The organism is Halomonas garicola (genome assembly GCF_055382465.1).
This window is the reverse complement of record NZ_AP043931.1, coordinates 2,706,016-2,763,686: the sequence shown is the minus strand read 5'-3', so window position 1 is coordinate 2,763,686 and position 57,671 is coordinate 2,706,016. Positions and strand designations below refer to the sequence as shown.

Below are 57,671 nucleotides of genomic sequence, written 5' to 3'. Positions count from 1 at the left end.
AACAGCTGGCCGAAGTTGGTGGGTCGCACCGGGCCGATACGCCGGGCCAGCGACTCGATGGAGTCGGGTTCGGTGGGCAGGTTGCGCAGCCGCACCAGGCCCTTGCCGAGCACGCTTTCCAGCGCCGGGGCGAGAACGGCCTCTTCGGCTTCGCTTTCCGGCGTGGTATCCAGCAGCCCGCTGGCGTCCAGGGTGTCGGGGCTGGCATCGGCGCCGCCAAGCCAGGTGGTGACCGGCACCAGCGGCGCTTCGGGGTCGGTGGCGTTGTCGTAGTCGTTGGCCCGCAGCCAGCCGGGGTGGAAGCGCAGGCGGCGATCCTCGGGGCCGAAGGTGACGCAGAGGGCGCCGGCGTCGTCGATCTCGGCGACGGAGACTTCCGGCCAGGCCGACAGGGTGGAGAGATCCAGGATGCGCTCGCGGGTCGCCGGATTGACGGTGCTTTCGTCGGCGGCGTTTTCGCGCAGCCAGACGCTGTGATAGCGGCTGACGCGGCCGTCGCTCCAGTTCACCGTGACCAGGCGCGGGGTAAAGGCAACGTCGACCAGGTCGGCGTCCACCGGCCAGGCATCGTAATCGGGCGTTAGCGGTAGTTCGCTGTGTGTCATGAAAAACTCCTGAGCGTCGTCATGGGAACGGCCACAGGATGGCAGCGCCGCGGCGGTGATTCACCACAGAATTCGACGGCGGCTATGCACAATTCGACAGGTGCGGCTCAGGGCAGCCGCCGCCAGGCGCTGGGGGTCAGCCCGTGGCGCCGGCGGAAGGCGCGGGTAAAGCTCGACGCCGAGGCAAAGCCGCAGGCAAGGGCGATATCCATGACGCTGTGGCGGGTGTCGCGCAGCAGCCGCTGGGCGTGGCCGAGGCGCCTGTCGAGATAGACGCGCTGGGGGGAGCTTTCCAGATGGCGGGCGAACAGCCGCTCCAGGCTGCGCCAGGAGAGGTTGAGCCTGGCGGCCAGCTCGCCGATGGCCAGCGGCGTTTCCAGGTTGGCTTCCATCAGGTCGATGGCTTTTTGCAGGTTGGGATCGTCGGGCCGGCCGCGGTCGCGCTGGCGGCTGGCCGGCCGCCGCCCGGGGTCGTGGATCAGCTGCTCGCGAACGCGCTTGACCAGCCGGTCGCCGTGGCGGCGGCGGATCAGGTCAAGGCTCATGTCGATGGCGGCGCTGCCCCCGGCGCAGGAGAAGCTTTCGGGGGTGACTTCAAAGATCGACTCGACGGCGTCGACCCGCGGGAAGCGGGCGCGAAACTCGGGCAGTGACTCCCAGTGCAGCGTCACCGTCTGGTCGTCGAGCAGGCCGGCCGCGGCCAGGGCAAAGCAGCCGGTGTCCACGCCGCCGAGAACGCAACCCGCGGCGGCGCGCGCGCGCAGCCAGTCGAGCAGGGCCGCATCGATGCCGGCCTCCGGGGCAAAGCTTGCGCACACCGCCAGGCTTGGCACGGCAGGTGCCGCGGCCATGGCGTGGCCGGCGTCCAGGGTCATGCCGTTGGAGGCGGCCACCGGGCCGCCGTCCTGGCTGATGATGTCCCAGTCGAACAGGGTCTGTCCGCTGATGCGGTTGGCGATACGCAAGGGTTCCACGGCCGAGAAGAAGGCGACCATGGCAAAGCGCGGCAGCAGCAAAAAACCGATTCGCTCCGGGGCGGTATCGGGGGCGTGGAGTCTCATGGGCGTGGGGTCGGCGTCGTGGCGTAGTCGTGCCGATTGTAGAGACTGCGCGGGCGGTTGCAACGATGCCCTTGTTCGACCGGCGCCGGGCGGCCACTATAAACGGCCTCCCTTGCTGTTGCGGTTTGTGCCATGCGCCTTGACTACTTCGGCCCCACCCCCGAGCCGGTGGGGTTTCTGCTACTGCCGCGTTTCTCGATGATGGCGTTTTTTTCGGCGGTGGAGCCGCTACGCATCGCCAACCGTATCAGCGGGCGTCCGCTGTTTGACTGGACGCTGGTCAGCGAAGACGGAAGTCCGGTGACCGCCTCCAACGGCATGACGCTGCTCGCCGATCAGTCCATTAGCCAGGCGCATTCATTGTCGTCGCTTGCGGTATGCAGCGGCTTTGACCCCGAACGCTACCTGAGCCGGGCGCTGGTGCGCTGGCTTCACCGTATCGAGGCCGCCGGCGGCGCGCTGGGCGGGCTGGATACCGGGTGTTTTCTGCTGGCGGCGGCGGGGCTGCTGGAAGGCGAGCGGGTGACGCTGCACTGGGAAAGCCTGCCGGCCTTTCACGAACGCTTTCCGGCCATTGCCACCTCTGACGAGCTTTTTGAGCTTGGCGAGCGACGCTTTTCCTGCGCCGGCGGTACCGCGGCCATGGACATGGCGCTGCACGCCATCGCTCGCCGCCACGGCCAGCGGCTGGCGGTGGACGTCTCCGAACAGCTGGTCCACGCGCGCATTCGCACCCGCCACGATCAGCAGCGCATGACCCTGGCGCGCCGCCTGGGGACTCACAATCGGCGGCTGATCGACGCCGTTAATCTGATGGAAAATCACCTGGAAACGCCGCTGGCGCTCACCGAGGTCGCCCGTCGCAGCGGCGTTTCGCTGCGCCAGCTGCAGCGGCTCTTCAGAGACACCCTGGGGGTTTCTCCGCAGCGCCGGTATCTGGCGCTGCGCCTGGAGCGGGCGCGCTACCTGCTGGAGGAAACCGACCTGGATATCCTCGCGGTGGGGCTGGCCTGCGGCTTTGGCTCGAGCTCGAGCCTGTCCCGGGCCTTCCGCGACCGCTACGGGATATCGCCGCGCCAGGCGAGGCAGTGAGCGCCGGGTAGCGCCCGGCGCTCGAGGGGCTCAGGATTTCGCCGGCTGCGCCCGGTGGGATTCCTGGAACAGCGACACCAGCACGCCGAGGGTCATGACCAGGATGACCACGCTCAGCGGCAGGGCGGCGGCGAGCAGCGCGGTCTGCAGCGCCTTGAGTCCGCCGGCCAGCAGCAGTACGGCGGCCACCAGGCCGATGACCAGGCCCCAGAAGACGCGAAAGCGCTGGGGCGGCTCGCTGTTACCCAGCGAGAGGATAGTCGTAAGTACCAGGGTGCCGGAGTCCGAGGAAGTGACGAACCAGCTCATGAGCAGAAAGACCATCAGCGCAGAGAGGGTCCAGCCGACGGCGCCGGTACCGGCTACGCCGTCGGCGCTGGCGAACAGCGCGGCGGGCAGGTTCCAGTTGTTGACCAGATCAATGATCCCCGCCGTGCCGGGCCCGCCGGCGGCGTTCAGCTCCTGATGGAGCGCGGTGCCGCCGAAGGTGATCAGCCACACAAAGATGATCATCGTGGGAACCAGCAGCACGCCGAGCACAAATTCCCGCAGGGTGCGGCCCTTGGAGATGCGCGCGATGAACAGGCCGACGAAAGGCGCCCAGGCAAGCCACCAGCCCCAGTAGAAGATGGTCCAGGCCTGCTGCCACTGCGAGGGCCCCGGCTCATCGGCAAACCACAGGCCCATGGGCACGAAGTTGACGGCGTAGTCGGCCATGGTCTCGCCAAAGACGGCGATCAGCCACAGGGTCGGCCCGCCGATCAAAAAGGCGCCCACGACCAGCACCGACACCCAGATGTTGAGCTCGGAGATGACCTTGATGCCGCGGCGCACCCCGGAAACGGCGGAGAGGATGGACACCGTCGAGATCAGAGCGATGAGCGTAAGCTGGGTATCGAGGCCGGCGCTGACGCCGATCAGGCGTTCGAGCCCCACGGCCATCTGGCTGACGCCGAGGCCCAGCGAGGTAGCGACGCCGAACACGCAGCCCAGCACGCCGAGGATGTCGACGACGTGACCAATGGGGCCGTAGATGCGATCGCCGATGAAGGGGTAGAGCGAGGATCTGAGCGCCAGCGGCAGGCCGCGCCGATAGGCAAAGTAGGCTAGCGCCATGCCGACGATGACGTAAACCGCCCAGCCGTGCAGACCCCAGTGGAAGACCGCCACGCGCAGGGCATCCACGGCGCGCGCGTGGCCGATGGCCGCGGCGCCGGCCATGTCGGCGTGAGGGTTGTTGGGGTAGCCGAGGGCACCGCTGTCGTCCAGATAGAAGATCGGTTCGGCGACGCCGAAAAACAGGATGCCGATACCGATACCCGCGGAGAAAAGCATCGAAAACCAGGAGAAGTTGCTGAACTCGGGGCGGCTGTCGTCGGTGCCGAGGCGCACGCTGCCGTGGCGGCTCAGCACGATATAGAGGCAGACGGCAATCAGAAACACGATGGTGATCATGTAATAACCGCCAAAGGTGGTTTCGATCCACTCCCGGGCCGTGCCGAATAGGGCTCCGGAAAACTCCGGGTCGATGCCGGTGAAGAGCGCGAAGGCAAGCACCAGCAGCGCGGAGGTGATGGTCATACCCTTGTGCATATGGCGAAAGAACCCCCGGTGCGCCAGAACGGCATCCGGATAGATGGGGGGCGATGTCGACGCGTCAGCACTGGCTGAGTGTCGTGATGACATGGTCGCTTCCTTTGTTGGTGGGCGAGGATCAAGCGAATCTATAGAAGGGTTCCTTGGGTGAGCCGGTCGAGGGGCCGACGATCCCGGGGCCGCCCGGCACGCGGGACGTGCCGGGCAGGCGTCTAACGTTGGGGGGGAAGGCCAATGCGCCGGCCGGCGAGCTTGGGCCAGTCGTCGCCCGCGGCGGGCAGCGTGCCGACGGCGTCGGCAACGGCCTCAGGGAAGGGCGCGGGGCGACCGGCGTCGCTGTCGATGCCCATCAGCATCTGCTCGCTGCTGGCGAGCAGGGTGCCCTCGGCGTCGTGCATGGTGAAGAAGACGTGCAGCCGCTTGGCGTCGTGACCCAGCAGCGTCATCTCCACCGCCAGCGCCTGGCCTTCGTGGGCCTCGCGGCGGTAGCAAAGGTGCGTTTCCAGGGTATAGATCGTATAGCCGTGGCGCCGGCAGCCGTCTTCGTCAAGGCCGATGGCGGTCATCAGCGCCTCGACGCCCAGGGAGAACACCCGGGCGTATTCGGCGTCGTTCATGTGGCCGTTGTAGTCCACCCACTCCGGCGCGACCTGGGTATTAAGCAGTGCCATCAGATACGCCCTTCGAGGCCTTCGGCCTCGGGCCAGTACTTCTGCACCAGGCCGAGAAGCTCGACCAAAAAGTCGTCGCGGCGGCGGTCGAGCTCGGCGACCGAGCGGCCGGCGGCCTGGTGTTCGCAGCCGTCGACGACCTTGTCGATGAGCTCGTCGGTGAGCTCGGGGGCTTCGAGCTTGGTCCAGGGCAGCTTCAGCGCCGGGCCGAACTGCTCGAGCATATGGCGCATGCCCGCATCGCCGCCGGCCAGATGGAAGGTCAGGAAGGTGCCCATCAGCGACCAGCGCAGACCGCAGCCGTACACCACGGCGGCGTCGATTTCCTCGGTGGTAGCCACGCCGTCGTTGACCAGGTGAAGCGCCTCGCGCCACAGCGCCTCCATCAGGCGGTCGGCGATGTGCCCTTCGATCTCGCGCTTCACCACCAGCGGGCGCATGGCCAGCGCCTGGTAGAGCGCCTGGGCGCGCTCGGTCTGCGCCGCGACGGTGGCCTCGCCGCCCACCAGCTCGACCAGCGGCAGCAGGTAAACCGGGTTGAAGGGATGCGCCACGATCACGCGTCCGGGAGCATTGGCGCAGTCCCGCTGCAGGTCGCTTGGCTTGAAGCCCGAGGTGGACGAGCCGATGATCGCCTCCGGCGCCGCAGCGGCGTCGATGGCGGCGAGGATCTCGCGCTTGAGCTCGAGACGCTCGGGCACGTTTTCCTGGATCAGGTCGGCGCCTTCGACGGCCGTTTCGAGGCTGTCGACGAAGGTCAGCCGCTCGGGGTCGGCGCCCTCAGCGAGCCCGGCGCGGGTCAGCGAGTGCCAGGCACTGGCGACGAACTCCCGGGTGCGCGCCTCGGCCCCAGGGGCCGGATCGAAGGCGACCACGTCCCAGCCCTGGGCCAGCGCCCGGGCGATCCAGCCGTTGCCGATGACGCCGGTGCCGATAACGGAGAGCTGCTGGCTCATGCCTCACCTCCCGCGGCCGTCTCGACGGTCAGGCCGGTGCTGGGGTCGCGCAGCTTGAGCTGTGCGCGGGTTTCGGCCGGGGTCATGACGCGCCCGCCGAGGTTTTCGATGATGCCGCCGGCCTTCTCGACCAGGCCGCCGTTGGTGGCCATCACACCTTTTTTGAGCATGAGGTTGTCTTCCAGGCCGACCCGGGCATGGCCGCCGAGCAGCATTGCCTGGGCGACCATGGGCATCTGGTGGCGGCCGATGCCGAAGGCGGCCCAGTCGGCGTTTTCCGGCAGCTTGCTGCGCATGGCGAGCATGGTTTCGGTGTCGGCTTCGGCGCCCCAGGGGATGCCCAGGCACAGCTGGTAGAGCGGGTCGCCGTCGATCAGGCCTTCCTGCTGCAGCTGGCGGGCGAACCAGACGTGGCCCAGGTCGAAGCACTCCAGCTCCGGCTTGACCCCGGCCTGCTGCACCAGACGGGCGTGCTCGCGCAGCCAGTCGGCGGTGTTGATGTAGACCATGTCGCTGAAGTTGAGGCTGCCGCAGTCCAGCGTGCAGAGTTCGGGGAGCAGCTCGCCCACCGGCTCGTGGCGCTGGGCCGGGGTCTGGATGTCGGTGCCGGGACCGCCGCGAGTGGGGTCGCTGGGGTCCGGGGTCCAGTCGCCGCCGCCGCCGGCGGTGATGTTCATGACAATGTCGGTATCCGCCTCGCGAACCCGCTCCATGACTTCTCGGAAATGGTCGGTGGAGTGGCTGATGCCGCCGGTTTCCGGGTCGCGAACGTGGATGTGCGCGACGCTGGCGCCGGCGCGGGCGGCTTCGATGCAGCTGTCGGCGATCTGCTGGGGCGTCACCGGTACGTTGGGGTTCTTGCCGGTGGTGTCGCCGGCGCCGGTAACGGCGCAGGTCAGGATAACGTTGCGGTTCATGGGGACCTCCTTGAAAAACGTAGGAGGAGTGTCACCGATATGCGTGGCACTTAGTATGCATAAAGCGACACAAACTTGACGCAAATCGCCAAAGCGGCGCCGCGACGCGGGAGAAAGGCTCTCGACGCCGAGCCGGCGCGCTATGATAGTGTCAGCCCCGAACCCGCATTATCGTTACAAGACCGCCACAAGGAGACCTCATGGTTGACTACGCTGTCACCAATCCGGCAACCAACGAAAAGGTTGCCGACTACCCCACGGCCACCGACGCCGATATCCAGCAGGCGCTGGCCAGCGCCGCGAAGGCGTTTCGCGCCTGGTCACGCGATTTCGATGTCGCCGAGCGCGCGGCGCGCCTCGAGCGGGTGGCAGAGCTTCACGCCGAGCGCCGGGAGGAGCTTGCCGGCATCATCGTGCGCGAAATGGGCAAACCCGTTGACCAGGCCCGCGAAGAAATCGACGTCTGCGTGGATATCTATCGCTACTACGCCGATAACGCCGCCGTTTTCCTTGCGGATGAGCCGATCGACTCCCCCGCCGGTGGCTCCGCCTTTATCCGCCGCCAGCCCCTTGGGGTGCTGACCGGCATCATGCCGTGGAATTTCCCTTTCTATCAGGTGGCGCGCTTTGTCGCCCCCAACCTGGCGCTGGGCAATACGATCCTGCTCAAGCACGCGCCCCAGTGCCCCGAGTCGGCGCTGGCGCTGGCGCGTTTGTTTATTGATGCCGGCCTGCCCGAGGGCGCCTACGTCAACGTTTTTGCCACCAACGAGCAGGTGGCCGAGGTGATTGCCGACTCTCGCGTTCAGGGCGTGTCGCTGACCGGCTCCGAGCGCGCCGGCGCCGCCGTGGCCGAACAGGCGGGGCGCCACCTGAAAAAGGTGGTGCTCGAACTCGGCGGTTCGGACGTGTTTCTGGTGCTCGATACCGACGATATCGACGGCGCCGTGGACATGGCGGTTGCCGGGCGGCTGGGCAACAACGGCCAGGCCTGCAACGGCTCCAAGCGCATGGTGGTCATGGACCATCTTTATGACGAGTTCGTCGACCGCTTTGCCGCCGCCATGGCGGCGCACGAGCCCTCTGACCCCACCGTTGACGGTGCCACCCTGGGGCCGCTGTCGTCGGTAAGCGCCACCCGCAACCTTCAGCACCAGGTGCAGAAGGCGGTGGATCAGGGTGCCGTACTTCGCGCCGGCGGGGCCGACCCCGAGGAGAATTTCTTCGCGCCAACGGTGCTCACCGACGTCACCTCGGAGATGGACGTTTACCACGAAGAGCTGTTCGGCCCCGTCGCCGTGGTCTATCGGGTGGCAAGCGAGGACGAGGCGGTGGAGCTTGTTAACGACTCGCCTTACGGCCTCGGCGCCATCGTGATTTCCCGGGACGAGCAGAAGGCGCTGGGCGTTGCCGACCGCCTCGAGGTGGGCATGGTCTTTATCAACGAAGTCGGCGGGGAAGCCGCCGAGCTGCCCTTCGGCGGCGTCAAGCGCAGCGGCTTTGGCCGCGAGCTAGGCCGGCTGGGCATCGATGAGTTCGTCAACAAGAAGCTTATCCGCGTGAAAGCCTGATCGGAGGCGTTCAGGCAAGCCCGGTCAGGGTGAGCATGCCGGCCAGGTAAAGCGGAATGATCAGGGGCGCAAGCAGTGTGGTGACCAGCACCGCAAGCGCGCCTTTCTGCGGCTGAATGCCAAGCTCCATGGCCACCACCACGACGTTGGCGGCCATGGGCACCACGCCGAGCAGCAAAATAGCCATGGCCAGATCCGGCGACAGCGCGAAGAAGGTTTGCAGTACAAGCACCGTGCCAAGCGTCGCCAGGGGCCAGACGCCGTAGCGCAGCGCCGTGCAGGCAAGGATCAGGCGGGTATCCCAGGCGGCAAGCGTCACCCGGCTCAGGGTCATGCCGATAATCATCATGCCCAGCAGCGTGTAGGTGGCGGGGAAGACGTCGAGTGAGGTCATCAGCGCCTCGGGCAGGGCAAGATCGAACTGGGCCAGCAGCAGCGCGGCGAGAAAGGCGTAGATCAGCGGCAGCCGGACGATCTTGACGAGGCTCTGGCGGATGGAAAACTGGCCCCGGGCGCTTAAATAAAAGCCCACGGTAAATTCGTACAGGGTGATGCCCAGAATGCAGAACAGGTACTGGGTGACGCCCTCCGGCGGCAGTACGATCAGCGCGACCGGCAGGCCGAAGTAGCCGGTGTTGCCGGTACCCGAGGAAAACGCCAGCAGCGCGCCTTCCTGGGCGCCGAAGCGGTGGCGGGTAAGCCCCCGGACGGCCAGCGCAATGGCGCTGGACAGGCAGAATAAAATCAGCGTCAGCAGCACGTAGCTCGGCGTGGGGCCGCCGTTCATCAGCGCGCGGAAAAACGTGAACGGAGCGATCAGGTAGATCAGCAGCGTGGCAATGGGGCGCGGGTCGATCGCCAGGCGGCGGGCGGCGATAAAGCCGAGGCCGACAAAGCCCAGCAGCATGGTGAGCGGACCGGCAAGCGCACCGGGGGCAATATGTTCCATCGAGGTTCCTGATCTGGGGCGCCAGTATGAGCGGGATTGAAGGTCCGGCGCCGAATCTTTCATTGGCCGGCTCGGCGGCAAGCGAACACAATAGCGCAAGATATCCGATGTTTGGGCGCCTGTTAATAGCGCTTTTTGTATGAGGACGATGCATGAGTCGCCAGCACTACCCGCTAGGGTTCAGCTTCGAGTTTTTCCCCCCCGGCACCGCGGTCGGCCGGGAAAAGCTTTTGCAGGTGCGAGACGCCCTGGCCAGCCGCCAGCCGCGCTTTTTCTCGGTGACCTACGGCGCCGGCGGCTCGACCCAGGCGCGCACCCGGGAAGCGGTGCGCGCCGTGGGCGAAAGCGGCATTACCACGGCACCCCATCTGTCGTGTATCGGCAGCGAAAAGGCCCAGCTGCGCGATCTGCTCGCCGAATACCGCGAGGAAGGCATCGACAGCCTGGTGGCCCTGCGCGGCGATATGCCCTCGGGCATGGCCAGCGTCGGCGAGCTGCGCTACGCCAACGAGCTGGTCGAGTTCATTCGCGAGGAAACCGGCGACCACTTCGAGATCGCCGTGGCCGCCTATCCGGAATCCCATCCACAGGCGCCCAACCTGGCTCGGGATGTGGAAAACTTCGCGCGCAAGATGCACGCCGGCGCCGACATGGCGATCACCCAGTATTTCTTCACCGCCGAGGCGTACTTTCACTTCGTCGACAAGGCCCGGGCGCTGGGCGTGGAAAAGCCGATCATTCCCGGCATCATGCCGATTGTGAACTATACCAAGCTGGCGCGATTCTCGGACGCCTGCGGCGCGGAAATTCCGCGCTGGATTCGCAAACAGCTGGAAAGCTACGGGGATGACACGGATGCCATTGCGCAGTTTGGTACCGAGGTGGTGACCAACCTTTGCCAGCAGCTGCTCGACGGCGGCGCGCCGGGGCTGCACTTCTACACGCTGAACCAGTCGACGCCGGTGCTGAAGGTCGTCGATAACCTCAGGGCGTGATTCCGGCCGTTTGTCGTTCCCATAAAACGCCAATCCCCGCTTTACGCGCCGTAAAGCGTAATGCCAGTCAGTTAACGCTGACTGGCATTTTTCTTGGTAGGGTACTTCTGCGGCCGGCGCCTGACTGATCGAGGATAAGATCGCTCGCGTCGCTCTGGTAGAACGAAGGACGGTGCCATTTCCAGCATCGACTGAATCACGCCGGGCACACGTCCCGGCGAGACCCAGGGTAAGATCGTCAACTCCTTGATGAGCCAGTGGGCGGCCTGATGAAAGCTGAGTTGGTTCGGGTGCACGGCGTCCAAGCTATAGGCCATGCGGGCCATCTGGAAGCGGATCAGGTTGTAGGCCAGCAAGGTGCCCCAGAGCTCCTGAAAGACCATTTCCGGGGTGCGGCTGCGCAGTGTCAGGCGGTTACCCAACAGGGATTGCTTCATTTCCCGGTAGCCCAGTTCGATTTCCCAGCGGTGGCTGTAAAGATCGACAATATCCGCCGCCGGAAAGCGCAGCGGATCGGTCATCGAGGTCAGGATCTGAACTTCCTTGCCGTTCACCTTTCGGCGTAACAGACGTGCCGTCATCGTCGGCGGCAAGTCCGGCCATTTCTTGCGCGCCTGAGGTGAGGCCGTCAGGGTTACCAGGCGGTCTTGGCGGCCCAGCGAGCGCTCTTCCTGATACTGCGTTCCCTTCTTCAGGGGGATGAGCCAGTGACGCTGCTCGCCTGCACTCTGCCAGGCATGCAACAGACCCAGTGAGTAAAACCCACGATCGAACAGCGTCAGTGAGTGATCCGGGGTGCTGCCGATGAGCTCAGGGGTCAGCTCCATTTCGCTGCTCGCGATGCTATCGAAGGCCGATCCCGTCAGTAGATGGCTGGTCAGCTCCATCTGGCACACCATGCGAATCTGTGGATAGCTCGCTTCCCCCTGAGCATTGCGTGTGCGCGCGAAGGCAGCCTGATTCTCGGGAGAATCGGGAGTGCGCCAGACCACACCATCGACACCCAGTAACGTCAGGCCGCACCAGTGAGGGTGAGGGGTCTGCTGATGCCACACAGCTTGGGTCTGCTCGAAGACGCGTTTGACGGGCTCCACCCCAAGTCGTTGACGTGCCTGCACCACGGCACTTGGCGCGACGAAGGGACGCTTGCCGGGCAACATGATGTCGAGATGATTAACGACCTGCCCCATCGGGATATGCCGAAACAAGGCCATTCCGACAACGGCCCAGACCACCATGTCCAACGGCAGGCGACGCTTGCGCAGTGTGGCCACACCGGCTTCATCAAGACAGGTGTCGATCAGTTCAGGAGAGAGCACCTCGGAGAGGCTGGAGAAATCGTCGGGTACCGCCTTGGCGATAGCATCAATGGCGTCGCTGAAGTGCATGGATCTTCCCGTGTCGGTGTACCTGACACGGGAAGGTCTCATGATCAGCTTATTCAGAACAGGCTTAACTGACTGGCATTACGCCGTAAAGCGGGGATTTTACTTTTACGCCGCCGATTGGCGGCCAGGATGAGCGCGCTAGCCGGCGGCAACGGCGCCGTCGTTGGCGTAGCGCCTGCGCTGGAGCACGAAGAGGACGGCGCCCAGCGCGAGCCCGGCCACATCGGTGTAGATCCCGCCGTAGATCATGAACACGGCGCCGACCAGCATGGCCAGGCGCTGCCAGACGCTGACCGGGCCGAAGAACCACGCCTGCACCATGCCCGACAGCAGCACGATGCCAAGCGTTGCGGTAATGCCCACGCGCAGCACCTGAAACGCCGAGCCTTCCATCAGCATGGCCGGGCTGTAGAAGAACATGAACGGCACGATAAAGGCGGCCAGACCGATCTTGAACGAGGCCACCGAAGTGCCCATGGCGTTATCCCCGGAGATGCCCGCCGCGGCGTAGGAGGCCAGCGCCACCGGCGGCGTAATCGCCGAGACCACGGCAAAGTAGAAGACGAAGAAGTGCGCAATCAAAGGCTCGATGCCAAGGTCTACCAGGCCAGGCGCCACCACCGAGGCGGCGACGGCGTAGGCGGCGGTGGTGGGCATGCCCATGCCCAGCAGGATGGAAATACACATGGCAAACAAAAGCGCCAGCAGCTGACTGAAGCCGGCCAGGCCCAGCAGCAGCGAGGAGAAGCGCGCGCCTACCCCGGTCAGCGAGATGACGCCGACGATAATCCCCGCGCAGGCGCACACGGCGATGATCTGGATGGCCATGGTGCCGGCCAGCTGCAGCGCCCGGAGGATGGCGGCAATGCCCATCTTGTTGGGTGAAATCCAGCTCACCACGGCGGCCGAAGCGGTGGCAAGCGTCCCCGCGCGGATCACCGAGTAGCCCATGAACAGCGCGACAATCAGGATGATGATCGGGGCGAACAGGTAGACCTGTTTGGCCAGGCGGCGAAACTGCGGGATCTCTTCCTTGCGCATGCCGCGCATGCCCTTGCGCGCCGCCTCGAAGTCGACCATGCAGTAGACCGAGAGGAAGTAAAGCACCGCAGGAATAATCGCCGCCACGGCAATCTCGGTGTAGGGGATGCCGGTAATCTCGGCCATGATGAACGCGCCGGCACCCATGATGGGCGGCATGATCTGCCCGCCGGTAGAGGCGGCGGCTTCGATAGCGCCGGCGCTTCTGGCCGGGTAGCCGACCTTTTTCATCAGCGGAATGGTCAGCGAGCCGGTGGAGACCACGTTGCCTGCAGAAGTGCCGTTGATCATGCCCATCAGCCCCGAGGCAAAAATGGACACCTTGGCCGGGCCGCCCCGGGCGCGGCCGGCGGCGGCAAAAGCAAAGTTGACGAAGTAGTCGCCCACCTTGGAGGCCTGGAGGAAGGCGGCAAAAATGATAAACAGGATGATGTAGGTCGACGAGACCGCCGTGGTCGGCCCGAGGATGCCGATGTCGGTGTAGACCTGGCTGAAAAAGCGCTGCAGCGATAGCCCCGGGTAGCCCAGAAAGCCCGGGAGATACGGACCGATAAACACGTAGCCCAGAAAAACGGCGGCAATGACCACCAGCGCCAGGCCGGCGACCCGGCGGGTAAGCTCAAGGATCAGCAGCGAGCCGGCAATGGCCGCCCAGGAGATCCCCGGCGGGGCAAAGGAGGTGCCGGTGGCCATGCGGATGTTGGTGCCGTAGACCAGAATCAGGTAGCCGGCGCTTGCCAGGGCGCAAACCACCAGCGCCAGGTCGGGCGGGCTCAGGCGGCCGCGCGTCTGCCGGTAAAACCAGCTCAGCGCAATGCCCGCGGCGCTGGCGGCCATCAGCGGCAGGCCGAAGTGAAAGGTTTCAATGCTCGGGTCGATGCGCATGGCCTCGCCGGCGAGCGTTTGGTACATGAAAAAGACCTGCACCAGGGCATAGCCGGCGGGCAGCAGCAGGGCAAGGCTGATCGCTTTCAGCCAGCCCGGGGAGGCGTCGCTTTCGCTATCGGCAAAGGCCGTGCCGGCGTAAAGGCCGTAGCCCAGCACCAGCGCCCCGGCGATGTGGATGATGCGGTACGTCCAGGTTTCCAGCGGGTAGATATTCAGCGAGATCAGGTGAAACAGCGAATAGGCGATCGCCAGGACGGCGAACACCCACAGCGGCCAGCCGGTAAACAGTCGGCGGTTGTTTTCTACCGGATCTTCATCGACGCCGTCGGCAATGGCGTCGGGCGACGCGGTGGCGATACGGTCGTCGCTTTGGTGGTTGGCGTTGTGACTCATGCGTCACCCTCACAGCAGGACAAACGGAAGAGGGAAAGCGTACGCTGCCCCGCCCGGCGATGCCGGGCGGGGCAGAAATCGCCGAGTGTAGATCAGCGGATCAGCTCGGGGTCGATGTCGTAGCCGTTTTCTTCATACCAGCGCGCCGCGCCCGGGTGGAAGGGCAGGACGGTGTTGTGCTTGATGTTTTCCGGCACCGTGGTTTCCGCGCTGCGGTGGATCGAGCGCATCTTGTCGTTGTTTTCCATGGTCCGCTTGGTGACTTCGTAGACGAAGTCGTCGGGCATGTCGCAGCCGGTAATGGCGAAGTTCCACATGGACACTACGCGGGAATCTTCCTTGAGCGTCGAGTAGGTGCTGGCCGGGATCATGAATTCGGCCACCGGGAAGTTTTCCAGCACGGTTTCCACTTCTTCTTCGGTAAACTCGATGATGTTGACGTCGGTCTGCACTTCAAGCTGGCTGACCGCGGGAATCGGGATGCCGGCGGCAAAGGCGATCACGTCCAGCAGGCCGTCCTGAAGCTGGCCGCCAAGATCGGTCCAGCCGCCGTTGCGGCGATCGAACTCGACGCCCAGGGTCTTGAGAATCTCGGGGAAATAGGTGTCCGAGGTGGAGGCCGCCGGGCCAAAGCCGATGCGCGCGCCGTCGGGGATGTCCGAGATGGATTCAATCCCGGAACCTTCCAGCGCGGTAATCGAGAACGGCGTTTCGTACATGGGGAACATGGCGCAGACGTTGTCCATTTCGACCCCGGGCGCCAGCGGGCTTTTGCCGTTAACGGCGTCGGCGGCGGGGCCCATGGTGGTCAGGCCAAAGGCGGCATCGCCGTTGTTGACCAGCGCCAGGTTTTGCGTCGGGCCGCCGGTGACTTCGCCGCCGCCGGAGATATCCAGCCCGTCGGCGATGAAGTTGGCCCAGCCCGAGCCGTACACGTAGTAGGTGCCGCCCTGGCTTGCGGTACCCACGGTAAAGCTTTCCGGCCAGTCGGCCTTATCGGCCTGGGCGCCGGCGGCGGTCAGCAGGGCGCTACCGGCGAAAAGCAGTGCAGTTGTCTTGGCTATGGTGCGCATAATAATCCCCATGTGCGGATGTGCATCGCTGTATTGTTGTAGCGGCATTGGCGTGGCCGGCGCCGAGCGCGTCGGTCAGCCGGCCAGCACTTTGTATGGTGCAATTAACGTGCCGTTATTATATTATTAAATTAAATCAGTTATTTAACAACAAGCGGGGATGAAGAGCAGCAGTTTAAGCCAGGGACAGAGAGGAGGGGTGTCGGGAAAAGCGCACATAGGAAACCGGAACCTGTGTGGTTTTTCACACACGGGTGCCGGTTTAACGCGGAAAGTTGAAGGCCGCCGGGTAAAGGCCTCAGGAGGAGGGCTTGCCGGGGTCGAGAATGCGCACCGGGACCACGTCGTCCTGCTGTTTCTGTTCGTCGCGCACCCCGTTGACTCGGGTGGTCAACTCCTCAGCGGATTCCTCATCGACGGGCAGCTGTTCGAAGAAATCGCAGCTCACGCAATCGCGGTAACGAATGCCGTTTTGTTCCCAAGCGCGGATGCGATCCATGGCCGCGCAGCGCGGGCATACCACGCCGGCAATAAAGCGTTTGACCGATGACATGATCATCTCCTGCGTGAATCGGGCGGCGCGGCCTCGGCCGCGCCGGAAGGGACCGGGCGTCAGGCGGCCTGAATGCCGCTGTGGCGCAAAAGCGGCTTGACGCTGGGCTCACGACCGCGAAACGCCTTGAACAGTTCGGCGGCGTCCCGGGCGCCCCCCTGCTCGAGGATTTCCCGGCGGAAGCGCTGGCCGGTGGCGGCGTCAAAGGTGCCGGCTTCTTCAAAGGCGCTCCAGGCGTCGGCGGAGAGCACCTCCGCCCACTTGTAGCTGTAGTAGCCCGCCGCGTAGCCGCCGGCAAAGATATGACCGAAGCTGTTCTGAAAGCGGTTGAACGAGGCCTGGGGCACGACCGCAACGCGCATGCGCACGTCGTCCAGCAGCGCCTGGATATCCTCGGCGCTGGGGGCGCTGTGCTCGACGTGCAGGCGCAGGTCGAACAGCGAGAATTCCAGCTGGCGGACCATCCCCATGGCCGACTGGAAGTTTCTGGCGCCCTGCAGGCGTTCGAACAGCTCGTCGGGAAGCCCCTCGCCGGTTTCCACGTGGCCGGCAATCAGGTCCAGCCCTTCGCGCTCCCAGCAGAAGTTTTCCATGAACTGGCTGGGTAGCTCCACCGCGTCCCAGGCGACCCCGTTGATGCCGGAAATCTCGGCGATTTCCTGCTTGGTCAGCATGTGGTGCAGGCCGTGGCCGAACTCGTGGAACAGCGTAATGACCTCGTCGTGAGTCAGAAGCGCAGGCGCCTCGCCCACCGGCGGGGTGAAGTTGCAGGTGAGAAAGGCCACCGGCAGCTGAAGGCCGTTCGCGGTTTGGCGCCGCACCCGGCAGCCGCCCATCCAGGCCCCACCCTGCTTGCCTTCCCGAGCGTAGAGGTCGAGGTAGAAGCCGGCAATGGGGGCGTCGTTTTCGACAATATCGAAGTAGCGCACGTCGTCGTGGTAGCGCGGTACGTCGGTGTTTTCGACAAAGCGCAGGCCGTAGAGCCGCTCGACCACCTTGAACAGGCCGTCGATGACCCGGGGCGCGGGGAAGTAGGGCCGCAGCTGCTCTTCGGAAATCGCGTGGCGGGCTTCGCGGAGCTTTTCGCTGGCGTAGGCGATGTCCCAGGGGTTGAGCTTGTCGAACCCCAGCTCGCTTTGGGCAAAGCTTTCCAGCTCGGAAAACTCCGTCTGCGCCTGGGGCACGGCGCGGCTCGCCAGGTCGTCGAGAAACGCCAGCACCTGATCCGGGGAGTCGGCCATTTTGGTGGCAAGCGACAGGTCGGCGTAGGTATCAAAGCCCAGTAGCCCGGCCAGCTCGTGGCGCAGGGCGAGGATTTCTTCCATGGCCGGGGCGTTGTCGAACTCGCCGGCGTTAGGCCCCTGGTCGGACGCCCGGGTCACGAGAGCGGTATACACCTCGTGGCGCAGCTCGCGGCTGTCGGCGTAGCTCATCACCGGGAAAAAGCAGGGGAAGTCCAGGGTAATGCGGTAGCCCTCGACGCCCTTGGCTTCGGCCGTGGCTTTGAGCGTCTCCAGCGCGCTTTGGGGAACGCCGGCAAGTTTCTCTACGTCGTGGATGTCTTTATACCAGGCCTGGGTCGCGTCCAGCACGTTGTTGGAGTAGCGGTTGGAAAGCTCGGAGAGCCGTGCCTGGATCTCGCCGTAGCGCGTTTTTTGCGCTTCGGGAAGCGCGACGCCGGCCAGGCGAAAATCGCGCAGGTTGTTTTCCACGGTGCGGCGCTGCTCGGCGTTGAGCGAGTCCCAGGCGGGGCCGTCCCTGAGCGCCTGCCAGGCGTGATAGAGCCCGGCGTGCTGGCATACCCAGGTGCTGAATGCCGAAAGCTTGGGGAGGCAGGCCTGGTAGGCGTGGCGCAGCTCGGGCGTATTCATGGTGCTGTTGAGATGCGATACCGGCGCCCAGGCCTGGGCCAGGCGATCGCTCACGGCTTCCAGCGGCGCGGCAAAGGTCTCCCAGGTGGGGTCCGTTTCCTGAGCCTGGCGGGCCAGCTCCTCAATGGCGTCGCGGCTTTCATCGATCAGCTGGCTGATGGCCGGCTCGACGTGTTCGGCGCGAATGTCGCCAAACGGCGGCAGCGTATGCGTTTCAAGCAGGGGATTTGTGGGCATATCAACCTCGGTTGGCCGCGGTAGCGGTGGGTGCCTGGGCCGCTGCCGCGGGTAAAAAATGCGATACCCGCTAAATGCGGGCGGAAAGGGCCTGTTTCAATCCCCTGGTTTGGCCTGGGGCAAGGCGCCTGCTAGGCTTGCGGGTCCTCCGGGGCGGCGCTGTCTGCCGGCCGGAGAGAATGTCCCACCGGCGATGGCGAGGCGTCAGCCGCTTTATTATTCACCGATCCTACTATTTAGGATCACTGACGAAACGGGGTCGTGCGATGAGCGAAACGCTTGAGCGCTGGGGATCAAAGCGTGCCTTTATTCTAGCCGTCACCGGCGCGGCCGTGGGGCTTGGCAATATCTGGCGCTTTCCCTACATCGCCGGGGAGAACGGCGGAGCGGCGTTTTTGCTCGTCTACGTGGCCTTTGTCCTGCTGCTCGGCATCCCCGTGATGATGGCGGAGATTCTCATCGGCCGGGCCGGGCGGCGCGGGCCCATGGGCGCTTTGGGCGCTCTGGCCGTCGAGGCCGGAGCGTCGCGCCACTGGCGCTGGCTGGGGCTTTTCGGCGCGCTGACGGTGTTTTGCATCCTGTCGTTTTATTCGGTGGTCTCGGGCTGGTCGATCGAGTTTCTGGTGGCCTCCGTCAGCGGGCGGTTCAACGGGGCCACGGCGGCCGAGGTGGGCGCGGGGTTTGAGGCGTTTCTGGCAAGCCCCGGGCTTTTGGTGCTCAACCATACGCTGTTTCTGCTGATGGTTATGTCGGTGGTCGCCGCCGGCGTGGCCAAGGGGCTTGAGCGGCTCAATAACCTGCTGATGCCGCTTTTGTACCTGCTGCTGATTCTGCTGGCGGCCTACGCGACCACCACTGAGGGCTTTGGTACGGCGCTTGCGTGGCTGTTCTGGCCGTCGTTTTCTGCCGTCACCCCGGACGTCATCCTCCACGCCATGGGCCATGCCTTCTTTACCTTGGCGGTGGGCGCCTGCGCGCTGATGGCCTACGGCGCCTACATGCCCGACGAGCAAAGCCTGCCCGGGGCGGCGGTCACGGTGGCGGTGCTGGATATCAGCGTGGCGCTATTGGCCGGCATCGCGATTTTCTCGGTGGTGTTTGCCCAGGGGCTGGACCCGGCCGACGGGCCGGGGCTGATGTTCGTTACGCTGCCCATTGCCTTTGCCGAGCTGCCCTGGGGCGCGTTCTGGCTGGGCGTGTTTTTCCTGCTTCTGCTGCTGGCCACCTGGACGTCGGCGATCAATCTCGCCGAACCCATGGTGGCAACGCTTCAGGGGGCGGGGCTCGGGCGCCGGCGCGCGACGCTGGTCGTCGGGGTCGGGGTCTGGCTTTTGGGGCTGCTGTCGGCGCTATCGTTTTCCACCCTTGACGGGTTTCGCCCGCTGCTGGGGCGCAACGTGTTTGAGCTGGTCAGCAGCATCCCGCCGGATATTTTCCTGCCCCTGGGCGGCGTGCTGACGGCGATATTTGCCGCCTGGGTCATGCCCCGGGCGGCAGCGCATCGGGCGCTGGGCACCGGCGAACGCGGCTTTAGGCTGTGGCAGGGAGTCGTGCGCTGGATCGCGATTCCGCTGACGTTTATCGTGCTGCTGAGCGCGTTTATCTAAACAGAGCAGCTTGGTTTATCCATGATCGATAGGCATAACGGGGAGGTAATATGACGGCGGCCATTCGTTCGTTTCAGGGAATGACGCCGCGCCTGGGTGCGCGGGTCTATGTGGATCCGGCAAGCGTGGTCATCGGCGACGTGACGCTTGGGGACGATAGCTCGGTATGGCCGACAACGGTCATCCGCGGCGACATGCACCGCATCCGCATTGGCGCGCGGGTCAGCGTGCAGGACGGCAGCGTGCTGCACATCACCCACCAAAGCGACTACAGCCCCGAGGGCTATCCGCTGACCGTGGGCGATGACGTGACCATCGGCCACCGGGCCATCCTGCACGGTGCCACCCTGGGTAGCCGTATTCTGGTGGGCATGGGCGCCATCGTCATGGACGGAGTCAGGGTGGAAGACGAGGTGATCATCGCCGCCGGCGCGGTGGTGACGCCGGGAAAAACGCTGGAAGGCGGCTACGTTTACGCCGGCACTCCGGCCAGGCAAATGCGTCCGCTCAAGGACAGCGAGCGAGCCTTTTTTGCCTACACGGCGGGCAACTACGTCACTCTCAAGGATCAGTTCCTGGCAGAAACCTGAGCCTTACGTCGCGGCGGCGACGGTGTTTCCCGGCAAGCGTATTGCGGTGTGAAAAAGTCTGGTAGTTTATACAGCTTTTTCAGGATTCCGTTATATGGCTAACTTTCGCACCCATATCACCGTGGCTGCGGCCGGCGGCGCGCTTTTGGCCTGTGCCGGCTATCAGCTGCAGGGGTGGCCGCCGCTCCAGGCGCTGGCGGCCTGCGCTCTGACGGCGTTTGGCGGCATCCTTCCTGATATTGACGCCGACCACTCGCGTTCCAGCCGGCTGATTTTTACGATTTTGGCTATCCCGGCGTTGGTCGTCGGCGGGGTGCTGCTGCAGCCCTGGCTGACCCCGGGGGCCCTGCTGCTGGCGTGCGGCGGCATTTATATTGGCGTGCGCTATGTCGGCGGCACGCTGTTCTCACGCTTTACCGTCCACCGCGGCGGCTGGCATTCGCTGCTCGCGGCGACCCTGTGTACCTGGGCAGTGGCGGCGCTTAGTTTCCACTGGCTGGCGCAGCCGGGGTGGCTGGCCTGGGTTCACGGCCTTGCCGTGCTGGCGGGCTTTCTGATCCATCTGATGCTGGATGAAATCTACAGCGTGGACGTGGCCGGCGGGCGGCTCAAGCGCTCCTTTGGCACCGCGCTCAAGCCGTTTGACCTGCATCGGCCGGTCGCAAGCCTGTTGATGCTGGCGGCCACCGCGGCGCTGCTGCCCTGGCTCCCTCCCTGGGAGGCGCTGGAGGCGCTGCTGGTTTAGGGCGGCGCTTTGTGGCGGTAGTCGTCGGCCTTCAGGCCGTGCTTTTTAAGCTTGTCGTAAAGCGTTTTGCGCGGGATGTCGAGCTGCCGGCAGACGGTAGTGACCTGGCCCTGGTGCCGCGACAGGGCCTGATTGATCAGGCTTTTTTCAAAGAGCTCGACCTGCTGGGCCAGGCCGGCCTCCGCGGTATCGTCGCTTGCGCCCTCCAGCAGGGCGCCAAGCCGGTAGTCAAAGGCGGCACCCAGCAGCACGTAGCGCTCCGCCAGGTTGCGCAGCTCGCGCACGTTGCCCGGCCAGTCGTGGGCGAGCAGGATGGCGGTGTCGTGGCTGTCGAGCGGCGGCGCTTCCAGGCCGCTGCGGGTGGCCGCGACAACGGCAAAGTGCTGAAACAGCAGCGGGATATCCTCCCGCCGTTCGCGCAGGGCCGGCAGCGGCAGCGTCACCACATCCAGCCGATAGTAAAGGTCTTCGCGAAACTCGCCGCGCTCGGCGGCTGCCTTGAGGTCGATCTTGGTGGCGGCAATCACGCGGATGTCCAGCGTAACGGGCTGGTTGCCGCCCAGCCGCTCTACCGCGCGCTCCTGGAGTACGCGCAGCAGTTTGACCTGCAGCGCCAGCGGCATGGATTCGATTTCATCGAGAAACACCGTGCCGCCGTCGGCGTGCTCGAACTTGCCGATGCGCCGCTCCACGGCGCCGGTAAAGGCGCCTTTTTCGTGGCCGAAGAGCTCCGATTCAATGATGCTTTCCGGCACGGCCCCGCAGTTGATGGCGACAAAGGGCGCGTGACGCCGGTGGCTGCGTTCGTGAATGGCCCGAGCCACCAGGTCCTTGCCGGTGCCGGTTTCGCCGAATACGAGGACATCGGCCTCAACCTGGCTGATGCGCTGGATCATCGCTGCCAGCCGTGAAATGGCCGCGGTACGCCCGACCAGACGCGGCCCCAGCGCCGCCTGCTGGGCTTCCAGCTCGGCCTTTAGCCGGCGATTTTCCAGGCTCAGCTGGCGCTTTTCCAGGCCGCGGCGCACGACGTCGAGCAGCCGGTCGCCGGCAAACGGCTTTTCCAGAAAATCCCAGGCGCCGGCGCGCATGGCTTCTACCGCCGTGGAAATATCGCCGTGGCCGGTAATCAGGATGACCGGAAGCGTAGGGTCCTGCTTCTGCAGCGTGCGCAGCAGCGTCATACCGTCCATGCGGGGCATGCGAATGTCGCTTACGATCACGCCGGGGAAATGGGCCGGCAGCGCGTCGAGCGCCTGTTCGGCGGTTTCGAAGCAGTGCGGCGTATAGCCAGCAAGCTCCAGGGTTTGCGCGGCGGTGATGCGCAGGTGCGGCTCATCGTCGATGACGATAACCGGCAGGCTCGACGGCTCATGCATGGGGCAGTGTCTCCGGGTCAGTCTCGGGCGGCGATGCGAGCGGAAGCGTCAGGGTAAAAGCGGCGCCGCCTTCCGGGCGGTTGGCGGCGGTCAGGCTGCCGCCCAGATCTTCCATGATACGCGCCGAGATCGAAAGACCCAGTCCGAGCCCGGTGCCCGGCGCCCGGGTGGTGAAAAACGGCTCGAACACCTGGGAGAGGTGCGCCTCGGCAATTCCCGGGCCGTTATCGGTTATAGAAAGGCTGGCGTGCGCCGGACCTGTAGTCAGGATAATGCCCAGCCTGGGCGCTTGCGTGTCCTGTACTGCCTGCAGGGCGTTGCTGATTAGGTTGACGATGACCTGCTCAAGGCGCACAAGGTCGCCGGATACCCAGACCGGCGCGTCGGGCAGGCGCTGCTCGAGGTGAGTCCGGCCGGCGTCGTTGAGGCGGCTTTGAAACAGGCGCAGGGCGTAGGCCACGCAGGACTGCACGGCAATGCGTTCGTGGCGCTCGCTGCTTTTGCGGGAAAATTGGCGCAGCTGGGCGCTGATGTCGGCCATACGGTGGGTCAGCTCGATAATCTGTTCGAGATTGGCGTCGGCCTGGTCATGGCGGGCTAGTTCGATAAAGCGCCGGGCGTTTTCGCCATAGGCGCGAATCGCCGCCAGCGGCTGGTTGAGCTCGTGATTGATGCCCGCCGCCAGCTGGCCGAGCACCGCGAGCTTGGCCGCCTGAATGAGCTCGTCCTGAGTTTGGCGCAGGTTGGCTTCGGCGCGGCGGCGCTCCTCTATTTCGGCGGAGAGCTGGCGGTTGCTGGCGGTCAGGTCGCGGGTGCGGCGCTCGACGCTGTCTTCCAGCTCGTCGCGCACCCGGGCCAGGGTGCGACGCTCGCGTTCGGCAAAGGCTTCGCGCTCGCGGCGCAGCCGCAGGCGCTGCCAGGTGATGCCGCCGCCGAGCGCCACCACGCCGTAGAGCCCGCCGGCCAGCAGGGCGGCCAGCCACTGCGCTCGAATGACCGGGTCCAGCGGCTTGAGAATATGCATGTTCCAGCCGAACTCGGGCAGCGGGTGAGTCAGGTTCAGGTAGCGGCCTTCATCCAGCGGTCCGTGGGCAAAGCTGACGATACGCGCATTGTCGCGGTAAGCGCGCTCCACGCGGATTCCCGAGGCGTCGAGCGGCTCCTGAGCGTAGCGGCGGGTGTCCCGCAGCGACCGGCGCTGAGCCGGGGCCAACGGCTGCAGCGCGTTCATGCGTAGCGCTTTCCGGCTCGCCATGAAAATAATGTTGGCGTCATCCGTCACCAGAAATTCGGCGTTTTGCGCCGACCAGCCTTTCTCCACCCGGTCGAGTAAAATCTTGACCACTACTACACCTTCCGGGCGTGCGTCGGGCGCGGTGTGATCCAACCATACCGGGGCGGAAAAATAATAGCCTCGAGCAAGGGATTGCGTGCCCAGCCCGTAAAATCGGCCTTCGCTGCCGGCAATGGCGTCTTTATAGTAAGGGCGAAACGCATAGTTCTGGCCGATGAAAGTGTCGGCGCGGTGCCAGTTGCTTGCGGCTACCGTGGTGCCCTCGCGGTCCAGCAGGTAAACGTCGGAAACGTCGGCGGTAAAGCGAAAGCGGTCGAGCTGCAAGTTCAGCGGCATGGGGCTTTGCTCTGCCGGTGCGGCAAGAAAGCGTTTCACGCTCTCGCGAGAAGCCAGCATCAGAGGCAGATAGTCATAGCGCAGCAGGTAGCCTTTCAGGTTGGCGGCCGACAGGCGCAGTTCATTGCGGGCGTCGTCGCCAAGGCTGGCGAGCGCCTGCTCGTGGGCAATGCGCGCCGCCTGCCAGATGCATAGCGCAAGCCCCAGCAGCAATAGCGTGAGAGCCAAGCGCCGGTTGTGGCGTGTGAGTCGCGGTCGTCTCATGCTGGCTCGAGCTTTATCATGGGGGCAGGCTCCGGGCAGCTTGCGGGGCATGGTGCTGCAAAAAATCGCGGGCAAAAAACGGTAGTCGCGCTGATTCGGCGTCAGGGGAAGCGTAATAAACAAAACGCTCGTTCCCCGTTGCCAAATGCTCCGTCAGATTCTATAGTACGCATCCGCTGCCGGCGACGCCAAGCGTCACCGGCGGTGATAGGGCCCGAAAAGGCCTTGTTTGTCAGTCAGTTACGCGGTTTAATTCAAGCCGTTGACAAGCGCTTCAAGGCGTGTAGAATACGCCTTCCTCGCAGCCGCCGCGGCAGGTCATCGCCGGCGAGTGGTGTTAGCGAGACGCTCTTTAACAAGTTGATCAGGTAATTCATGTGGGCGCTTGCCTGGGTGGGTGACAAATCACCTATTATCAAGGCAAGCGACTCGTCAGAATTTGGAAATCTCGATTTCTGGATTTTTGAGAACGTTTGAAACCTTGAGCCAAGTTTGATCCGCTTTTTCCAATGCCCTCGGGCAGCGGAAAGCAAGGATCACAATGATCGTAAACCGAAGAGTTTGATCATGGCTCAGATTGAACGCTGGCGGCAGGCTTAACACATGCAAGTCGAGCGGAAACGACAGGAGCTTGCTCCTGGGCGTCGAGCGGCGGACGGGTGAGTAACGCATAGGAATCTGCCCGGTCGTGGGGGATAACCTGGGGAAACTCAGGCTAATACCGCATACGTCCTACGGGAGAAAGGGGGCCTTGGCTCCCGCGATCGGATGAGCCTATGTCGGATTAGCTGGTTGGTAGGGTAACGGCCTACCAAGGCAACGATCCGTAGCTGGTTTGAGAGGATGATCAGCCACACCGGGACTGAGACACGGCCCGGACTCCTACGGGAGGCAGCAGTGGGGAATATTGGACAATGGGCGGAAGCCTGATCCAGCCATGCCGCGTGTGTGAAGAAGGCCCTCGGGTTGTAAAGCACTTTCAGTGAGGAAGAACGCTGTCGGGTTAATACCCCGGCAGGGAGACATCACTCACAGAAGAAGCACCGGCTAACTCCGTGCCAGCAGCCGCGGTAATACGGAGGGTGCAAGCGTTAATCGGAATTACTGGGCGTAAAGCGCGCGTAGGCGGCGCGATCAGCCGGTTGTGAAAGCCCCGGGCTCAACCTGGGAATCGCATCCGGAACTGTCGCGCTAGAGTGCAGGAGAGGAAGGTGGAATTCCCGGTGTAGCGGTGAAATGCGTAGATATCGGGAGGAATACCAGTGGCGAAGGCGGCCTTCTGGACTGACACTGACGCTGAGGTGCGAAAGCATGGGTAGCAAACAGGATTAGATACCCTGGTAGTCCATGCCGTAAACGATGTCGACCAGCCGTTGGGGTCCTTGAGACCCTTGTGGCGAAGTTAACGCGATAAGTCGACCGCCTGGGGAGTACGGCCGCAAGGTTAAAACTCAAATGAATTGACGGGGGCCCGCACAAGCGGTGGAGCATGTGGTTTAATTCGATGCAACGCGAAGAACCTTACCTACCCTTGACATCCTGCGAACCCGAGAGAGATCTCGGGGTGCCTTCGGGAGCGCAGTGACAGGTGCTGCATGGCTGTCGTCAGCTCGTGTTGTGAAATGTTGGGTTAAGTCCCGTAACGAGCGAAACCCTTGTCCCTATTTGCCAGCACGTAATGGTGGGAACTCTAGGGAGACTGCCGGTGACAAACCGGAGGAAGGTGGGGACGACGTCAAGTCATCATGGCCCTTACGGGTAGGGCTACACACGTGCTACAATGGCCGGCACAAAGGGCTGCTAACTTGCGAGAGTGAGCGAATCCCATAAAGCCGGTCTCAGTCCGGATCGGAGTCTGCAACTCGACTCCGTGAAGTCGGAATCGCTAGTAATCGTGCATCAGAATGGCACGGTGAATACGTTCCCGGGCCTTGTACACACCGCCCGTCACACCATGGAAGTGGACTGCACCAGAAGTGGTTAGCCTAACTTCGGAAGGCGATCACCACGGTGTGGTTCATGACTGGGGTGAAGTCGTAACAAGGTAGCCGTAGGGGAACCTGCGGCTGGATCACCTCCTTAACCGATGCGTCTACCCGCCCGGCAAGTGCCCACAATGAATTACCTGATCGATGTGCCCCTGAGCAGTCATAAGCCCCGTGAAATGCCACGACGCTTATGACTGCTTTCAGGCAGTGCTCTTTAACAAGATATATCATGCTGATAAAACGATCTTCCTTGAGAAGATCATGTGATACGTCTCAAGCGTATCCGGCAATATCGTTGTCATTGCGACCCCGACTCCTTCGGGTTATAGGGTCAAGCAATGAAGCGCACACGGTGGATGCCTAGGCAGCCAGAGGCGATGAAAGACGTGGAAGCCTGCGATAAGCGTCGGCGAGGTGGCAAACACCCTTTGACCCGGCGATCTCTGAATGGGACAACCCACTCATCACAAGATGAGTATCGTATCCTGAATCCATAGGGATACGAGGCGAACCGGGGGAACTGAAACATCTCAGTACCCCGAGGAACAGAAATCAACCGAGATTCCCCCAGTAGCGGCGAGCGAACGGGGAGTAGCCCTTAAGCGCGTGACCGATTAGACGAAGGCCCTGGGAAGGGCCGCCATAGTGGGTGATAGCCCCGTAGTCGAAAATCCGATCGCGTGAAATCGAGTAGGTCGGGGCACGAGAAACCTTGACTGAAGACGGGGGGACCATCCTCCAAGGCTAAATACTCCTGGCTGACCGATAGTGAACCAGTACCGTGAGGGAAAGGCGAAAAGAACCCCAGTGAGGGGAGTGAAATAGATCCTGAAACCGTGTGCGTACAAGCAGTGGGAGCCCCATCACTAAGCTTCTTCGTGATGAGCTCATCATTATCACATCCGCTTGAGGGTTAACGTTGCCTGCAACGTTCAACCCAAAAATCAAGCAGAGGTGGCTTAGTGATGGGGTGACCGCGTACCTTTTGTATAATGGGTCAGCGACTTATTTTCCGTAGCGAGCTTAACCGTGTAGGGGAGGCGTAGCGAAAGCGAGTCTTAACAGGGCGACAAGTTGCGGGGAATAGACCCGAAACCGGGCGATCTACCCATGGCCAGAGTGAAGGTTGAGTAACATCAACTGGAGGCTCGAACCCACGTATGTTGAAAAATGCGGGGATGAGCTGTGGGTCGGAGTGAAAGGCTAATCAAGCCCGGAGATAGCTGGTTCTCCTCGAAAGCTATTTAGGTAGCGCCTCACGTATCACCACCGGGGGTAGAGCACTGTTTCGGCTAGGGGGTCATCCCGACTTACCAACCCGAGGCAAACTCCGAATACCGGTGAGTGCCAGCGTGGGAGACACACAGTGGGTGCTAACGTCCATTGTGGAAAGGGCAACAACCCAGACCGTCAGCTAAGGTCCCCAAATTCTGGTTAAGTGGGAAACGATGTGGGAAGGTTTAGACAGCTAGGAGGTTGGCTTAGAAGCAGCCATCCTTGAAAGAAAGCGTAATAGCTCACTAGTCGAATCGGCCTGCGCGGAAGATGTAACGGGGCTAAACCAGATACCGAAGCTACGGACATGCCTGCATCACTCAAGACTATTCGCTTGGCGTCGCCTGCGACGTCCAAGCGCTCCCCGAACAGCGAGTCGGCGAGCGATAAACGAGTGGTTTTCAGGATGCAGGTATGTGGTAGAGGAGCGTCGTGTAAGCCGATGAAGGGAGGCTGAGAAGCCTGCTGGAGGTATCACGAGTGCGAATGCTGACATGAGTAACGATAAAGGGCGTGAAAAACGCCCTCGCCGGAAGACCAAGGGTTTCTGTTCGACGCTAATCGGAGCAGAGTGAGTCGGCCCCTAAGGCGAGGCCGAAAGGCGTAGTCGATGGGAAACGGGTCAATATTCCCGTACCTCACAGTATTGCGATGGGGGGACGAAGAAGGCTAGGTGAGCCAGGCGACGGTCGTCCTGGTGAAAGTCCGTAGGCTGAACCATCAGGGAAATCCGGTGGTTCAAGGCCGAGAGACGAGACGAACAGCCCACGGGCTGGAAGTCATCGATGCCACGCTTCCAGGAAAAGCCTCTAAGCCTCAGATACTGCGAGACCGTACCCCAAACCAACACAGGTGGTCAGGGTGAGAATCCCCAGGCGCTTGAGAAAACTCGGGTGAAGGAACTAGGCAAAATGGTGCCGTAACTTCGGGAGAAGGCACGCCGCCGGTACGTGAACCCCCACGCGGGGGGAGCGGAAGGCGGTCGAAGATACCAGGTGGCTACAACTGTTTACTAAAAACACAGCACTCTGCTAACGCGCAAGCGGACGTATAGGGTGTGACGCCTGCCCGGTGCCGGAAGGTTAAGTGATGGCGTTAGCTTCGGCGAAGCGCTTGATCGAAGCCCCGGTAAACGGCGGCCGTAACTATAACGGTCCTAAGGTAGCGAAATTCCTTGTCGGGTAAGTTCCGACCTGCACGAATGGCGTAATGATGGCCACGCTGTCTCCACCCGAGACTCAGTGAAATTGAAATCGCCGTGAAGATGCGGTGTACCCGCGGCTAGACGGAAAGACCCCGTGAACCTTTACTATAGCTTCACACTGGACGCCGATGTTGCTTGTGTAGGATAGCTGGGAGGCTTGGAACCCCGGTCGCCAGACCGGGGGGAGCCACCCTTGAAATACCAGCCTGGCATCATTGGCGTTCTCACTCCGATCCGTGATCCGGATCGAGGACCGTGTGTGGTGGGTAGTTTGACTGGGGCGGTCTCCTCCCAAAGCGTAACGGAGGAGCACGAAGGTACCCTCAGCACGGTTGGACATCGTGCAGTGAGTGCAAGAGCACAAGGGTGCTTGACTGCGAGACAGACACGTCGAGCAGGTGCGAAAGCAGGTTCTAGTGATCCGGTGGTTCTGTATGGAAGGGCCATCGCTCAACGGATAAAAGGTACTCCGGGGATAACAGGCTGATACCGCCCAAGAGTTCACATCGACGGCGGTGTTTGGCACCTCGATGTCGGCTCATCACATCCTGGGGCTGAAGTCGGTCCCAAGGGTATGGCTGTTCGCCATTTAAAGTGGTACGCGAGCTGGGTTTAGAACGTCGTGAGACAGTTCGGTCCCTATCTGCCGTGGGCGCAGGATGTTTGCGAAGGGCTGCTCCTAGTACGAGAGGACCGGAGTGGACGCACCTCTGGTGTTCCGGTTGTCACGCCAGTGGCATTGCCGGGTAGCTAAGTGCGGACGGGATAACCGCTGAAAGCATCTAAGCGGGAAGCCCCCTTCAAGATGAGACATCCCCGAGGCCTTGAGCCTCCTGAAGGGCCCAGCAAGACGAGCTGGTTGATAGGCCGGGTGTGGAAGCGCTGCAAGGCGTTGAGCTAACCGGTACTAATGTGCCCGTGAGGCTTGACCCTATAACACCCAAGGGGTCGGGTCGCAGGACAACGATGAAGATGTCAAACAAGACAGACGGATACGCGAGACGATCACGAACAGCATGATATATCACCGGTTACGCCTGACGGCCATAGCGAGCGGGAACCACCTGATCCCTTGCCGAACTCAGCAGTGAAACCGCTCAGCGCCGATGGTAGTGTGGGGCCTCCCCATGCGAGAGTAGGACATCGTCAGGCACCAATACGCAAAGAACCCGGCCAAGCGCCGGGTTTTTTGTGTGCGGCTGTGTCATGGCGAGCGGAGCGTGGCCATCTCGGGGTTTGCCGACGGCGCCACCGCCCATACGAGATCGCCACGGCGTTAAAACGCCTCGCGACGACGGTAGCGGGCTGTGAGGACCGCACCCGCCACGTCATCGCGACCCCCTGGGTCATGGCGAGCGAAGCGTGGCCATCTCGGGTTTCGCCGATAGTGCCCCCGCATCCAAGAGATCGCCACGTCGCTATGCGACTCGCGATGACCGTAGCGGGAAAGTGCCAGCGCAAGTATGAGATCGCCACGTCGTTTACCCCCGTTTTCTGGTTGCTTGCGCTCCTCGCGACGACGGTAGCGGGCTGTGAGGACCGCACCCGCCACGTCATCGCGGCCCCCTGGGTCATGGCGAGCGAAGCGTGGCCATCTCGGGGTTGGTGGCTACCAGCAGGGCAAAGAGACCGCCACGCGACTTCTCGAGGGCATCACGAGGCGTTTTACGCCGTGGCAATCTCATACCGGCGGTAATGCAACGCGATTACGCACGCTGCCTATTCAGGCTGGCTAGCGCGCCAGCAGCGCGCTAGCGCTTCGTCAACGGCGCCTTCGGCACCGTCAAGGCTGAATGTCATGTACCAGGGCTCGCGCTCGCCCTGCTCAAAGCCCAGAAACAGCTTCCGACCGGCGCGCATGTCGTCAAGCAGGCCGACAAGGTCGTTCAGATAAAAGTGTACGTAAAAGCCGTCGTTGTCTTGCTCGGTGAAAAATTCGGCGACGGCCGGGCGCAGCGTTCGCTCATCCACGCGCAGCTGGGCGGGCACCACGTCGGCGGTCCCGGCCTCATCGGGGACGTCGTCCAACGCTACCCTTACTTCGAGCCAGGGCATATCGCAGACGCCGGGCGTGGCGTTGACGCTCAGGGTTGCATCGCCGTAGCTGGTGGTGTCTACCGCGCGAAAATGGCGCTCCTGCTGGCCTTCCGCACTGCGCGAAAGCGTCGCCGCCTGCCAGCCGCCGTAGGCCTCTGCGTCGCTTACGTTAAACGTCGCTGCCTGAGCGCCGCCGCCCAGGATCATGCCGGCCATCAGCATGGCGACGGCTACAAGCCACTGCGCGCGTGCCGGATACTGCCTGCGTTGTTTCATTGGATTATTGCCTGCTTGTTAGCTGTCTGGGTTGCTCTGCCGGGCCTGGGCCATGTGTGTCGGGCTGGCCGCTTATTTTGAGGCTCGATATTTTTTCAAACCCCATATATAGTACCCAGTGTTAAAAAAAATAGCTCATATGGTTTTCGGGTCGGCTATACTTCAGCGCGCCAGCACGTATAATGGCCGCCCATTTTACTTCATCGTACTGCCCGCGAGGGGAAGGAGTTTTGCGTCATGAGTACTGCTGCCAAAGCCGCTCAATCGTCCAATGATGTGCCGCTGCAGGTTCCCTCGCGGGAGATCTGGGATGCCAAATACCGTCTCAAGGACCGTCACAGCGAGCCGGTGGACGCCGACGTCAACGCGACCTACGAGCGCGTTGCCCGGGCGCTGGCCGAGGTTGAGGGCGACAAGGCCAAGCAGTGGCTGCCTAAGTTCCGCTGGGCGCTGGAAAACGGCGCCATTCCCGCCGGGCGCATTCTATCCAACGCCGGAGCGGAAGCTTACAAGCCCGCCGTGAGCCTGATCAACTGCACCGTGTCGCGTACCATACGCGATTCCATGCGCGATATTCTTGATTCCGTGGTGGATGCCGGGATGACGCTGAAGTCCGGCGCCGGTATCGGCTACGACTTTTCTACCCTGCGCCACAAGGGTGCCTTTGTCTTTGGCGCCGGGGCCGGGACCAACGGCCCGCTGGCGTTCATGGATATCTACGACAAGATGTGCTTCACCGTGGCCTCCGCCGGCGGGCGGCGCGGCGCCCAGATGGGCACCTTTGACGTGGGCCACCCCGACGTCCGCGAGTTTATCCAGGCCAAGCGCGAGGCCGGCCGTCTGCGTCAGTTCAACCTGTCGCTGCTGATTACCGACGAGTTCATGGAAGCGGTCAAGCAGAACGCCGAGTGGCCGCTGGCCTTCCCCCTGCATCCGGGCGAGAAGGACGACGTCAGCGACAAGGACATCATCTACCGCGACTGGCCGGTGGTGGAAGACGGCTACACCGTGGACGACGAGGGTCGGGTGGCCTGTCGCGTGGTCGAGATCATCCACGCCCGGGAGCTGTGGGATACCATCATGGCGTCCACCTACGACTACGCCGAGCCGGGGTTCATCCTGATCGACCAGGTCAACCGCATGAACAACAACTGGTTCTGCGAAGAAATCCGCGCCACCAACCCCTGCGGCGAGCAGCCGCTGCCGCCGGAGGGTGCCTGCCTGCTGGGGTCGGTCAACCTGACGCGCTTCGTCATCGATCCTTTCAGCGACAAGCCGCGCTTTGACTGGAAGCGCTACCGCGAAGTGGTGGCGATCTTCACCCGCATGCTGGATAACGTGGTGGAAATTGCCGGGCTGCCGCTGCCCGAACAGCAGCGCGAGATCGAGGCCAAGCGCCGTCACGGCATGGGCTTTCTGGGGCTGGGCTCGACGCTCACCATGCTCAAGATTCCCTACGGCTCCAAGGAGTCGCTCGCGTTTACCGAAGAGGTCAGCCGCCATCTCGCCATCGAGGGCTGGAAGCAGGCGCTGGAGCTCTCCCGGGAGAAGGGCATGGCGCCGGTGCTGGAAGAAGAGCACACGCTCACGCCGCGGATGCTGCGCGAGCGTCCGCAGCTGAAAAAGGACGGCTACGAGGTCGGCGACAAGGTGCCCGGACGCATTCTCCATGCCCGCTATAGCGCCTACATGGCCAAGGTAGCGGAGCACGAGCCCGAGCTGGTTACGGCGCTTGCCGAGCACGGCGCGCGCTTTACCCACCACAGCTCGATTGCGCCCACCGGCACGATCTCGCTGTCCATGGGTAACAACGCCTCCAACGGTATCGAGCCGTCGTTCTCACACCGCTATTACCGCAACGTCATCCAGACGGGCAAGAAAACCAAGGAGCAGGTCGAGGTGGTGTCGTTCGAGCTTGCCGCCTATCGCCATTTCATCGCCGCCGACGCGGTAGAAAGCGATCTGCCGGGCTACTTCATCACCGCCGACAGCGTTACCCCCGAGCAGCATGTGGCGGTGCAGGCCGCGGCCCAGCAGTGGGTGGATTCCGCGATTTCGAAAACGGTGAACGTGCCCACGGAGTTTCCCTTCGAGCAGTTCCAGGACCTGTATCTGCAGGCCTATGAAAGCCGCCTGAAGGGCTGCACCACCTTCCGCTTCAACCCGGAGGCGTTCCAGGGCGTGCTGGTGCGCGAGGACGACCTGAAGAGCACCACCTACGAGTTTGAGCTGGAAAACGGCGAAACCGTCGAGCTTAACGGCAACGACACGGTGATTTACGATGGCGAAGAGCATAACGCCGCCAACCTGTTTGATGCGCTGAAGGAAGGCACTTACGGCAAGTGGTAAGCGCCTTGCGCCCGGGCAGAGCCCTGAGCTGAGTCCCGGGCGTCATTTCGTGTCCGTCATTAAGACCTCGCTGTTGAGTGGAGAACATCATGGCCGTTGAAATTACCTCAAAAATTGTGGGCTATCGCATCAAGCAGGACGAGCCCGCGGCTCCCGAACCGGTGCTGCCGGACGAGAACCCGTTGACCGTGCGTATACCGTCGCGTCCGGAGGGGACGCTTGAAGCCGTCTCGGAGAAGATTTCCTACGTCGGCGCCGAAGGGCGCAAGAAGGTTTACCTGCTGGTCTCGTTCATGCCGGTGGAAGGCGCCGTTGGCGGCAAGCGCGTGGTGATCGAGCGCCCGGTGGAGTTTTTCTTCCCCTCCGGGCAGCTGTCCAGCGAACACCAGTGGATCACCGCCACCATGCGCAGCCTGTCGCTTGCCGCCCGGGGCGGCTACGTCACCCAGGCGGTGGCCGATCTGCGCAAGGTCGCCTGGGACAAGGGCCTGGTGCGCTGCGGCTGGAATCGCCACGGCAAGCCGGTATTTCACGACTCGGAAGTCTCGGCCATCGCCTGGTCGATCCAGCAGATCCTCTATCGCCGCGGGTTTCTCGACCAGGACGGCAACCAGGTGCCGGTGGAAGACCTGGTGGAGCGCTACGCCCAGCGTAGGGCCAACGGCTACGTCTGGCAGGCGGATGACGAAGACGCTGAAACCCCCGAGCTCGGCACGGTCGAGCCCATCGACGGCGGCACCGACGCGTCCTCGGCATCGGCCGGCCCGGCGGTCGTCGGCCACTGCCCCGAGTGTCGCGGCGAGCTGATCATGATGGACGGCTGCCCCACCTGCTACGCCGGCTGCGGCTGGTCCAAGTGCGGCTAAACCGTTATCCTTGGCGCTTTGCCTTCCCTGTGAGAGCGGGGAAGGCGCCCTTTACCCTTATTTGTGATCCGCGTAGGGCCATACCGGCCTGACCCAGCATGCCGCCACGCTTTTCGACGTTTTTCCCCAGGCCCTTTCAAGGGTTTGCCCCCTGTTTTTCTGCGCTGCTTTGCTGGCTGGTGTCGTCGCCGCTGTGGGCGGATACCCTGTGGCTTGAGAACGGCGACCGGATTACCGGCAAGGCCATCGAGAAAACGGCGACGCGCTGGCGCATTGACACCGGCTACGCCGGCGAAATCGATATTGATGCCGAGCGCGTGGAGCGCGTGGTGCTGGACGAGCCCCCGGCGCCAAGCATCAAGGTAGCCAATGCCCTGGGGTTTGCCACCCAGCCCAAGCCCCCCGACCCCGAGACCGCCAAGGAAAAGGCCGCCTCGTCACCAACCGAGCGCCCGTTTACCGCCAGCGGCGGGGTAGATATTGCCGTGGAGTACGACCACAGCACCGCCGACACCCAGGAGCTCGAGCTGGACCTGCGCCAGCGTATCGAGACCGGCCATTGGCGGCACCACTGGCGCGCCGACTATCACCGAGAGTATCGCGACGGCAAGCGGCGCAAGAACGACTGGCACCTGGCCTACTCGCCCAAGCGCTTTTTTGCCCCCCAGCGCTTCTGGCAGGGGCGCGTGAGCACCAACCGCGACTGGAACGAGGCTCTCGAGCGGCGTTTCTCCCTTGGCGCGGGGCCGGGGTACCAGCTGTGGGACAATGAGCGCGGCGCGTTTTCGCTGTCGGCGCTTTTAACCCGCAACCGCTACGAGTACGCCAACGAGGGTGACGAAAACTTCCAGGCCGGCGTGCTGCAGTGGCAGTTCAACCGCTACCTGTGGGACCAACTGTTCGAGGTTTACGCCAACGGCCGCGCCGGCCGGGCTCTTACCCGCAGCACCAGCTTTTTGCTCGACACCGAAACTGGCCTACGCTACCCGTTCACCGAGTGGGCGTCTTTGCAGATGTCGGTAGAAACCGACTGGGTGGAAAACAGCGTCGAAGACCTGAACGACACCACCTACAACCTCGGCATCGGGCTCAACTGGTGATGCGCGGACGCCAAGGCCAGCGTCGTAGCCTCTATCCCCCGGGGTGAGCCGTCAACAGGTCTGCGAGGGGGCGCTATAAATCCGTCCCTGGACGCTACCTACGCCATCCATGGCGTAGAACCCCCTCTTCGACCTGTCCCCGGCTCCTCTGGACTTATCCAACTACGATAGCCTGCCCGGACCGCCGGGTAGATTGATATTCTCCATGGCGTCTGTATATAGTCTGCATTGGCGCTTGGCCGCCGCCGGGCATACCATTAGCTTGCTACTTTTCTGGTGCCCGCTGATCCGGCACCGATCCTTCATTTGAGGAGTGCATCATGCAAAGCCGCTACTACACCATCCATGAACACCCCCAGGGGCTGCCGTCCCGGGAGCTGTTTGCACTGGAGCAGCGCGAGCTTGGCGCGCTCGCCGAGGGCGAGGTGCGCATCCGCAATTCCTGGCTGTCGGTGGATCCGTACATGCGCGGCAGGATGGACGGCGTGACTACCTATATCGAGCCGTTTGTCCTCGGTGAGCCCCTGGAAGGCGCCGCCGTGGGTGAAGTGATCGAATCCCGGGATGCGCGCTTCAAGGTCGGCGACAAGGTGAGCCACATGGCCGGCTGGCGGGATATTGCCCAGCTGCCGGCGGAGCAGGTCGAGCCGCTGCCCGACTTCGACGTGCCCGAGCAGGCGTATCTCGGCGTGCTGGGCATGCCCGGCACCACCGCCTGGGTGGGGCTCAACGTGATCGCCGACATGCAAAAAGGCGACAACGTACTGGTGAGCGCGGCCAGCGGCGCGGTGGGCTCGCTCGCCGTACAGCTAGCCAAGGCCAACGGCGGCACCGTGGTCGGCATCGCCGGCGACCAGCATAAGCTCGACTGGCTTGAGTCTCAGGGCGTGAAGGCGGTCAGCTACAAGGGCAAAAACGCCGCCGAGCTGAGCAAAGCGCTGAAGGAGGCCTGCCCCGAGGGCTTTGACGTCTACTACGAAAACGTCGGCGGCGACTGTCTCGAAGCCGCGCTGAATAACCTGCGCGTCGGCGCGCGCATCGCCGTGTGCGGCATGATTGCCCGCTACAACGATGACGCCCCGGCCGCCGGCCCCGGCAATCTGGCGATGATATTGATCCGCCGCGCACGCATGCAGGGCTTTATCGTGTTTGACCACTGGGAGCATCACACCGACTTCGTCAACGAGTTCGGCCCTCGGGTGGCCAGCGGCGAAATCGACTACCGGGAAACCGTCAAGGAAGGGCTCGAAAGCCTGCCCGACGCCTTTCTCGCGCTGTTCTCCGGGGCCAACCAGGGCAAGATGCTGGTGAAGCTGTAAGCCCACGACTGAGCCCGTTTTACTTTCTGTTCAAGGATGCCTGATGGCACACGAAACGCTACTCACGCCGGTTAATCTGGGCAGCCTGACGCTGCCCAACCGTATTCTCATGGCGCCGCTGACCCGGGCGCGTACGCCGGACAGCGTCCCCGGCCCGCTGCAGCAGACCTACTATGGCCAGCGCGCCGGCGCCGGGCTGGTCGTCAGCGAAGCGACCAATATCTCGCCCACCGCCCGGGGCTATGTGTATACCCCGGGCATCTGGACCGACGCCCAGGAAGCCGGCTGGAAAGACGTGGTCGACGCGGTGCACGCCAAGGGCGGGCGTATGGCGCTGCAGCTGTGGCACGTGGGCCGGGTCTCCCACGAGATGGTGCAACCGGACGGCCAGCCGCCGGTCGCGCCCAGCGCGCTCAAGGGCGAGGGTGCCCAGTGCTTCGTGGAGTTTGACGACGGCAGCGCCGGGCGCCACCCCACCAGCACGCCCCGGGCGCTGGAAACCGACGAGCTTGCCGAGGTCGTGGACGATTACCGCCAGGCCGCGGTGCGCGCCCGGCGCGCCGGGTTCGACATGGTGGAAGTCCACGCGGCCAACGCCTACCTGCTCAACCAGTTTCTCGCCACCGGCAGCAACCAGCGCTCAGACCGCTACGGCGGCTCGCTTGCAAATCGCGCGCGTTTCCCGCTGGAAGTGGTCGATGCCGTGGTGGAGGTGTTCGGCGCCGAGCGCGTAGGCGTTCGCCTGTCGCCGTTCATCGAAATCTTCGGCCTGACCGACGATGAGCCCGAGGCCATGGCGTTTTACCTGACCGAGCAGCTTTCCGCCCGGGGGCTTGCCTACCTGCACATCAACGAGCCCAACTGGGCCGGCGGCGATATTACCCTTTCTGAGGAGTTCCGCCGGGGTCTGCGCGAGCGTTTTGGCGGCGGCCTGATTTTCTGCGGCCACTACGACGCCGAGCGCGCCGAGCAAATTATCGACGCAGGTCTCGCCGACGCCGTGGCCATCGGCCGCTCGTACATCGCCAATCCTGACCTGGTCGAGCGCTTTCGCCAGGGGGCGGCGCTCAATGAGCCCGACTCCGCCACCTTCTACGGCGGCGGCGCGGAAGGCTATACCGACTATCCGTTCTTGCCGGCGAAAGAGCCCGTTACAGCTAGCTAACGCCTAGCGCCCTGCGGGGCGCTATTTTGTTGCCGTCGCCTTTTTTGCCGTTTTTCCGGCGGCGGCGCGCGCAAGCATCGGCGCCAGAAAGCGCCCGGTGTGAGAAGCTTCCACCCTGGCCACCTGCTCCGGCGTGCCCTCGGCGATGATACGGCCGCCGCCGGCGCCGCCCTCGGGCCCCAGATCGATCAGCCAATCGGCGGTCTTGATCACGTCGAGGTTATGTTCGATCACCAGCACGGTGTTGCCGTGGTCGCGCAGGCGGTGGAGCACCACCAACAGCTGGCGGATATCCTCGAAGTGCAGCCCGGTGGTGGGCTCGTCGAGGATATACAAGGTTTGTCCAGTATCGCGCTTGGCCAGCTCCCGGGCGAGCTTCACCCGCTGGGCCTCGCCGCCGGAGAGCGTGGTCGCGCTTTGCCCCAGTTTGACGTAGGAAAGCCCGACGTCGACAAGCGTCTGCAGCCGGCGGGCAATGGCGGGTACCGGGCTGAAGAATGCCAGCGCTTCTTCCACCGTCATTTTCAGCACCTCGTCGATGGTCTTGCCCTTGTAGTGGATATCCAGGGTTTCGCGGTTGTAGCGCTTGCCCTGGCACACGTCGCAGGGCACGTAGATATCCGGCAGGAAGTGCATCTCCACCTTGATCATGCCTTCACCCTGGCAGGCCTCGCAGCGCCCGCCCTTGACGTTGAACGAGAAGCGCCCGGGCTTGTAGCCCCGCGCCCGGGCTTCGTGGGTGCCGGCAAACAGCTCGCGGATGGGGGTAAAAATCCCGGTGTAGGTGGCCGGGTTGGAGCGCGGCGTGCGCCCGATGGGGCTCTGGTCGATGTCGATGACTTTGTCCAGCTGGTCGAGCCCGTCAAGCGTCTGGTACGGCGCCGGGGTCAGGGTGGTGGCGCGGTTCAGATCCCGGGCGGCAATGGGCATCAGGGTGCCGTTGATCAGCGTCGACTTGCCCGAGCCCGAGACCCCGGTGACGCAGACAAAGCAGCCCAGCGGCAGCGTAAGCGTAACGTCCTGCAGGTTGTTGCCGCTGGCGCCGGCCAGCACCAGCTGCTTTTCCGGGTTACCGGGAATGCGGTACTGGGGCACGGCGATTTCGCGCTCGCCGCGCAGGTACTGACCGGTGAGCGAGCCCGGGGTATGGGTCACCTCGTCCGGCGTGCCCTGGGCGACCACCTCGCCGCCGTGAACGCCGGCGCCGGGGCCGATGTCCAGCACGTGGTCGGCGCGGCGAATGGCCTCTTCGTCGTGTTCGACCACGATCACGGTATTGCCCAGGTCGCGCAGCCGCTCGAGGGTTCTCAGCAGGCGGTCGTTATCGCGCTGGTGCAGCCCGATGGAAGGCTCGTCGAGGATATACATCACACCCACCAGCCCCGCGCCGATCTGGCTAGCAAGCCTGATGCGCTGGGCTTCGCCGCCGGAGAGCGTATCCGCGCTGCGCTCGAGGTTGAGGTAATCAAGACCCACGTTGACCAGAAACTCCAGCCGCGAGTGGATCTCGGACACAATGCGCGCGGCGATCTCGCCGCGCTGGCCGGAAAGCGCCAGGCGGGAGAAGTAGTCCCAGGACTCACCGATGGGCAGTCGCACCACGTCGGCGATGGTGCGGCCGTCGACGAAGACGTGGCGCGACTCCCGGCGCAGCCGGGTGCCGTGGCACTGGGTGCAGGCGCTGGCGGTCACGTAGCGGGCAAGCTCCTCGCGCAGCATGCTGGACTCGGTTTCATGGTAGCGGCGCCTGAGGTTGGGCAGCACGCCTTCAAACGGGTGCTCCCGGGTGATCTTTTGCCCGCGATCGTTGGCGTAGACAAAAGGTACCGGCTCGCGCCCGGTGCCGTTGAGGATGATGTCGCGCTCGCCCGAGGTCAGCTTCTGCCACGGGGTTTCCAGAGGGAAGCCGTAGTGATCCGCCAGCGACTTGAGCTGGGTGAAGTAGTAGACGTTGCGCCGGTCCCAGCCCTTGATCACGCCTTCGGCAAGCGAAAGCTCCGGGTGGCTTACGAGCTTGTTGGCGTCGAAGTACTGCTGCACCCCGAGCCCGTCGCAGCCGCTGCACGCGCCGGCGGGGTTGTTGAACGAAAACATCCGCGGCTCGAGCTCGGCCAGCGAATAGCCGCATACCGGGCAGGAAAAGCGCGAGGAAAACGCCAGGTCTTCTGCGTCGCCGTCCATGTAGCGAATCATCGCCGTGCCGTCGGCCAGGGACAGCGCCGTTTCGAAGGATTCCGCCAGCCGCTGGGCGATATCGTCGCGGACCTTGAAGCGGTCAACGACGACGCTGATGTCGTGTTTCTTGCGCTTGTCCAGCGGGGCGATGTCGTCAAGCTCCAGCACCTGGCCGTCGATCAGCACGCGCACAAACCCCTGGGCGCGCAGCTCGGCCAAAAGCTGCAGGTGCTCGCCCTTGCGGCCCTTGATCACCGGGGCGAGCAGCATGAGTTTGGTGCCGGCTTCCAGATTCATCACCTGGTCGACCATCTGCGAGACGGTCTGGGCTTCGAGGTCCTCGCCGTGCTCGGGGCAGCGCGGCGTACCCGCCCGGGCGAACAGCAGGCGCAGATAGTCGTAGATTTCGGTGATGGTGCCCACGGTGGAGCGCGGGTTGTGCGAGGTGGATTTCTGCTCGATGGAAATCGCCGGGGACAGCCCTTCGATATGGTCGATATCGGGCTTTTCCATCATCGACAGGAACTGGCGCGCGTAGGTGGAAAGCGACTCCACGTAGCGGCGCTGGCCCTCGGCGTAAAGCGTGTCAAACGCCAGCGACGACTTGCCCGAGCCGGAAAGCCCGGTGACCACGATGAGCTTGTCTCGGGGCAGGGTCACGTCGATCTGCTTGAGGTTGTGGGTGCGGGCGCCCCTGACCAGAATGCTTTCCATCAATACCTCATTTACGCGCGGCAAAAGATCAAGTATACGGTTTGCCGAGCCCCGGGGGCAAAGCGCGCTTGTCTTCGGACGGCGTTTTCAGCGACGGCGAAGCGCGCTAGAATGGAGCGCTTTTCTTCTTTTTGCGCGCCGTTGACGTGGAACCGTGACGGTCGCACCCGATGTATCAACGTTGAGGCTCTATGGCCAAGGTTTCTGCACTGCTTCTACCTTCCGAGCGCCGCGCCATCAGCGGCCTGGCGGGGCTCTACGCGTCGCGCATGCTGGGGCTTTTCATGGTGCTGCCGGTGCTGGCGCTTTATGCCGACGAGCTGGCCGGCTCGACGCCGCTGCTGGTGGGCGTGGCGCTGGGCGTTTACGGGTTGACTCAGGCCTGCCTGCAGATTCCTTTCGGGCTTTTATCCGACCGCTTCGGGCGCAAGCGCATCATCGCCGTGGGCCTGGTGCTGTTCGCGCTGGGCAGCGCGGTGGCCGCCTTGGCCGATTCCATCACCGGCATTATTGCCGGGCGCGCGCTGCAGGGCAGCGGGGCGGTGGCGGCGGCGATCATGGCGCTTCTGGCCGACCAGACCCGGGAGCAGGTGCGCACCGCCGCCATGGCGACCATTGGGCTTTCCATCGGCATTGCCTTTGCCGTAGCCATGGCGCTGGGCCCCTGGCTTGCCGCCAAGGCCGGGCTTTCCGGCGTGTTCTGGTTTACCACCGGACTCACCGCCGTGGGGCTCTTTGTGCTGTGGCGCTGGGTGCCGGCAGCGCCGCGCCGGGTGAAACACCAGGACGTGGGCATGGACCGAGGGCAGCTCAAGCGCGTGCTTGTTCGCCCGGACCTGTGGCGTATCGACCTGTCGATTTTTGCCCTGCACCTGACGCTGATGGCAAGCTTTGTCGCCGTGCCGCTGCGGCTGGTGGACGCGGGCATCGAGGCGTCCTGGCATGGCCTTGCGTATCTGCTGATCATGGGTGGGGCCTTTGTGCTGATGATTCCGCTGGTGATCGTGGCGGAAAAGAAGCAGCTGATGAAGCCCGTCTGCCTGCTGGCTATCGGTGTCATTACGCTGAGCCTCGCCGGGCTGGGACTGCCGCTGTCCCACGGGGTGGGGCTGTTTGTGCTGCTGCTTACGTTTTTCACCGGCTTTAATTTGCTCGAAGCCATGCTGCCCTCCATGCTCAGCAAGCTGGCGCCGGCGGGCGCCAAGGGGACCGCCATGGGCGTGTACTCCACCGGGCAGTTTCTGGGCGCTTTTCTCGGCGGTACCCTGGGCGGCTGGCTGTCCAGCGCCTTTGGGCTCAACGCCGTATTTTTGGGCTGCGCGGCGCTGGCGCTTGCCTGGTGGGCTATCATGTGGTCCATGCCCAAGCCGCCGCCCCTGGCAAGCGAAGTGGTAGCGCTTGACGAGGCGCCGGCGGAAACGCTGGACGCGCTGCTCGAGCGCCTCGCTCAGGTGGCCGGCGTTGAGGACGTGATGCTGGCACCCGAGGAGCGCGTCGCCTATCTCAAGGTCAATCGTCAGACCCTCGACGAAGCGGCGCTTTCCCGGCTGTTGCCGGCGGCGGCAACACATTCCCGTGATGCCGGCGACGCCGGCTGACACCCTTACTGACGCATCAAGGAGCATCTGATGGCTCGCGGTATCAATAAAGTTATTCTTATCGGCAACCTCGGCCAGGATCCCGAGGTGCGTTTTGCGCCCTCGGGGACGGCTGTGGCCAACCTCAATCTGGCGACCACGGACACGTGGATGGATCGCCAGAGCGGACAGCGCCAGGAGCGTACCGAGTGGCACCGCATCGTGCTGTTCAGCAAGACCGCGGAGATCGCCCAGCAGTACCTGCGCAAGGGCTCCAAGGTCTACATCGAAGGGCGGCTGCAAACGCGCAAATGGCAGGACCAAAACGGCCAGGACCGCTACAGCACCGAGGTGGTGTGCAACGACATGCAGATGCTTGACTCTCGCGGCGGTGGCGGTATGGGCGGCCAGCAGGGGTATCAGCCCCAGCAGGGCGGCGGGCAGCCCCAGCAGCCCGCGCCTCAGCCGCAGCAGGGCCACCCCGGCCAGCAGCAACAGCAGCCGGCGCCGCAAAACCCGCCGCAGCAGGGCCAGCAGGGCGGAAGCTACGGCGCGCCCAACCCGGACAGCTTCGACGACTTCGACGACGAGATTCCCTTCTAAGAGCGACCTTGCTATGGCAAAAGCCCCGTTTTGACGGGGCTTTTTTGTGCCGGTGCGAGGGGCGCCGGGGCATGGTGTCAGCTCAGCGTCTGTACGCCACCGCCGACGTTGTTGACCAGCACGTGGCTACTGCCAAAGGTCTTGAGGGTCTTGTCGATCAGCGCTCGTCATCTTCAGGTCGTCCTCAGTACAGATGAACGGCCTGGAAGCGGGCCAGCGTCTCGCTGTCATCATTGGTAAGCGTCAGTGTCTTGCCGTTGACTTCCCAGCGCTCGACCTGGTTCAGGGCGTTGAGATAGGCGCGTTCGGCACCGGCCGTCTCCGGGCAGGCCATCATGGTGGTCGCCAGCTGCTCGAAGGCAATATGCGTATCGTCTTGGCTGTAGTTGCCCATCAGCTGGTTGCAGCCCGTGGCGCCGGCGACGCGCTGATCGTCTTCGTGCAGCACAAAGTGCGCCTCGCGCTGGTCATCCTGGGTATCCGCCACGGGGCCGTCGGCCAGTTCCGTGAGCTTCCAGTAGGTGTTGGCAAGGGCAACGTCGGGCGTGTCGTCGGCGGCGCTCTGGTCGGTGCTGTGGGCGGCACAGCCGGAAAGCCCCAGGGCAAGCCCCAGTAGCAGTGAGTAACCGGCTGTTCTGGTGACGTTTTTCATGCTTTCCCCTTGTGTTGAGCAGAACGGTTTCGTGTCGCTATTCGGTGCGCTTGCAGCAGCGCCCTGTCTTAGAGTCCTGTGCGGTCGCAAGTTCCCGATAGCTTTATAAGCTTATCATCAATGTATATGTGGACTGACCGTCACTGGCGTTAGCCGGGTGGATTGCTGTCGCACTCATGATGAGTTGGCGCGGGCAGAAAAATGCCGTGAACACGGCGTGTCCACGGCATCGTTAGCGGGCTTTTGCCTCGGCCGTTGGCGGCCGGGGTCAAGGCTCGCGCATCAGCTTGCGCTGTTGGCCTTGGCGCCAGGCTGATGGGCGACGGAGTCTTCGGCCGCCTCGGCGGCTTCGATGGCTTCGCGCTCCTTGGCCTCATCGGACAGCGACTTGTTGGGCAGTACGATGTTGAGCACAAAGGCGGTGATGGCCGCCACCACGATCGGCGCGCCGCCGATGATGTTCCGCACTACTTCGGGGAACTGCGCGATTGCTTCGGGAACCGAGGCGATACCCAGGCTCAGCGCCAGCGCCAGACCCACAATGGTCATGTTGCGGGCGGACATTTCATCCTTCACCAGCAGCTGGATGCCGGTCATGGTAATCATGCCGAAAACGGTAATGGTCGCGCCGCCCAGCACCGGGTACGGGATGGTGGTCATCACCGCGCTGAACTTGGGGCTCAGGCCGGCGAGGATCATGAAGACCGCGGTGATGGCGAGAACGAAGCGGCTGATGACCTTGGTCATGGCGACGATACCCACGTTCTGGCTGAACGTAGAGGTCGGCAAAGCGCCGAAGAACGCGCTGACGGCGGTGGTCAGGCCGTTGCCCAGCAGGCCACCGGTGAGCTCCTTGGTTTCCAGCTCGCGGTTCATGCCGCCAACCGAAGTGGCCGAAAGATCGCCGATGGTCTGCACCGAGTTGATCACGCAGATCACCACCATGGAGGCGATGGCGGCGCCGTGGAACTCCATCTCGAACGGCATTACCCTGGGTACCGAGAACCAGGCTGCTTCGCCGATGCTTGAGAAGTCGACCATGCCCAGCGCCAGGGAAATGATGTAGCCAACCACGATGCCCACGATGATCGCGGACAGCTTGATCACGCCCTTGCCGAACTGCGAGGCAAGCAGCACGGTCACCAGGGTGATCCCGCCAACGGCCCAGTTGATCAGATCGCCAAAGCCTTCCGCCGAGGTGTTACCGCTGCCGGCCATGTACTTTACGGCAATGTCGTAAAGCGAAAGCCCGATGACCAGAACCACGGTGCCGGCCACGACCGGGGGAAAGAGCTGGCGGATATACTGGATGAAGTAGCCCACCAGCATCATGACGATGCCGCCGATCAGCTGGGCGCCGAGAATACCCTCGATGCCAAAGCCGTTGCCGACGGCAATCAGCGTTGGCACATAGGCGAAGCCCACGCCGAAGAGATGGCCGGCAGGCGGGCGCCGAACTTCCACACGCCGTAAAGGTGGAAAATAGTGCAGATACCCGAGGCGAGTACCGCTACCTGAACCAGCAGCAGCTGCTCCTGGGGCGTGGCGTCAACGACGCCGGCAACGATGATCGGCGGCGTGATGACGCCGGCGATCATGGCCAGCAGGTGCTGCAGCGAAATGGGCAGAGCCTTGTAGAATTTGGGCCGGCTGTAGAAGTCGAACAGGGACCGGTTGGTCGTGTCTGTACGCTTCCCCAGTTCCGGAGATGCGCTTGCGTCGCTCATCGGGATTTCTCCTTAGCTTTGTTGTTGTATGCACTACAAAGAGTAGGTTGTTTCATCAATATCGAGCCACTGTACACAAAACGGTTGTGAAAAATAAATATGCTTGGCGTTTTTCTTTGCTGCCGTGACACCGCTCGGCGTTCGCCAGCTTCGCTGCGGCAGGCGCGGTAAGAGCGTCGCTGTAGCGCTGAAACAAAGTAAATTACTGAGTAAAACAACACGTTAATGATTTTTCTGTGGCTTTGGCGGCGCGTGGCGGACGGGTTTTTTATGCGCTTGGGGCGCTTATGATGCAGGCCGGTCCGGGCTAAGGGCTAGGTTAAGCCTTTAGTATAAGTGTATTTTTGTATACAAAAAGGGGCGATACTGTCTGCGTTATCGCGGCTATCGTTGACTCGAATGCCGGTGTAGCCGCTGCGCTGATGCTGTTACGCGTCCGATAGCCGAGCGCACCTGTCACCGCTGGATAAGCCCCGTTGGAGAAGACGAAAAAGGACTCAGCCATGGATAAGTTGCACGATAAGGAAAGCCAGCCGTCGGCGCCGGCCCGCGGCGGAGGGGCCGGTAAAAATGGCGACGGCGCCGAGCGGCATGAAGCCATTTACCGGGCCATCAGCGATGCGATTATCGAACATCAGCTGCTGCCGGGCGCCAGGCTGCGGGAGGATGCCCTGGCCGAGGTATTCAGCGTCAGCCGCACCGGGATACGCAAGATTTTGCAGCGGTTGGCTCTGGAGCAGCTGGTCACGCTCACGCCCCGGCGTGGGGCAAGTGTGACCCGGCCCACGGCGAGCGAGGCCCGGGACGTGTTCGCCGCCCGGCAGCTGGTGGAGTGCGGCCTGATGCCCGACGTCGCGCGGCGGATTACGCCGGAAGACGTCCGCGACCTGCGCCAGATGGCGCGCGCAGAGCGCGATGCCCTGGGGCGGAGCGAGAAAAGTCGGGCCATCAAGCTTTCTGCCGCGTTTCACGAGCGCCTGGGCGAGCTTTCCGGCAATGCCGCGCTTGCCGGTTTTATCCGTCAGCTGTGCTCGCGCTCCTCGCTGATTCTTGCCGTATACGGCAATACCGGCCACCTGGGCTGCGAGTCTCACGACCACGATGACCTGGTGGGGTACCTGGAGCGTGGCGAAGGCACCAACGCCAAGGCGTTCATGCAGCGCCATCTCAGGGAGGTTGAAGCCTCGCTTGCGGTAGTAGAAGAGCAGGCCGGCGCGCCCGACCTGCACCAGATATTCGGGCTGGGCGGCCACTAAAGCGCCGGGCTTTGCGGTGCGGTAACGCCGCCGCCGCGTGCCTGCTGACGGTGGCTAAACTCTGCGCTGGCCCTGGTCGCTGGGTTGAAGCTCCCTCCTTATCTCACAGTTTATTGACTTAATGCCTTGATTAACCGGTGAAAAATGAGCCGATCGGCAAGGCAGATGCCATTTTTTCATTTTAATGGAAAATATTTCCACAAATTATTGACAGCTCGGCGTCTAGCGCATACTTTTGAATACAAGTACTGGATACCGTTGTGGCCACCGCCCTTTAAAGACCGACGGTCGGGTGGCCGGTTTTGAACACAACCGTATCGGCTACGGCAATGTTCCTGACGGCGGGACGTTCGTTTATCGAGGGGCGCTGGCGCTTGCCTGATCAGAGCAGCCGGGGTTCCTGACTGAGGAGAGATTCAAATGGCTAAGATGACTGCTGCTGAAGCCGCCATCCACGTGCTCAAGAAAGAAGGCGTGGACGTGACGTTCGGCCTGCCCGGCGCGGCGATCAACCCGTTCTATGCGGCCATGCGCAAGGTGGGCGGCGTGGATCACGTGCTGGCACGCCACGTCGAGGGCGCCTCGCACATGGCCGAGGGTTACACCCGCACCGAGGCGGGCAATATCGGCGTGTGTGTGGGCACCTCGGGCCCGGCCGGCACCGACATGATCACCGGCCTTTACTCGGCCAGCGCCGATTCCATTCCGATCCTGTGCGTGACCGGCCAGGCGCCGGCGGCCAAGCTGCACAAGGAAGACTTCCAAGCGGTCGATATCCAGGCGATTGCCGAGCCGGTTACCAAGTGGGCGATCACCGTGCTGGAGCCGGCCCAGGTGCCGCGTGCCTTCCAGAAAGCCTTCCAGCTAATGCGCAGCTCGCGCCCCGGCCCGGTGCTGATCGACCTGCCCATCGACGTGCAGATGAGCGAAATCGAGTTCGACCCGGATACCTACGAGCCGCTGCCGGCGTACAAGCCGAGCGCCAGCCGGGCGCAGATCGAAAAAGCGCTGGGCATGCTCAACGAGTCCGAGAAGCCGCTGCTGGTAGCCGGCGGCGGCATCATCAACGCCGATGCCAGCGACCTGCTCACCGAGTTTGCCGAAACGGCGGGTATTCCGGTGATCCCCACGCTGATGGGCTGGGGCGCGATTCCCGACGACCACGAGCTGATGGCCGGCATGGTGGGGCTGCAGACGCACCACCGCTACGGTAACGCCACCATGCTCGAGTCCGACTTTGTCATGGGCATCGGCAACCGCTGGGCCAACCGTCACACCGGTGACGTCGCGACCTATACCGAAGGCCGCCAGTTCGTCCACGTCGATATCGAGCCGTTCCAGATCGGGCGCATCTTCGGCCCGGACTACGGCATCGTCTCCGACGCCAAGGCAGCCCTTGAGCTGTTCGTCGAAGTGGCCAAGGAGTGGAAGGCCGCGGGCAAGCTGAAGGACCGCAGCGCCTGGGCCAAGGAGTGCTACGATCGCAAGCGTGACACGGCCATGCTGCGCAAGACCGACTTCAAGGAGACGCCGGTCAAGCCCCAGCGCGTTTACCAGGAAATGAACAAGGCGTTCGGCAAGAACACGCGCTACGTCTCGTCCATCGGCCTGTCGCAGATCGCCGGCGCGCAGTTCCTGCACGTCTACAAGCCGCGCCACTGGATCAACTGTGGCCAGGCCGGCCCGCTGGGCTGGACCATTTCGGCGGCGCTGGGCGTGCGTCGCGCCGACCCGAAGACCGATATCGTCGCGCTGTCCGGCGACTATGACTTCCAGTTCATGATCGAAGAGCTGGCCGTGGGCGCGCAGTTCAACCTGCCCTACATCCACGTGCTGGTGAACAACTCCTACCTGGGCCTGATCCGCCAGTCCCAGCGCGGCTTTGACATGGACTATCAGGTTCAGCTGGCGTTTGAGAACATCAACTGCCCGGAAATCAACGGCTACGGCGTTGACCATGTCTCCGTGGTAGAAGGGCTGGGCTGTAAAGCCATTCGCGTCACCGACCCGGAAGAGATTGCTCCGGCTTTCGAGAAAGCCAAGCAGCTCAAGGAAGAGTACCAGGTGCCGGTCGTGGTAGAGGTGATTCTCGAGCGGATCACCAACATCTCCATGAGCGGCAAGGATCTGAGCACCGTTAACGAGTTCGAGGCGCTGGCCGAAAACGAGACCGACGCGCCGAGCTCCATCGCTTCCCTGCGCTAAGCAACGGCTACTCTCCGGCGCCGGCGGTTACCGGTGCCGGGCACTTTGATAGGCACGCCAAGCGCGTTGACATACACGCAAACACACAGGGAGATTGATATGGCTAAATTTGCCGCGAATCTCAGCATGCTGTTCACCGAGGTGGATTTCCTCGACCGCTTCAAGGAAGCCGGCGACGCGGGCTTCAAGGGCGTGGAATACCTCTTCCCCTACGACTTCGAAGCGTCCGAGATCAAAAAGCGCCTGGACGACAACGGCCTGGAACAGGTGCTGTTCAACCTGCCGGCCGGCGACTGGGGGGCCGGCGAGCGCGGCATCGGCTGCCACCCGGACCGCGTGGACGAATTCCGCGAAGGCGTGGACAAGGCCATCGAGTACGCCAAGGTACTGGGCAACACCCAGGTCAACTGCCTGGCGGGTATCCAGCCGGAAGGCGTCAGCGACGACGAGGCGCGCAAGACGCTAATCGACAACCTGCGCTTTGCCGCCGACAGGCTCAAGGGCGAAGGGCTTCTGCTGATCGCCGAGCCGATCAACACCCGCGATATCCCGGGCTTCTTCCTCAACCGCACCGAGCAGGCGATCGCGCTGTTTGACGAGGTCGGCAGCGACAATCTCAAGCTGCAGTACGACATCTATCACATGCAGATCATGGAAGGCGATATCGCGCCGACCATCGAAAAGCATCTCAAGCGTATCGCCCACGTGCAGCTGGCCGACAACCCGGGCCGCCACGAGCCGGGCACCGGCGAAATCAACTACCCCTTCCTGTTCGCCCACCTCGATGGCCTGGGCTACAGTGGCTGGATCGGCTGCGAATACAAGCCGAAGGCCGGTACCAGGGAAGGGCTTGGCTGGCTGAAAGACGCGCGCTAAGCCATACACAAGACATAAGCCGTACGTGTCCACCTTACCCACAGGGGACACGTATTCAGTGCAAGTGATAGGAGACTACTATGAGCAAGATCGGTTTTATCGGACTGGGTATCATGGGTCGCCCGATGGCAGGCCATCTGCTGGACGCCGGCCACGACATCTACACCGTTGTGCACAACTCGCCGCTGCCGTCTGACCTCAAGGAAAAGGGCGCCAACGTCGTCGACACCCCCAAGGCGGTTGCCGAGCAGTCCGAGATCATCATCACCATGGTGCCGGACACGCCGGACGTGGAAAACGTCCTGTTCGGCGAGAACGGCGTGATCGAAGGCCTGAAGAAAGACACCCTGGTCATCGACATGAGCTCCATTGCGCCGATGCCCACTCAGGACTTCGCCAAGCGCATCAAGGAGGCCGGCGGTGACTACCTCGACGCCCCGGTATCCGGCGGTGAAGGCGGTGCCATCAACGCTGCGCTTACCATCATGGTAGGCGGTAGCGAAGCTGCCTTTGAGCGCGGCAAGCCGGTTCTCGAAGTGATGGGCTCATCCATCACTCACATCGGCGAAAACGGCTCCGGCCAGACCTGTAAGGTCGCCAACCAGATCGTCGTGGCGCTGACCATTGAAGCCGTTTCCGAGGGCCTGCTGTTCGCCTCCAAGGCGGGCGCCGACGTCGCCAAGGTGCGCGAGTCGCTGCTCGGCGGGCTGGCGCAGTCGAAGATTCTGGACGTCCACGGCGAGCGCATGATCAACCGCACCTTCGACCCGGGCTTCAAGGTCAAGCTGCACCAGAAGGATCTTAACCTGGCGCTGGAAGGCGCGCGGACGCTGGACGTGTCCCTGCCGGGTACCGCCAACGCCCAGCAGCTCTTCCAGGCCTGCGCGGCCAACGGCGGCGCCGACTGGGACCACGCGGGCATGGTGCGCGCGCTGGAAATGCTGGCCAACCACGAAGTCGGCAAGTAATCCGCCGCTTGCGGCGCGCGACCGTGAGCGCCGCGTCCTGAGTCAGGTGCCACCCCCGGGCAAAGAGGGTGGCACCTGTTGCCACCATGCAAATGGTGCCCCTATCCCGGCGTCAGGCCCGCATCGTCGCTTGTTAAAGCGCCTGACGCCGGTTTTCCTCCCTCCCTCTTTGCCCCCTGGAACATTCAAGCGTGACGGGGACAGCCAACCCGCACCAACGTTAACGAATTTCGCGCCTCTCCGGCGCTGCCGAGGTCCGTATGAATAACAATACCTATGTTCCCATTCGCCGCACCAAGATCGTCGCTACGCTGGGGCCCGCCAGCGACCGCGAGGGCGAGTTGGAGCGCATGCTGCGCGCCGGCGTCGACGTCGTTCGCCTCAACTTTTCCCACGGCTCGGCGGACGACCACCGCCAGCGGCTGACTCAGGTGCGCGAGATTGCCGATCGCATCGGCAAGAGCGTCGCCGCCCTTGCCGACCTGCAGGGCCCCAAGATCCGCATCGCCCGCTTCAAGGACGGTGAAGTCGAGCTCGAAGAAGGCAAGCCCTTCGTTCTCGACATGGAGCTGGACAGCGACGCCGGCGACGACACCCGGGTAGGCTGCGACTACAAGACCCTGGCCGATGACCTGGACGTCGGCGATCGCCTGCTGCTGGACGACGGCCGCCTGGTGCTCGACGTTGACGCGGTCAAGGGCCGCGAAGTCCACACCCACGTTATTGTCGGCGGTACGCTTTCCAACAACAAAGGCATCAATAAGCTGGGCGGCGGCTTGTCCGCGCCGGCGCTGACCGACAAGGACAGGGAAGATCTGCAAACCGCGCTGGACATCGGTGTGGACTACATGGCCGTGTCGTTTCCGCGGACCGCGGCCGACATGGAAGAGGCGCGCCAGCTGCTGGGCGAGAAAGGCAAGGAGATCGGCCTGGTGGCCAAGATCGAGCGCGCCGAGGCGGTGGCCGACGACGACACCCTGGACGGCATCATCAAGGCCTCCGAAGCGGTCATGGTCGCCCGGGGGGATCTGGGCGTGGAAATCGGCGACTCCCAGCTGATCGGCGTGCAAAAGCGCATCATCAAGCGCGCGCGCACCCTGAACCGCGCGGTGATCACCGCCACCCAGATGATGGAGTCGATGATCGAGTCGCCGCTGCCCACCCGGGCCGAGGTCTTCGACGTGGCCAATGCCGTGCTCGACGGCACCGACGCGGTGATGCTTTCCGCGGAAACCGCCGCCGGCGACTACCCGGTGGAAACCGTCGAGGCCATGGACCGCGTGTGCCTGGGCGCCGAGCGCGAGCGCAGTACCCAGGAATCCGGCCACCGCATTCACCAGGGTTTCACCCGCAGCGATGAGACCGTGGCGCTGTCGGCGATGTATGCCGCCAACCATCTGGAAGGCGTCTCCGCCATTGCCTGCATGACCTCGAGCGGCTACACCGCGCTGATTGCCTCGCGTATTCACTCCGGTCTGCCCATTGTGGGGCTCGCCCACAGCGCTATTGCCCAGCGGCGCATGGCGCTTTACCGCGGCGTGGTGTCGCTTGCGTTTGATACCAGCCGCATGGAGGCCTCGGCGCTTCACGGCAATGCCCTGGCGCTGCTGGTCAAGGAGGGGCTTGCCCACGTCGGCGACCACGTCATCGTGACCCGCGGCGATCACATGAACGCCCACGGCGGCACCAACACTATGAAAGTGCTGCGCGTCACCGACGCCCACCGGCGAGACTGACCCGGCGAAGCCGGGCGTCAGCGCGATCCATCGCGGCAGAAAGGCGGCATCCTGAAGCAGACGCTGTCTTTTTGCCGCCTTTCGGGGCTAAAATGCGCCGTTTTATGGTGAACTCATTGTGGAGAACGGTCGATGAACCCCGTCTGGCGTAAAACGCTGTCGCCGTCTGCGCGGGAGCGCGGTCGCGTCAGCGATCAGGATATTGTGGATCACATTCGCGCGGCGGTGCTGATGCAGCGCCTGCCGCCGGATACCCGGCTGCCCGAAGTCACGCTGGGCGAGGTGTTCGGCGTCAGCCGTTCGGTGGTGCGCAAGGCGCTCACCCGGCTGGCCTCGGAGCACGTGCTGGACCAGCGCCCCAACCAGGTGGCGCGGGTGCGGGCGCCCACCATCGAGGAAACCCGCGACACCTTCGCCGCGCGGCGGCTGGTAGAAGGCGAAGCCGTGGCGCTTCAGGCCGGCAGCCTCGACGCCAAAGCGCTGGACGCGTTGAGCCATCACGTCGAGCAGGAAAAGCTGGCCTACGCCAAGGGCGACGAGCCGGCGCGCATCGAGCACTCGCTGAGCTTCCACCATCTGCTGGCGGAGCATGCGCCCAACCGTATCCTGGGCTCCATGCTTACCGACCTGATCGTGCGGACGTCCATTGTGATTGCGCTGTACAAGCGCCCGAGCCTGGGCTCCTGCTACCTGGAAGGCGACCATCCCCGACTGCTGGAAAGCCTGCAGCGCGGCGACGCCGAGGCGGCCAGAGCCGGCGTTGACCACCATCTGTACAGCCTGGAGAACCTGCTGGACCTGTGCCCCCGAGAGGCAGAAACCGATCTGATGGCCATCTTCGGCGCTCGTAGCTAGCGCGACTCAGGCCGACTCACCCCCAGCCGCTTCCGGCTGCATCGCAACGGCGCCCCACGGGCGCCGTTTTTTGTGGGCGGTCGTGGGCGGCGCGCTGCCGGGGAAGCGGCGAAAAACCGGCTGTGTGCCGGATGAAGGCATAAAGAACAACAACATTTCGGCGAAACTGTTGTCGCTTCGTGGCATTTTGTGTAGGTTATTATTGTATACAAGGGGTGTCGGGATCATGACCGGCGCCTTGTTCGGCTGACGCCCCTTTAGCTGTCAATCCGGACGTATCGCAAGCTGACTGTGACCCCGACAACAAAGCGCCAAGGCGCAACAACGCGGCGGGGCAGTCGGAGCCAACAGCCGGCGCTAAAGCACCGGCCTCGACTCTTACAATAAAACCAAAGGGTATTTGACTGATGTTTAACACCAAACACTCCGTGGCCGCCCTGGTAGGTGCCACGACGCTGGCGGCGTGCGCCTTCACCCAGGCCCAGGCGGCGACCTGGAGCGACTCTTTCATCGGTTATCGCTACGGCACCGACTTTACCGAGCCGGGCCCCGGTCCTCAGAAAGACGGGGACAAGCACATCGAAAAGCATATTCTTCAGTTCAACTACGTTGGCGGCCACTCGCTGGGCCAGCACCTGTTCAACATTGATCTGCTGCAGTCCGACAGCAACGACCCGACAAGCGGCGGCGATACCGGCGCGACCGAGGCCTACGTGATGTATCGCAACCAGCTGCACTACGGCAAGCTGTTTGGCGATGAGCTGGCGTTTGGCCCGGTCAAGGACGTGGCGCTGACCGGCGGCGTGGATCTCAATACCAAGAACACCGAATTTGCCCCGCGCAAGCGCCAGCTGCTGGCGGGCCCGACGCTCAAATTTGACGTGCCGGAAGGCTTTCTCGACCTGAGCCTGTTCTACTCCTACGAGTGGAACCACGCCAACTTCATCGGCACCCGTGAGTTTGACGACTACTACCAGGTCAACCTGGCGTGGGGTCTGCCCTTTGAAGCGGGTCCGGTGCCGATGAAGTTTCAGGGCTTTTTCAACTACAACGGCGCCAAGGGCAAGGGCGGCGGTAGTGAACATACCAAGCCCGAGCGCCTATCACGCCCGTCGCTGATGATGGACGTCGGCAAGCTTGCCTGGGGCGAGGAAAACCGTCTCTGGGCCGGCGTGGGCTACGAGTTCTGGCGCAACAAGTTCGGCAACAAGGGCGTGGATACCGATGCCGCCACGTTTAACCTGGAGTGGCACCTGTAGGCACTCCTATCGCAGCACGGCCAGGCTCGCACTAGCTTGCTGAAAAACCTGCCCCCGTTGCCTTGCGGCAACGGGGGCAGGTTCGTTTGGGGCGCTATACGGGAGCTAATAGTGCCGCTGGCGGCGATACGCTTTAGTTGCCGCGGTAGGTGGAGTAGCCGTAGGGGCTCAGCAGCAGCGGAATATGGTAGTGGTCCAGCTCGCCGTCGATGGCGAAGACTACCGGCACCTCGGGGAAAAAGGTTTCGGTGTCGTGGCTTTCGAACCATTCGCCGGTATCGAACGTCACCCGGTAAACGCCGTTTTCAAGCTCGGTATCTTCGGGGTAGAGCGCGTTGATGCGGCCGTTGTCGCCGGTGACGGCGCTGTTGATTTCTTTCCACTCGCCGTCGTCGTGACGCTGCTCAAGCGTGACGTTGACGTCCGGCGAGGGCAGGCCGTTTTCGATGTTGAGCACGTGCACGCTCATGGGGTTGTCGGCGGCCAGGCTGGCGCCGGCAATAGTGGCCATCAGGCTGCCGGTAGCAGGGCGGTAGTCAGCGCTGTTTTCATCAAAGGCTCCTAAGGTTGTCCAGTTATTGTACACAGTATATTTTTTATAGCACTTTCTGGTCGGCGTCAAGAAAAACCGAGCATCGACGCCGATGGCTGATCGGAGCGAAAGCTGGCAGAGCGGGTGGGAAGAGCAGGCAGAATCGTAATTAAGTAATAAGAATTTTGTATTTAATGCTATTTGTACATAAGTCGCTGCCGGGTCTATGATGGAAGCGTATGGATCAAGCTGCGTCCAATACGGACGCCAGAAACGCAACTGTCAGGAGTCAACGATGTCGCTACGTATCAACGAGACCGTCCCGGATTTTGACGCGCCGACGAGCCAGGGCAATATCAGCTTTCACGACTGGATCGGCGACGACTGGGCGATCCTCTTTTCCCACCCGAAAGACTTCACCCCGGTGTGCACCACCGAGTTTGGCGCCGTGGCCACGCTGAATGACGAGTGGCAAAAGCGCGGGACCAAGGTAATCGGCGTCTCCGTTGACGGCGTGGAGGATCACCAGGGCTGGGTCAAGGATATCGAGTCCTACGCCGGCTGCGCTGTAGGTTTCCCGATCATCGCCGACGAAGACCTCAAGGTTTCCAAGCTGTTCGACATGCTGCCGGCGGAAGCCTACCTGCCGGACGGCCGCACGCCGGCGGACAGTGCCACGGTGCGCTCGGTGTTCATCATCGGCCCGGACAAGCAGCTCAAGCTGTCCATGACCTACCCGATGAACGTCGGCCGTAACTTCGGCGAAATCCTGCGCGCGCTGGATGCCCTGCAGACCGCTGCCGGCCACGGCGTTGCTACGCCGGCCGACTGGACCGTCGGCGAAGACATCATTATTCCGCCGAGCGTGTCCGACGACGATGCCCGGGCCAAATTCGGCGAGTTCGAAGCGCCGCTGCCCTACGTGCGCAAGGCCAAGCAGCCCCAGTAAGGGTTTTGCCCGACGCCGTGCCATAAAATAAAAGCCGCCTCGCATGGCTGCGAGGCGGCTTTTTTCGTGCAGGGCTAGCGCTTCACGGCGCTATCAATGGTAGCCGTCGTCGGCCTTCACCTTGCCGCGGAACACCCAGTACGTCCAGGTGGTATAGGCGAGGATGACGGGGATAACGAACACCGTGCCGATGAGCAGGAAGACCTGGGATTCCGGCGCCGAGGCGGCGTCCCAGATGGTGTAGTCCGGCGGCACGATGACCGGCCATTTGCTGGCGATCATGCCCAGATAGGTAAAGATAAACAGCCCCAGCGCCATGATGAAGGGGCGACCCTCCTCGCGCTGCTTGACCGCGCGGTACAGGGCGGCGGCGCAGGCCATGGCGAGAATAGGGAATACCCAGATCAGGTGAATATGGCTGAGCCAGCGCTCGCGGACGTCCACGCTTACCAGCGGCGTCCACAGGCTGATCACGGCAAACACGCCGAGCACCGCCCAAAGCAGCCGGGGGGTAATGGCGTAGGCCCAGTTCTGGACGTGCCCTTCGGACTTGAGGATCAGCCAGGTAGCGCCGAGCAGCGCGTAGCCCGCCATCAGCCCAAGGCCGGTGACCACGGTGAACGGCGTCAGCCAGTCGAAGGCGCCGCCGACAAAGACCCCGTCTTCCACCGGGAAGCCCTGAATATAGGCGCCGACCACCGCCCCCTGGGCGAAGGTGGCCACCACGGAGCCCCAGCAGAAGGCGCGGTTCCACCAGTGGCGGTTCCGCTTTGCCTTGAAGCGAAACTCAAAGGAAATGCCGCGGAATATCAGCCCCGCGAGCATCAGGAACACGCCGATATAAAGCGCCGGCAGAAACACCGAATAAACCAGCGGAAAGGCGCCGAGGAGGCCGGCCCCGCCCAGCACCAGCCAGGTTTCGTTGCCGTCCCATACCGGGGCCACCGAGTTCATCATCACGTCCCGGGAGTTTTCGTCCGGGGCGAAGGGGTAGAGGATTCCCAGCCCCAGATCAAAGCCGTCCATCAGCACGTACATGATGACACCAAAGCCGATAATGCCGGCCCATACCAGGGTAATGTCCAGATTCATGACTTGGCTCCCTGCAGGTCGTTGTCGTCAAAGGGCGTATGCGCGGCGGACAGCGGACGCTTGGCGCTTCCCATGCCGTCGTTGATTTCGTCGGGCTCGGGCAGCATGCCGTTGCTGATGACCCGGGTCAGATAGTAAATACCGACCATGAACACCACGGCGTATACCGCCATATAACCAATCAGGGTGAACAGCGCCATGGCGCCGGTGAGCGACGGCGTCAGCCCCTCGGCGTGGGTCATCACGCCGTATACCAGCCAGGGTGAGCGGCCGGACTCGGTGACCACCCAGCCGGCCAGCACGGCGACGAAAGGCGCGCCGATCATGCCCACCAGGGTCTTCAGGTAGAGCGGGTGGCGATAGACGCGCCCGCCCCGGCGCAGGACAAGCCCGGCCAGCGCCACGGCGATCATCGCCAGGCCCAGGCCCACCATGATGCGAAACGACCAGAAGACGATAAACACCGGCGGCTGCTCTTCGGCCGACACGTCCTCAAGCCCCGGCACCGTGCCGTCGAGGTCGTGGGTCAGGATCAGGCTGGCGAGACGGGGAACCGCTATTTCCAGGTGGTTGGTCTGGGCGCCCTTGTCGGGCAGGGCAAAGAGCAGCAGCGGCACGCCGGAGTCAGTTTCCCAGTTGCCTTCCATGGCCGCCACCTTGGTCGGCTGATGCTCCAGGGTGTTGAGGCCGTGGAAGTCGCCCACCACCGCCTGAGCCGGCGTCAGAATCAAGAGCATCCACAGGCACATGGAGAGCGCTTTCTTGTTGGCCTCGACGTCGCGCTTGCGCAGCAGAAACCAGGCGCTGACGCCGGCCACCACAAAGCCCCCGGTCAAAAACGACG

The 57,671-nt window shown here is 63.4% G+C and carries 43 protein-coding genes and 3 rRNA genes (2 of these 46 only partly in view); 24 read left to right on the top strand and 22 right to left on the bottom strand.

The genetic code is table 11. The features are described from left to right. Together ACZ46Y_RS13215 and ACZ46Y_RS13210 are read right to left on the bottom strand one after the other, a co-directional pair. On the bottom strand, window positions 1-605 hold the start of the coding sequence (locus tag ACZ46Y_RS13215) for a TauD/TfdA family dioxygenase (RefSeq protein ID WP_311955754.1). 622 nt of this gene lie to the left of the window's left edge; the window shows 605 of its 1,227 coding nt (coding positions 1-605); it begins with the start codon at window positions 603-605; its stop codon lies beyond the left edge, outside the window. Window positions 606-712: 107 nt separating this feature from the next. After that, entirely contained in the window at window positions 713-1,666 is a 954-nt protein-coding gene (locus tag ACZ46Y_RS13210) for a GlxA family transcriptional regulator (protein ID WP_311955757.1), read from the bottom strand. Between the two features lie 132 nt (window positions 1,667-1,798). Here ACZ46Y_RS13210 and ACZ46Y_RS13205 point away from each other — a divergent pair, with 132 nt between their 5' ends. Continuing rightward, complete coding sequence (locus ACZ46Y_RS13205; protein WP_311955759.1) at window positions 1,799-2,758, top strand: GlxA family transcriptional regulator; 960 nt, start codon at window positions 1,799-1,801, stop codon at window positions 2,756-2,758. A 30-nt stretch (window positions 2,759-2,788) separates the two neighbouring features. Here ACZ46Y_RS13205 and ACZ46Y_RS13200 read toward each other — a convergent pair whose 3' ends face one another. The 4 genes from ACZ46Y_RS13200 to ACZ46Y_RS13185 all read right to left on the bottom strand — a co-directional run bounded on the left by ACZ46Y_RS13200 (window position 2,789) and on the right by ACZ46Y_RS13185 (window position 6,898). Then, entirely contained in the window at window positions 2,789-4,444 is a 1,656-nt protein-coding gene (locus ACZ46Y_RS13200; protein ID WP_376717588.1) for a BCCT family transporter, read from the bottom strand. A 122-nt stretch (window positions 4,445-4,566) separates the two neighbouring features. Beyond that, entirely contained in the window at window positions 4,567-5,025 is a 459-nt protein-coding gene (locus ACZ46Y_RS13195; protein ID WP_311955761.1) for a thioesterase family protein, read from the bottom strand. Next, complete coding sequence (locus ACZ46Y_RS13190) at window positions 5,025-5,981, bottom strand: L-carnitine dehydrogenase (RefSeq protein ID WP_311955763.1); 957 nt, start codon at window positions 5,979-5,981, stop codon at window positions 5,025-5,027. Before ACZ46Y_RS13190 ends, ACZ46Y_RS13195 begins: the two co-directional genes overlap by 1 nt. Continuing rightward, window positions 5,978-6,898, bottom strand: a complete 921-nt coding sequence (locus ACZ46Y_RS13185) for a beta-keto acid cleavage family enzyme (protein ID WP_311955764.1) — start codon at window positions 6,896-6,898, stop codon at window positions 5,978-5,980. The genes ACZ46Y_RS13190 and ACZ46Y_RS13185 overlap by 4 nt, the downstream gene beginning before the upstream one ends. 200 nt (window positions 6,899-7,098) lie before the next feature. Between ACZ46Y_RS13185 and ACZ46Y_RS13180 the strand changes: the two genes are divergently transcribed. Next, window positions 7,099-8,469: an NAD-dependent succinate-semialdehyde dehydrogenase gene (locus ACZ46Y_RS13180; protein ID WP_311955766.1), complete on the top strand. Its 1,371-nt coding sequence runs from the start codon at window positions 7,099-7,101 to the stop codon at window positions 8,467-8,469. A gap of 10 nt (window positions 8,470-8,479) precedes the next feature. Here the strand turns inward: ACZ46Y_RS13180 and ACZ46Y_RS13175 are convergent, their stop codons facing one another. After that, window positions 8,480-9,418 carry an AEC family transporter gene (locus tag ACZ46Y_RS13175; protein ID WP_311955768.1) on the bottom strand — a complete coding sequence of 313 codons (939 nt, stop codon included), beginning with the start codon at window positions 9,416-9,418 and terminating at the stop codon, window positions 8,480-8,482. A gap of 152 nt (window positions 9,419-9,570) precedes the next feature. Here ACZ46Y_RS13175 and metF point away from each other — a divergent pair, with 152 nt between their 5' ends. Beyond that, on the top strand, window positions 9,571-10,413 hold the full coding sequence (gene metF, locus ACZ46Y_RS13170; protein WP_311955771.1) for a methylenetetrahydrofolate reductase [NAD(P)H]: 843 nt from the start codon (window positions 9,571-9,573) through the stop codon (window positions 10,411-10,413). A 71-nt stretch (window positions 10,414-10,484) separates the two neighbouring features. Here the strand turns inward: metF and ACZ46Y_RS13165 are convergent, their stop codons facing one another. The 5 genes from ACZ46Y_RS13165 to prlC form a co-directional block, all read right to left on the bottom strand. Then, window positions 10,485-11,801 carry an IS4 family transposase gene (locus tag ACZ46Y_RS13165; RefSeq protein ID WP_311955773.1) on the bottom strand — a complete coding sequence of 439 codons (1,317 nt, stop codon included), beginning with the start codon at window positions 11,799-11,801 and terminating at the stop codon, window positions 10,485-10,487. Between the two features lie 138 nt (window positions 11,802-11,939). Next, window positions 11,940-14,123 (bottom strand): TRAP transporter permease, encoded by a 2,184-nt coding sequence (locus ACZ46Y_RS13160; RefSeq protein ID WP_311955775.1) that lies wholly within the window; start codon window positions 14,121-14,123, stop codon window positions 11,940-11,942. 92 nt (window positions 14,124-14,215) lie between these two features. Continuing rightward, complete coding sequence (locus tag ACZ46Y_RS13155; protein WP_311955777.1) at window positions 14,216-15,196, bottom strand: TAXI family TRAP transporter solute-binding subunit; 981 nt, start codon at window positions 15,194-15,196, stop codon at window positions 14,216-14,218. A gap of 298 nt (window positions 15,197-15,494) precedes the next feature. Beyond that, on the bottom strand, window positions 15,495-15,749 hold the full coding sequence (locus ACZ46Y_RS13150) for a YheV family putative zinc ribbon protein (RefSeq protein ID WP_311955779.1): 255 nt from the start codon (window positions 15,747-15,749) through the stop codon (window positions 15,495-15,497). A 59-nt stretch (window positions 15,750-15,808) separates the two neighbouring features. Next, on the bottom strand, window positions 15,809-17,857 hold the full coding sequence (prlC, locus tag ACZ46Y_RS13145) for an oligopeptidase A (protein ID WP_311955781.1): 2,049 nt from the start codon (window positions 17,855-17,857) through the stop codon (window positions 15,809-15,811). Between the two features lie 266 nt (window positions 17,858-18,123). Here prlC and ACZ46Y_RS13140 point away from each other — a divergent pair, with 266 nt between their 5' ends. From ACZ46Y_RS13140 to ACZ46Y_RS13130, 3 genes are all read left to right on the top strand, one after another. Next, on the top strand, window positions 18,124-19,464 hold the full coding sequence (locus ACZ46Y_RS13140; RefSeq protein ID WP_311955783.1) for a sodium-dependent transporter: 1,341 nt from the start codon (window positions 18,124-18,126) through the stop codon (window positions 19,462-19,464). A gap of 50 nt (window positions 19,465-19,514) precedes the next feature. Continuing rightward, window positions 19,515-20,054, top strand: a complete 540-nt coding sequence (locus ACZ46Y_RS13135) for a gamma carbonic anhydrase family protein (RefSeq protein WP_311955786.1) — start codon at window positions 19,515-19,517, stop codon at window positions 20,052-20,054. Between the two features lie 94 nt (window positions 20,055-20,148). After that, complete coding sequence (locus ACZ46Y_RS13130) at window positions 20,149-20,799, top strand: metal-dependent hydrolase (RefSeq protein ID WP_311955788.1); 651 nt, start codon at window positions 20,149-20,151, stop codon at window positions 20,797-20,799. Here the strand turns inward: ACZ46Y_RS13130 and ACZ46Y_RS13125 are convergent. Together ACZ46Y_RS13125 and ACZ46Y_RS13120 are read right to left on the bottom strand one after the other, a co-directional pair. Then, entirely contained in the window at window positions 20,796-22,178 is a 1,383-nt protein-coding gene (locus tag ACZ46Y_RS13125; protein ID WP_311955790.1) for a sigma-54-dependent transcriptional regulator, read from the bottom strand. The genes ACZ46Y_RS13130 and ACZ46Y_RS13125 overlap by 4 nt on opposite strands. After that, the gene (locus ACZ46Y_RS13120) at window positions 22,171-24,072 is read right to left on the bottom strand and encodes a sensor histidine kinase (protein WP_311955793.1); all 1,902 of its coding nucleotides are present in this window, start codon (window positions 24,070-24,072) and stop codon (window positions 22,171-22,173) included. Before ACZ46Y_RS13120 ends, ACZ46Y_RS13125 begins: the two co-directional genes overlap by 8 nt. Window positions 24,073-24,621: 549 nt before the next feature. Here ACZ46Y_RS13120 and ACZ46Y_RS13115 point away from each other — a divergent pair. The 3 genes from ACZ46Y_RS13115 (at window position 24,622) to rrf (ending at window position 29,691) form a co-directional block, all read left to right on the top strand. Further along, window positions 24,622-26,154 (top strand): 16S ribosomal RNA (locus tag ACZ46Y_RS13115). Window positions 26,155-26,389: 235 nt separating this feature from the next. Next, window positions 26,390-29,472 (top strand): 23S ribosomal RNA (locus ACZ46Y_RS13110). A 103-nt stretch (window positions 29,473-29,575) separates the two neighbouring features. Continuing rightward, window positions 29,576-29,691 (top strand): 5S ribosomal RNA (rrf, locus tag ACZ46Y_RS13105). Together the 16S, 23S and 5S rRNA genes form the textbook arrangement of a ribosomal RNA operon. 567 nt (window positions 29,692-30,258) lie before the next feature. Here the strand turns inward: rrf and ACZ46Y_RS13100 are convergent. Next, complete coding sequence (locus ACZ46Y_RS13100) at window positions 30,259-30,852, bottom strand: hypothetical protein (protein WP_311955693.1); 594 nt, start codon at window positions 30,850-30,852, stop codon at window positions 30,259-30,261. A 237-nt stretch (window positions 30,853-31,089) separates the two neighbouring features. Here ACZ46Y_RS13100 and ACZ46Y_RS13095 point away from each other — a divergent pair, with 237 nt between their 5' ends. The 5 genes from ACZ46Y_RS13095 to ACZ46Y_RS13075 all read left to right on the top strand — a co-directional run bounded on the left by ACZ46Y_RS13095 (window position 31,090) and on the right by ACZ46Y_RS13075 (window position 37,651). Beyond that, window positions 31,090-33,201 carry an adenosylcobalamin-dependent ribonucleoside-diphosphate reductase gene (locus ACZ46Y_RS13095; RefSeq protein ID WP_311955692.1) on the top strand — a complete coding sequence of 704 codons (2,112 nt, stop codon included), beginning with the start codon at window positions 31,090-31,092 and terminating at the stop codon, window positions 33,199-33,201. 89 nt (window positions 33,202-33,290) lie between these two features. After that, window positions 33,291-34,067 (top strand): ribonucleoside-diphosphate reductase, encoded by a 777-nt coding sequence (locus ACZ46Y_RS13090; RefSeq protein WP_311955689.1) that lies wholly within the window; start codon window positions 33,291-33,293, stop codon window positions 34,065-34,067. A 98-nt stretch (window positions 34,068-34,165) separates the two neighbouring features. Beyond that, window positions 34,166-35,167 carry a DUF481 domain-containing protein gene (locus ACZ46Y_RS13085; protein WP_311955687.1) on the top strand — a complete coding sequence of 334 codons (1,002 nt, stop codon included), beginning with the start codon at window positions 34,166-34,168 and terminating at the stop codon, window positions 35,165-35,167. 320 nt (window positions 35,168-35,487) lie between these two features. Next, window positions 35,488-36,486 (top strand): NADP-dependent oxidoreductase, encoded by a 999-nt coding sequence (locus tag ACZ46Y_RS13080; RefSeq protein ID WP_311955685.1) that lies wholly within the window; start codon window positions 35,488-35,490, stop codon window positions 36,484-36,486. A gap of 43 nt (window positions 36,487-36,529) precedes the next feature. Beyond that, complete coding sequence (locus ACZ46Y_RS13075) at window positions 36,530-37,651, top strand: alkene reductase (RefSeq protein WP_311955683.1); 1,122 nt, start codon at window positions 36,530-36,532, stop codon at window positions 37,649-37,651. Between the two features lie 21 nt (window positions 37,652-37,672). Here the strand turns inward: ACZ46Y_RS13075 and uvrA are convergent, their stop codons facing one another. Then, window positions 37,673-40,540 (bottom strand): excinuclease ABC subunit UvrA, encoded by a 2,868-nt coding sequence (gene uvrA, locus ACZ46Y_RS13070; RefSeq protein ID WP_311955682.1) that lies wholly within the window; start codon window positions 40,538-40,540, stop codon window positions 37,673-37,675. A 191-nt stretch (window positions 40,541-40,731) separates the two neighbouring features. Here uvrA and ACZ46Y_RS13065 point away from each other — a divergent pair, with 191 nt between their 5' ends. Further along, window positions 40,732-42,138, top strand: coding sequence for an MFS transporter (locus ACZ46Y_RS13065; protein WP_311955679.1), 1,407 nt, complete (start codon window positions 40,732-40,734; stop codon window positions 42,136-42,138). 30 nt (window positions 42,139-42,168) lie between these two features. Further along, a complete protein-coding gene (ssb, locus tag ACZ46Y_RS13060; RefSeq protein WP_311955676.1) occupies window positions 42,169-42,720 on the top strand; it encodes a single-stranded DNA-binding protein in 552 nt (183 codons plus the stop codon). Between the two features lie 184 nt (window positions 42,721-42,904). On the opposite strand, the gene ACZ46Y_RS13055 is transcribed toward ssb, so the two are convergent. From ACZ46Y_RS13055 to ACZ46Y_RS13045, 3 genes are all read right to left on the bottom strand, one after another. Further along, a complete protein-coding gene (locus tag ACZ46Y_RS13055) occupies window positions 42,905-43,372 on the bottom strand; it encodes an META domain-containing protein (RefSeq protein ID WP_311955674.1) in 468 nt (155 codons plus the stop codon). 282 nt (window positions 43,373-43,654) lie between these two features. Further along, the gene (locus ACZ46Y_RS13050; protein ID WP_464380048.1) at window positions 43,655-44,782 is read right to left on the bottom strand and encodes a uracil-xanthine permease family protein; all 1,128 of its coding nucleotides are present in this window, start codon (window positions 44,780-44,782) and stop codon (window positions 43,655-43,657) included. Next, entirely contained in the window at window positions 44,770-45,099 is a 330-nt protein-coding gene (locus ACZ46Y_RS13045; RefSeq protein ID WP_311955670.1) for a solute carrier family 23 protein, read from the bottom strand. The genes ACZ46Y_RS13050 and ACZ46Y_RS13045 overlap by 13 nt, the downstream gene beginning before the upstream one ends. Window positions 45,100-45,602: 503 nt before the next feature. Between ACZ46Y_RS13045 and ACZ46Y_RS13040 the strand changes: the two genes are divergently transcribed. From ACZ46Y_RS13040 to ACZ46Y_RS13010, 7 genes are all read left to right on the top strand, one after another. Next, entirely contained in the window at window positions 45,603-46,355 is a 753-nt protein-coding gene (locus tag ACZ46Y_RS13040) for a GntR family transcriptional regulator (RefSeq protein WP_311955668.1), read from the top strand. A 420-nt stretch (window positions 46,356-46,775) separates the two neighbouring features. Further along, on the top strand, window positions 46,776-48,560 hold the full coding sequence (gene gcl / locus ACZ46Y_RS13035; protein WP_311955667.1) for a glyoxylate carboligase: 1,785 nt from the start codon (window positions 46,776-46,778) through the stop codon (window positions 48,558-48,560). 99 nt (window positions 48,561-48,659) lie between these two features. Further along, complete coding sequence (hyi, locus tag ACZ46Y_RS13030) at window positions 48,660-49,436, top strand: hydroxypyruvate isomerase (protein ID WP_311955664.1); 777 nt, start codon at window positions 48,660-48,662, stop codon at window positions 49,434-49,436. Between the two features lie 80 nt (window positions 49,437-49,516). Next, entirely contained in the window at window positions 49,517-50,404 is an 888-nt protein-coding gene (locus ACZ46Y_RS13025; protein WP_311955663.1) for a 2-hydroxy-3-oxopropionate reductase, read from the top strand. A gap of 260 nt (window positions 50,405-50,664) precedes the next feature. Beyond that, window positions 50,665-52,140 carry a pyruvate kinase gene (gene pyk / locus ACZ46Y_RS13020; RefSeq protein ID WP_311955661.1) on the top strand — a complete coding sequence of 492 codons (1,476 nt, stop codon included), beginning with the start codon at window positions 50,665-50,667 and terminating at the stop codon, window positions 52,138-52,140. A gap of 132 nt (window positions 52,141-52,272) precedes the next feature. After that, window positions 52,273-52,995, top strand: coding sequence for a GntR family transcriptional regulator (locus tag ACZ46Y_RS13015; RefSeq protein WP_311955660.1), 723 nt, complete (start codon window positions 52,273-52,275; stop codon window positions 52,993-52,995). Between the two features lie 407 nt (window positions 52,996-53,402). Further along, a complete protein-coding gene (locus ACZ46Y_RS13010; protein WP_311955658.1) occupies window positions 53,403-54,254 on the top strand; it encodes a hypothetical protein in 852 nt (283 codons plus the stop codon). A gap of 133 nt (window positions 54,255-54,387) precedes the next feature. Here ACZ46Y_RS13010 and uraH read toward each other — a convergent pair whose 3' ends face one another. Continuing rightward, entirely contained in the window at window positions 54,388-54,765 is a 378-nt protein-coding gene (gene uraH, locus ACZ46Y_RS13005; RefSeq protein ID WP_311955654.1) for a hydroxyisourate hydrolase, read from the bottom strand. A gap of 316 nt (window positions 54,766-55,081) precedes the next feature. Here uraH and ACZ46Y_RS13000 point away from each other — a divergent pair, with 316 nt between their 5' ends. Further along, window positions 55,082-55,735 (top strand): peroxiredoxin, encoded by a 654-nt coding sequence (locus ACZ46Y_RS13000; protein WP_311955650.1) that lies wholly within the window; start codon window positions 55,082-55,084, stop codon window positions 55,733-55,735. Between the two features lie 93 nt (window positions 55,736-55,828). Here ACZ46Y_RS13000 and ACZ46Y_RS12995 read toward each other — a convergent pair whose 3' ends face one another. Beyond that, on the bottom strand, window positions 55,829-56,827 hold the full coding sequence (locus ACZ46Y_RS12995) for a cytochrome d ubiquinol oxidase subunit II (RefSeq protein WP_311955647.1): 999 nt from the start codon (window positions 56,825-56,827) through the stop codon (window positions 55,829-55,831). After that, window positions 56,824-57,671, bottom strand: partial view of a cytochrome ubiquinol oxidase subunit I gene (locus ACZ46Y_RS12990; protein ID WP_311955646.1) — the 3' portion only. The gene runs 565 nt beyond the window's last position; the window shows 848 of its 1,413 coding nt (coding positions 566-1,413); its start codon lies off the right edge, out of view; the stop codon is at window positions 56,824-56,826. Before ACZ46Y_RS12990 ends, ACZ46Y_RS12995 begins: the two co-directional genes overlap by 4 nt.

Coding starts and splice junctions, on each gene's coding strand:
- ACZ46Y_RS13210 (WP_311955757.1), bottom strand. CDS start 1,666: ATGAGACTCCACGCCCCCGATACCGCCCCGGAGCGAATCGGTTTTTTG.
- ACZ46Y_RS13205 (WP_311955759.1), top strand. CDS start 1,799: ATGCGCCTTGACTACTTCGGCCCCACCCCCGAGCCGGTGGGGTTTCTG.
- ACZ46Y_RS13200 (WP_376717588.1), bottom strand. CDS start 4,444: ATGTCATCACGACACTCAGCCAGTGCTGACGCGTCGACATCGCCCCCC.
- ACZ46Y_RS13195 (WP_311955761.1), bottom strand. CDS start 5,025: ATGGCACTGCTTAATACCCAGGTCGCGCCGGAGTGGGTGGACTACAAC.
- ACZ46Y_RS13190 (WP_311955763.1), bottom strand. CDS start 5,981: ATGAGCCAGCAGCTCTCCGTTATCGGCACCGGCGTCATCGGCAACGGC.
- ACZ46Y_RS13185 (WP_311955764.1), bottom strand. CDS start 6,898: ATGAACCGCAACGTTATCCTGACCTGCGCCGTTACCGGCGCCGGCGAC.
- ACZ46Y_RS13180 (WP_311955766.1), top strand. CDS start 7,099: ATGGTTGACTACGCTGTCACCAATCCGGCAACCAACGAAAAGGTTGCC.
- ACZ46Y_RS13175 (WP_311955768.1), bottom strand. CDS start 9,418: ATGGAACATATTGCCCCCGGTGCGCTTGCCGGTCCGCTCACCATGCTG.
- metF (WP_311955771.1), top strand. CDS start 9,571: ATGAGTCGCCAGCACTACCCGCTAGGGTTCAGCTTCGAGTTTTTCCCC.
- ACZ46Y_RS13165 (WP_311955773.1), bottom strand. CDS start 11,801: ATGCACTTCAGCGACGCCATTGATGCTATCGCCAAGGCGGTACCCGAC.
- ACZ46Y_RS13160 (WP_311955775.1), bottom strand. CDS start 14,123: ATGAGTCACAACGCCAACCACCAAAGCGACGACCGTATCGCCACCGCG.
- ACZ46Y_RS13155 (WP_311955777.1), bottom strand. CDS start 15,196: ATGCGCACCATAGCCAAGACAACTGCACTGCTTTTCGCCGGTAGCGCC.
- ACZ46Y_RS13150 (WP_311955779.1), bottom strand. CDS start 15,749: ATGTCATCGGTCAAACGCTTTATTGCCGGCGTGGTATGCCCGCGCTGC.
- prlC (WP_311955781.1), bottom strand. CDS start 17,857: ATGCCCACAAATCCCCTGCTTGAAACGCATACGCTGCCGCCGTTTGGC.
- ACZ46Y_RS13140 (WP_311955783.1), top strand. CDS start 18,124: ATGAGCGAAACGCTTGAGCGCTGGGGATCAAAGCGTGCCTTTATTCTA.
- ACZ46Y_RS13135 (WP_311955786.1), top strand. CDS start 19,515: ATGACGGCGGCCATTCGTTCGTTTCAGGGAATGACGCCGCGCCTGGGT.
- ACZ46Y_RS13130 (WP_311955788.1), top strand. CDS start 20,149: ATGGCTAACTTTCGCACCCATATCACCGTGGCTGCGGCCGGCGGCGCG.
- ACZ46Y_RS13125 (WP_311955790.1), bottom strand. CDS start 22,178: ATGCATGAGCCGTCGAGCCTGCCGGTTATCGTCATCGACGATGAGCCG.
- ACZ46Y_RS13120 (WP_311955793.1), bottom strand. CDS start 24,072: ATGAGACGACCGCGACTCACACGCCACAACCGGCGCTTGGCTCTCACG.
- ACZ46Y_RS13100 (WP_311955693.1), bottom strand. CDS start 30,852: ATGAAACAACGCAGGCAGTATCCGGCACGCGCGCAGTGGCTTGTAGCC.
- ACZ46Y_RS13095 (WP_311955692.1), top strand. CDS start 31,090: ATGAGTACTGCTGCCAAAGCCGCTCAATCGTCCAATGATGTGCCGCTG.
- ACZ46Y_RS13090 (WP_311955689.1), top strand. CDS start 33,291: ATGGCCGTTGAAATTACCTCAAAAATTGTGGGCTATCGCATCAAGCAG.
- ACZ46Y_RS13085 (WP_311955687.1), top strand. CDS start 34,166: ATGCCGCCACGCTTTTCGACGTTTTTCCCCAGGCCCTTTCAAGGGTTT.
- ACZ46Y_RS13080 (WP_311955685.1), top strand. CDS start 35,488: ATGCAAAGCCGCTACTACACCATCCATGAACACCCCCAGGGGCTGCCG.
- ACZ46Y_RS13075 (WP_311955683.1), top strand. CDS start 36,530: ATGGCACACGAAACGCTACTCACGCCGGTTAATCTGGGCAGCCTGACG.
- uvrA (WP_311955682.1), bottom strand. CDS start 40,540: ATGGAAAGCATTCTGGTCAGGGGCGCCCGCACCCACAACCTCAAGCAG.
- ACZ46Y_RS13065 (WP_311955679.1), top strand. CDS start 40,732: ATGGCCAAGGTTTCTGCACTGCTTCTACCTTCCGAGCGCCGCGCCATC.
- ssb (WP_311955676.1), top strand. CDS start 42,169: ATGGCTCGCGGTATCAATAAAGTTATTCTTATCGGCAACCTCGGCCAG.
- ACZ46Y_RS13055 (WP_311955674.1), bottom strand. CDS start 43,372: ATGAAAAACGTCACCAGAACAGCCGGTTACTCACTGCTACTGGGGCTT.
- ACZ46Y_RS13045 (WP_311955670.1), bottom strand. CDS start 45,099: ATGAGCGACGCAAGCGCATCTCCGGAACTGGGGAAGCGTACAGACACG.
- ACZ46Y_RS13040 (WP_311955668.1), top strand. CDS start 45,603: ATGGATAAGTTGCACGATAAGGAAAGCCAGCCGTCGGCGCCGGCCCGC.
- gcl (WP_311955667.1), top strand. CDS start 46,776: ATGGCTAAGATGACTGCTGCTGAAGCCGCCATCCACGTGCTCAAGAAA.
- hyi (WP_311955664.1), top strand. CDS start 48,660: ATGGCTAAATTTGCCGCGAATCTCAGCATGCTGTTCACCGAGGTGGAT.
- ACZ46Y_RS13025 (WP_311955663.1), top strand. CDS start 49,517: ATGAGCAAGATCGGTTTTATCGGACTGGGTATCATGGGTCGCCCGATG.
- pyk (WP_311955661.1), top strand. CDS start 50,665: ATGAATAACAATACCTATGTTCCCATTCGCCGCACCAAGATCGTCGCT.
- ACZ46Y_RS13015 (WP_311955660.1), top strand. CDS start 52,273: ATGAACCCCGTCTGGCGTAAAACGCTGTCGCCGTCTGCGCGGGAGCGC.
- ACZ46Y_RS13010 (WP_311955658.1), top strand. CDS start 53,403: ATGTTTAACACCAAACACTCCGTGGCCGCCCTGGTAGGTGCCACGACG.
- uraH (WP_311955654.1), bottom strand. CDS start 54,765: ATGGCCACTATTGCCGGCGCCAGCCTGGCCGCCGACAACCCCATGAGC.
- ACZ46Y_RS13000 (WP_311955650.1), top strand. CDS start 55,082: ATGTCGCTACGTATCAACGAGACCGTCCCGGATTTTGACGCGCCGACG.
- ACZ46Y_RS12995 (WP_311955647.1), bottom strand. CDS start 56,827: ATGAATCTGGACATTACCCTGGTATGGGCCGGCATTATCGGCTTTGGT.